Source organism: Streptomyces sp. NPDC058308 (assembly GCF_042880275.1).
In the GTDB taxonomy this organism is placed as follows: domain Bacteria; phylum Actinomycetota; class Actinomycetes; order Streptomycetales; family Streptomycetaceae; genus Streptomyces.
In genome coordinates, this window is sequence record NZ_JBHVZA010000031.1 from 1 (window position 1) to 56,383 (window position 56,383).

47 protein-coding genes, 1 rRNA gene and 1 pseudogene (1 of these 49 cut by a window edge) are annotated in these 56,383 nt (G+C 71.9%); 19 read left to right on the top strand and 30 right to left on the bottom strand.

The annotated features are described in order from the left end of the window. A 16S ribosomal RNA gene (locus ACFVYL_RS31450) occupies window positions 1-84 on the bottom strand; the annotation flags it as partial. Between the two features lie 903 nt (window positions 85-987). On the opposite strand from ACFVYL_RS31450, the gene trpS reads away from it, so the two are divergent. Continuing rightward, on the top strand, window positions 988-1,998 hold the full coding sequence (gene trpS / locus ACFVYL_RS31455) for a tryptophan--tRNA ligase (RefSeq protein ID WP_389721977.1): 1,011 nt from the start codon (window positions 988-990) through the stop codon (window positions 1,996-1,998). Window positions 1,999-2,058: 60 nt separating this feature from the next. On the opposite strand, the gene proC is transcribed toward trpS, so the two are convergent. From proC to ACFVYL_RS31475, 4 genes are all read right to left on the bottom strand, one after another. Further along, window positions 2,059-2,883, bottom strand: coding sequence for a pyrroline-5-carboxylate reductase (gene proC, locus ACFVYL_RS31460; RefSeq protein ID WP_389721979.1), 825 nt, complete (start codon window positions 2,881-2,883; stop codon window positions 2,059-2,061). Between the two features lie 104 nt (window positions 2,884-2,987). Then, the gene (locus ACFVYL_RS31465) at window positions 2,988-3,725 is read right to left on the bottom strand and encodes an ABC transporter permease (RefSeq protein WP_389721981.1); all 738 of its coding nucleotides are present in this window, start codon (window positions 3,723-3,725) and stop codon (window positions 2,988-2,990) included. Continuing rightward, a complete protein-coding gene (locus ACFVYL_RS31470; RefSeq protein WP_389722093.1) occupies window positions 3,722-4,600 on the bottom strand; it encodes an ABC transporter ATP-binding protein in 879 nt (292 codons plus the stop codon). The genes ACFVYL_RS31465 and ACFVYL_RS31470 overlap by 4 nt, the downstream gene beginning before the upstream one ends. 326 nt (window positions 4,601-4,926) lie before the next feature. Then, a complete protein-coding gene (locus tag ACFVYL_RS31475; RefSeq protein WP_389722095.1) occupies window positions 4,927-5,433 on the bottom strand; it encodes an EamA/RhaT family transporter in 507 nt (168 codons plus the stop codon). Window positions 5,434-5,752: 319 nt separating this feature from the next. Between ACFVYL_RS31475 and ACFVYL_RS31480 the strand changes: the two genes are divergently transcribed. Further along, window positions 5,753-8,008, top strand: coding sequence for a protein kinase (locus tag ACFVYL_RS31480; RefSeq protein ID WP_389721983.1), 2,256 nt, complete (start codon window positions 5,753-5,755; stop codon window positions 8,006-8,008). Window positions 8,009-8,092: 84 nt separating this feature from the next. On the opposite strand, the gene ACFVYL_RS31485 is transcribed toward ACFVYL_RS31480, so the two are convergent. The 5 genes from ACFVYL_RS31485 to ACFVYL_RS31505 form a co-directional block, all read right to left on the bottom strand. Continuing rightward, entirely contained in the window at window positions 8,093-8,380 is a 288-nt protein-coding gene (locus ACFVYL_RS31485) for an SH3 domain-containing protein (RefSeq protein ID WP_389722097.1), read from the bottom strand. Between the two features lie 146 nt (window positions 8,381-8,526). Next, the gene (gene ilvD / locus ACFVYL_RS31490; protein WP_389721985.1) at window positions 8,527-10,380 is read right to left on the bottom strand and encodes a dihydroxy-acid dehydratase; all 1,854 of its coding nucleotides are present in this window, start codon (window positions 10,378-10,380) and stop codon (window positions 8,527-8,529) included. A 163-nt stretch (window positions 10,381-10,543) separates the two neighbouring features. Further along, window positions 10,544-11,176: a TetR family transcriptional regulator gene (locus ACFVYL_RS31495; RefSeq protein ID WP_389721987.1), complete on the bottom strand. Its 633-nt coding sequence runs from the start codon at window positions 11,174-11,176 to the stop codon at window positions 10,544-10,546. Continuing rightward, complete coding sequence (locus ACFVYL_RS31500) at window positions 11,173-11,997, bottom strand: sugar phosphate isomerase/epimerase family protein (protein WP_389721989.1); 825 nt, start codon at window positions 11,995-11,997, stop codon at window positions 11,173-11,175. Before ACFVYL_RS31500 ends, ACFVYL_RS31495 begins: the two co-directional genes overlap by 4 nt. Before the next feature lie 150 nt (window positions 11,998-12,147). Then, on the bottom strand, window positions 12,148-13,080 hold the full coding sequence (locus tag ACFVYL_RS31505; RefSeq protein ID WP_389721991.1) for a Ppx/GppA family phosphatase: 933 nt from the start codon (window positions 13,078-13,080) through the stop codon (window positions 12,148-12,150). A gap of 71 nt (window positions 13,081-13,151) precedes the next feature. Between ACFVYL_RS31505 and ACFVYL_RS31510 the strand changes: the two genes are divergently transcribed. Continuing rightward, a complete protein-coding gene (locus tag ACFVYL_RS31510) occupies window positions 13,152-14,093 on the top strand; it encodes a hypothetical protein (RefSeq protein WP_389721993.1) in 942 nt (313 codons plus the stop codon). Window positions 14,094-14,154: 61 nt separating this feature from the next. On the opposite strand, the gene ACFVYL_RS31515 is transcribed toward ACFVYL_RS31510, so the two are convergent. Beyond that, window positions 14,155-15,984 (bottom strand): hypothetical protein, encoded by a 1,830-nt coding sequence (locus tag ACFVYL_RS31515; RefSeq protein ID WP_389721995.1) that lies wholly within the window; start codon window positions 15,982-15,984, stop codon window positions 14,155-14,157. A 210-nt stretch (window positions 15,985-16,194) separates the two neighbouring features. On the opposite strand from ACFVYL_RS31515, the gene radA reads away from it, so the two are divergent. Further along, the gene (gene radA / locus ACFVYL_RS31520; protein WP_389721997.1) at window positions 16,195-17,604 is read left to right on the top strand and encodes a DNA repair protein RadA; all 1,410 of its coding nucleotides are present in this window, start codon (window positions 16,195-16,197) and stop codon (window positions 17,602-17,604) included. 102 nt (window positions 17,605-17,706) lie between these two features. Continuing rightward, entirely contained in the window at window positions 17,707-18,831 is a 1,125-nt protein-coding gene (gene disA / locus ACFVYL_RS31525; protein ID WP_389721999.1) for a DNA integrity scanning diadenylate cyclase DisA, read from the top strand. 150 nt (window positions 18,832-18,981) lie between these two features. Here the strand turns inward: disA and ACFVYL_RS31530 are convergent, their stop codons facing one another. Next, window positions 18,982-19,821, bottom strand: a complete 840-nt coding sequence (locus tag ACFVYL_RS31530) for a hypothetical protein (protein ID WP_389722000.1) — start codon at window positions 19,819-19,821, stop codon at window positions 18,982-18,984. Window positions 19,822-20,036: 215 nt separating this feature from the next. Here ACFVYL_RS31530 and ACFVYL_RS31535 point away from each other — a divergent pair, with 215 nt between their 5' ends. Next, window positions 20,037-20,804 carry a phosphatase PAP2 family protein gene (locus ACFVYL_RS31535; RefSeq protein ID WP_389722002.1) on the top strand — a complete coding sequence of 256 codons (768 nt, stop codon included), beginning with the start codon at window positions 20,037-20,039 and terminating at the stop codon, window positions 20,802-20,804. Between the two features lie 49 nt (window positions 20,805-20,853). Here the strand turns inward: ACFVYL_RS31535 and ACFVYL_RS31540 are convergent, their stop codons facing one another. Together ACFVYL_RS31540 and ACFVYL_RS31545 are read right to left on the bottom strand one after the other, a co-directional pair. Further along, window positions 20,854-21,570: a response regulator gene (locus ACFVYL_RS31540; protein ID WP_389722099.1), complete on the bottom strand. Its 717-nt coding sequence runs from the start codon at window positions 21,568-21,570 to the stop codon at window positions 20,854-20,856. Window positions 21,571-22,572: 1,002 nt separating this feature from the next. Continuing rightward, a pseudogene (locus tag ACFVYL_RS31545) lies at window positions 22,573-23,190 on the bottom strand (histidine kinase dimerization/phosphoacceptor domain-containing protein); the annotation flags it as partial. Between ACFVYL_RS31545 and ACFVYL_RS31550 the strand changes: the two are divergent. From ACFVYL_RS31550 to cseC, 5 genes are all read left to right on the top strand, one after another. Then, the gene (locus ACFVYL_RS31550; RefSeq protein ID WP_389722004.1) at window positions 23,168-24,163 is read left to right on the top strand and encodes an A/G-specific adenine glycosylase; all 996 of its coding nucleotides are present in this window, start codon (window positions 23,168-23,170) and stop codon (window positions 24,161-24,163) included. The pseudogene ACFVYL_RS31545 and the gene ACFVYL_RS31550 sit on opposite strands and share 23 nt — an antisense overlap. A gap of 285 nt (window positions 24,164-24,448) precedes the next feature. Then, on the top strand, window positions 24,449-24,988 hold the full coding sequence (locus tag ACFVYL_RS31555; protein WP_055567865.1) for a SigE family RNA polymerase sigma factor: 540 nt from the start codon (window positions 24,449-24,451) through the stop codon (window positions 24,986-24,988). Beyond that, window positions 24,976-25,620 carry a hypothetical protein gene (locus tag ACFVYL_RS31560; protein ID WP_389722006.1) on the top strand — a complete coding sequence of 215 codons (645 nt, stop codon included), beginning with the start codon at window positions 24,976-24,978 and terminating at the stop codon, window positions 25,618-25,620. Before ACFVYL_RS31555 ends, ACFVYL_RS31560 begins: the two co-directional genes overlap by 13 nt. 87 nt (window positions 25,621-25,707) lie before the next feature. Next, window positions 25,708-26,421: a two-component system response regulator CseB gene (gene cseB / locus ACFVYL_RS31565; RefSeq protein ID WP_389722008.1), complete on the top strand. Its 714-nt coding sequence runs from the start codon at window positions 25,708-25,710 to the stop codon at window positions 26,419-26,421. Between the two features lie 43 nt (window positions 26,422-26,464). Then, on the top strand, window positions 26,465-27,856 hold the full coding sequence (gene cseC / locus ACFVYL_RS31570; protein ID WP_389722010.1) for a two-component system sensor histidine kinase CseC: 1,392 nt from the start codon (window positions 26,465-26,467) through the stop codon (window positions 27,854-27,856). A gap of 109 nt (window positions 27,857-27,965) precedes the next feature. Here cseC and ACFVYL_RS31575 read toward each other — a convergent pair whose 3' ends face one another. Continuing rightward, window positions 27,966-29,618 carry an MDR family MFS transporter gene (locus ACFVYL_RS31575; protein WP_389722012.1) on the bottom strand — a complete coding sequence of 551 codons (1,653 nt, stop codon included), beginning with the start codon at window positions 29,616-29,618 and terminating at the stop codon, window positions 27,966-27,968. A 160-nt stretch (window positions 29,619-29,778) separates the two neighbouring features. Between ACFVYL_RS31575 and ACFVYL_RS31580 the strand changes: the two genes are divergently transcribed. After that, a complete protein-coding gene (locus tag ACFVYL_RS31580) occupies window positions 29,779-30,369 on the top strand; it encodes a TetR/AcrR family transcriptional regulator (protein ID WP_389722014.1) in 591 nt (196 codons plus the stop codon). A gap of 16 nt (window positions 30,370-30,385) precedes the next feature. On the opposite strand, the gene ACFVYL_RS31585 is transcribed toward ACFVYL_RS31580, so the two are convergent. Beyond that, window positions 30,386-31,063, bottom strand: a complete 678-nt coding sequence (locus ACFVYL_RS31585; protein WP_389722016.1) for a M23 family metallopeptidase — start codon at window positions 31,061-31,063, stop codon at window positions 30,386-30,388. Window positions 31,064-31,580: 517 nt separating this feature from the next. On the opposite strand from ACFVYL_RS31585, the gene ACFVYL_RS31590 reads away from it, so the two are divergent. The 4 genes from ACFVYL_RS31590 (at window position 31,581) to ACFVYL_RS31605 (ending at window position 40,092) form a co-directional block, all read left to right on the top strand. Further along, window positions 31,581-34,670: an NACHT domain-containing protein gene (locus tag ACFVYL_RS31590; protein WP_389722018.1), complete on the top strand. Its 3,090-nt coding sequence runs from the start codon at window positions 31,581-31,583 to the stop codon at window positions 34,668-34,670. 27 nt (window positions 34,671-34,697) lie between these two features. Then, window positions 34,698-34,850, top strand: coding sequence for a PDDEXK nuclease domain-containing protein (locus ACFVYL_RS31595; RefSeq protein ID WP_389722020.1), 153 nt, complete (start codon window positions 34,698-34,700; stop codon window positions 34,848-34,850). 39 nt (window positions 34,851-34,889) lie between these two features. Continuing rightward, a complete protein-coding gene (locus tag ACFVYL_RS31600) occupies window positions 34,890-37,451 on the top strand; it encodes an NACHT domain-containing protein (RefSeq protein ID WP_389722022.1) in 2,562 nt (853 codons plus the stop codon). A gap of 67 nt (window positions 37,452-37,518) precedes the next feature. Beyond that, on the top strand, window positions 37,519-40,092 hold the full coding sequence (locus ACFVYL_RS31605; RefSeq protein ID WP_389722024.1) for an NACHT domain-containing protein: 2,574 nt from the start codon (window positions 37,519-37,521) through the stop codon (window positions 40,090-40,092). Window positions 40,093-40,186: 94 nt separating this feature from the next. On the opposite strand, the gene ACFVYL_RS31610 is transcribed toward ACFVYL_RS31605, so the two are convergent. Then, a complete protein-coding gene (locus ACFVYL_RS31610) occupies window positions 40,187-42,715 on the bottom strand; it encodes an ATP-dependent Clp protease ATP-binding subunit (protein ID WP_384259130.1) in 2,529 nt (842 codons plus the stop codon). Window positions 42,716-43,155: 440 nt separating this feature from the next. Between ACFVYL_RS31610 and ACFVYL_RS31615 the strand changes: the two genes are divergently transcribed. Beyond that, entirely contained in the window at window positions 43,156-43,746 is a 591-nt protein-coding gene (locus tag ACFVYL_RS31615; RefSeq protein WP_389722026.1) for an SCO3374 family protein, read from the top strand. Here the strand turns inward: ACFVYL_RS31615 and ACFVYL_RS31620 are convergent. The 11 genes from ACFVYL_RS31620 to ACFVYL_RS31670 form a co-directional block, all read right to left on the bottom strand. Beyond that, complete coding sequence (locus ACFVYL_RS31620; RefSeq protein ID WP_389722028.1) at window positions 43,725-44,063, bottom strand: Lsr2 family protein; 339 nt, start codon at window positions 44,061-44,063, stop codon at window positions 43,725-43,727. The two genes, ACFVYL_RS31615 and ACFVYL_RS31620, sit on opposite strands and share 22 nt — an antisense overlap. A gap of 225 nt (window positions 44,064-44,288) precedes the next feature. Beyond that, entirely contained in the window at window positions 44,289-44,840 is a 552-nt protein-coding gene (locus tag ACFVYL_RS31625; RefSeq protein ID WP_389722030.1) for an amino-acid N-acetyltransferase, read from the bottom strand. A gap of 9 nt (window positions 44,841-44,849) precedes the next feature. After that, window positions 44,850-45,236 carry a BlaI/MecI/CopY family transcriptional regulator gene (locus ACFVYL_RS31630; protein ID WP_389722101.1) on the bottom strand — a complete coding sequence of 129 codons (387 nt, stop codon included), beginning with the start codon at window positions 45,234-45,236 and terminating at the stop codon, window positions 44,850-44,852. Between the two features lie 226 nt (window positions 45,237-45,462). Continuing rightward, window positions 45,463-45,642: a hypothetical protein gene (locus ACFVYL_RS31635; RefSeq protein WP_389722032.1), complete on the bottom strand. Its 180-nt coding sequence runs from the start codon at window positions 45,640-45,642 to the stop codon at window positions 45,463-45,465. A 13-nt stretch (window positions 45,643-45,655) separates the two neighbouring features. Continuing rightward, on the bottom strand, window positions 45,656-46,318 hold the full coding sequence (locus ACFVYL_RS31640; protein ID WP_389722034.1) for a hypothetical protein: 663 nt from the start codon (window positions 46,316-46,318) through the stop codon (window positions 45,656-45,658). Between the two features lie 921 nt (window positions 46,319-47,239). Continuing rightward, entirely contained in the window at window positions 47,240-47,407 is a 168-nt protein-coding gene (locus tag ACFVYL_RS31645; protein WP_389722036.1) for a hypothetical protein, read from the bottom strand. Between the two features lie 143 nt (window positions 47,408-47,550). Then, complete coding sequence (locus tag ACFVYL_RS31650; RefSeq protein ID WP_389722038.1) at window positions 47,551-48,357, bottom strand: type III pantothenate kinase; 807 nt, start codon at window positions 48,355-48,357, stop codon at window positions 47,551-47,553. Next, window positions 48,357-49,349, bottom strand: a complete 993-nt coding sequence (nadC, locus tag ACFVYL_RS31655) for a carboxylating nicotinate-nucleotide diphosphorylase (protein WP_389722040.1) — start codon at window positions 49,347-49,349, stop codon at window positions 48,357-48,359. Before nadC ends, ACFVYL_RS31650 begins: the two co-directional genes overlap by 1 nt. 2 nt (window positions 49,350-49,351) lie before the next feature. Continuing rightward, window positions 49,352-51,067, bottom strand: a complete 1,716-nt coding sequence (locus ACFVYL_RS31660) for an L-aspartate oxidase (RefSeq protein ID WP_389722042.1) — start codon at window positions 51,065-51,067, stop codon at window positions 49,352-49,354. A 55-nt stretch (window positions 51,068-51,122) separates the two neighbouring features. Next, on the bottom strand, window positions 51,123-52,127 hold the full coding sequence (gene panC, locus ACFVYL_RS31665; RefSeq protein ID WP_389722044.1) for a pantoate--beta-alanine ligase: 1,005 nt from the start codon (window positions 52,125-52,127) through the stop codon (window positions 51,123-51,125). After that, the gene (locus ACFVYL_RS31670) at window positions 52,124-53,113 is read right to left on the bottom strand and encodes a Rossmann-like and DUF2520 domain-containing protein (RefSeq protein WP_389722046.1); all 990 of its coding nucleotides are present in this window, start codon (window positions 53,111-53,113) and stop codon (window positions 52,124-52,126) included. Before ACFVYL_RS31670 ends, panC begins: the two co-directional genes overlap by 4 nt. Window positions 53,114-53,206: 93 nt before the next feature. Here ACFVYL_RS31670 and ACFVYL_RS31675 point away from each other — a divergent pair, with 93 nt between their 5' ends. After that, window positions 53,207-54,394, top strand: coding sequence for a threonine aldolase family protein (locus ACFVYL_RS31675; RefSeq protein WP_389722048.1), 1,188 nt, complete (start codon window positions 53,207-53,209; stop codon window positions 54,392-54,394). On the opposite strand, the gene ACFVYL_RS31680 is transcribed toward ACFVYL_RS31675, so the two are convergent. After that, window positions 54,351-54,596, bottom strand: coding sequence for a hypothetical protein (locus ACFVYL_RS31680; protein ID WP_389722050.1), 246 nt, complete (start codon window positions 54,594-54,596; stop codon window positions 54,351-54,353). The genes ACFVYL_RS31675 and ACFVYL_RS31680 overlap by 44 nt on opposite strands. 268 nt (window positions 54,597-54,864) lie before the next feature. Between ACFVYL_RS31680 and ACFVYL_RS31685 the strand changes: the two genes are divergently transcribed. Beyond that, entirely contained in the window at window positions 54,865-55,971 is a 1,107-nt protein-coding gene (locus ACFVYL_RS31685) for a DUF5937 family protein (protein ID WP_389722052.1), read from the top strand. Between the two features lie 25 nt (window positions 55,972-55,996). Here ACFVYL_RS31685 and ACFVYL_RS31690 read toward each other — a convergent pair whose 3' ends face one another. After that, window positions 55,997-56,383, bottom strand: the 3' portion of a protein-coding gene (locus tag ACFVYL_RS31690) for a response regulator (protein WP_389722053.1). Its footprint extends 282 nt past the window's final position; only the last 387 of its 669 coding nucleotides appear in the window; the start codon falls outside the window, past its right edge; it ends in the stop codon at window positions 55,997-55,999.

Consider the following 56,383-nt stretch of genomic DNA (forward strand, 5'->3'; position numbering starts at 1 on the left):
CCCCGGAGGGCTTCATCGTTCGACTTGCATGTGTTAAGCACGCCGCCAGCGTTCGTCCTGAGCCAGGATCAAACTCTCCGTGAATGTTTTCCCGTGATCGGGATGAACACCACGAGAGCGGAACGGTCGGGAGGAATAATCCCGGCCGTTCACAGCGTCCTCGCTGTGTCGCCTGCACGAAACCCGAAGGCCGTACAGGACTTTTTCAAAGGAACCTCCAACTCGCCGAAGTGAGTCGGGGTATCAACATATCTGGCGTTGACTTTTGGCACGCTGTTGAGTTCTCAAGGAACGGACGCTTCCTTTGTACTCACCCTTGCGGGCTTTCCTCCGGGCGCTTCCCTTCGGTGTTTCTTTTTGTTCTTCGTTCTTGCGTTTCCGACTCTATCAGACTCTTTCGTGTCCGACTTCCTCGGTGCCTTTCCGGTTCCCGCTCCGGCCTTTCGGCTTTCGCGTTTCCCTTTCCGACGTTTCCGACTCTATCAGATCCTTTCGGGCCTGACTCCCAGTCGAAGTGGGGTTGTCTTCGCGGCTGTTGGGCCGTTCCGACGAGTGAGACTTTAGCGGAATCCTGGCTCCCGACCTAATCGGGGGCGTCCTTTCGAACGCCGATTCCTCATTTCGCAAATACGCATGAAGACGAATCGAAGGCGAGTCCCAGAAGGGCGCACGACGTCGATCGCTTGAATGGTTCTTGCGGAATGGCCGCCCGGGGACCGACCAAGTGGTCGACGCTCACGTCGGGCAACTCGGAGAACAGTACGTAGCGGCCCCAGGCGTGTCAACTCCAGGACAGCGCCCCTTGAGAGGTCTACTCTGGAGGACGTGACTACACGTGCGTACGCCCAACTGTGGTGGGCCGCCTGAGGGCGGCCGTACATACGCATGTACTCAACGGCCGCCGCCTCGGCGGCCGTTCTTGTTTCTCCCCCTGGAGGACCTGGAGCCCGGCGGCCGGGCCGACGGTCCTGACCAGGAGGCGGAGAGATGACGAGGATCTTCAGCGGGGTCAAGCCCACCGGGCATCTGACCCTGGGCAACTATCTGGGAGCCATCCGGCAGTGGGCCGAGGTCGACCAGTACCGGGCCGACGCCCTGTTCAGCATCGTCGACCTGCACGCCCTGACCGTGGAGCACGATCCAGGGCGGGTACGCAGGCTCAGTCGGCAGGCGGCGACGCTGCTGCTCGCGTCCGGGATCGACCCGGAGCGGGCCACCGTCTTCGCCCAGAGTCATGTGGACGAGCACGCCCGGCTCTCGTATCTCCTCGAATGCGTCGCGACGGACGGCGAGATGCGCCGGATGATCCAGTACAAGGAGAAGTCCGTCCTTGAGCAGGCGCGGGGCGGGAGCGTGCGGCTGTCGCTCCTCACCTATCCCGTGCTGATGGCGGCGGACATCCTGGCGTACGGCGCCGACGAGGTACCGGTCGGCGATGACCAGACCCAGCACGTCGAGCTGACGCGGGACCTGGCGGTGCGGTTCAACCAGCGCTACGGCCAGACGTTCGTGGTGCCGCGGGCCACGCCGCCCAAGGTGGCGGCGCGGGTCATGGACCTGCAGGACCCGACGTCGAAGATGGGCAAGTCCCACGAGGCCGGGGCCGGGATCATCTACTTGCTCGACGAGCCGGAGGTCGTACGCAAGAAGATCCTGCGGGCCGTCACGGACAGCGGGAACGACGTCGCGTTCGACCGGGCTGCCAAGCCGGGGGTATCGAACCTGCTGGAGATCCTCGCGGCTTGCCAAGGTGGGAACCCCGAAGCCTTGAGCAGTGCGTACGAGTCGTACGGAGCACTGAAGAAGGACACCGCCGAGGCCGTGGTGGAGCTGCTCAGGCCCGTACAGGAGCGGCACAAAGAACTGGTGGCGGACCCCACGTACTTGGACGAGGTGTTGCGGCGTGGCGCTGAGCGGGCCAGGGGGATGGCCAAGCCGACGGTGGACGGCGCCTATCGGGCGATCGGGCTGCTGCCGCCGGCGGGAGAGGTGCGTTAGGCGCTCACGTCCGGGCGACGGGCGACGGCCCGGACGCCCGGACGTCGGGCGGAGGGCGGGTCAGGTGTTGCTGCCGGAGGCGAGTTCGCGGCTGCGGTCGCGGGCCGCTTCCAGGGCCGCGATGAGGGCCGCGCGCACCCCGTGGTTCTCCAGTTCACGGATCGCGTTGATCGTCGTGCCCGCGGGGGACGTGACGTTCTCGCGGAGCTTCACCGGGTGCTCGCCGCTGTCGCGGAGCATGACGGACGCGCCGATCGCCGCCTGGACGATCAGGTCGTGGGCCTTGTCGCGGGGCAGGCCGAGGAGGATGCCCGCGTCCGTCATGGCCTCGACGAGGAAGTAGAAGTAGGCGGGGCCCGAGCCGGACAGGGCGGTGCAGGCGTCCTGCTGGGTCTCGGGGACCCGGAGCGTCTTGCCGACCGCGCCGAAGATGGCCTCCGCGTGCGCCAGCGCGTCGCCCGAGGCGTGGCTGCCGGCGGAGATGACGGACATGCCCTCGTCGACGAGGACGGGGGTGTTCGGCATGACGCGGACGACCGGCGTGCGCTCGGGGAGGCGCTCTTCGATGAAGGCGGTGGTGATCCCGGCGGCGGCGCTGATGATCAGGTGGTCGGGGGTGACGTGCGGGGCGAGTTCGTCGAGCAGCTTCGCCATGTCCTGCGGCTTGCAGGCGAGGATCAGGGTGTCGGCCTGCTTGGCGGCGTCGGCGTTGCTGACGGGGGTGACGCCGTAGCGGGTGCGGAGTTCGTCGGCGCGTTCCTGGCGGCGGGTGGTGACCAGCAGGTCCGTGGCCGCCCAGCCGCCGCGGATCATGCCGCTGAGCAGGGCTTCACCGATCTTTCCGGTGCCGAGTACGGCGACTTTCTGGCGCGTGTTGCTGCTCATGAGCGGTGGCCTCCGGGGTTGCGTCGTCCGAGGGCCATCCTCGCATTGGGGCGTCGGCGGCAGCGGCCCTGTCCGGTGGGCGGAACAGGGGGGAGCCGGGGGGGTCAGGCCGTGCGGCGGCGCAGGGTGGCCGCGCCGAGGCCGAGGACCAGGACGGCGCAGGCGGCGACGATGACGGCGTCGCGGAGGAAGTCGCCGGTGATCTCGGGGTGGTGGAGGACTTCGTTCATGCCGTCGACGGCGTACGACATGGGGAGGACGTTGGAGATCCACTCCAGGGCGGGCTGCATCCGGTCGCGCGGCGTGAACAGGCCGCAGAGCAGGAGCTGGGGGAAGATCACGGCCGGCATGAACTGGACGGCCTGGAATTCGGAGGCGGCGAAGGCCGAGACGAAGAGTCCGAGCGCGGTGCCGAGGAGGGCGTCGAGCAGGGCGACAAGGAGCAGCAGCCAGGCGGAGCCGGTGACGTCCAGGCCGAGGACCCACAGGGCGAGACCCGTGGCGAGGGTCGACTGGACGACTGCCACGGTTCCGAAGGCGAGGGCGTAGCCGGCGATGAGGTCGCCCTTGCCGAGGGGCATGGCGAGGAGGCGTTCGAGGGTGCCGGAGGTGCGTTCGCGGAGGGTGGCGATCGAGGTCACCAGGAACATCGTGATGAGCGGGAAGATCCCGAGGAGTGAGGCGCCGATGGAGTCGAAGGTCTGCGGGCTGCCGTCGAACACGTAGCGCAGGAGGAGCAGCATCACGCACGGGACCAGGATCATCAGCGCGATGGAGCGCACGTCGTGGCGGAGCTGGCGCAGGACGCGGGCGGCGGTGGCGAGGGTGCGGTAGGCGTTCATCGGGGGCTGCTTCCTGGCGGGGCCGGTCGGTCGGCGTCGTCGGCCGCTCGGTCGGCGTCGTCCCGGGCATCGGCGCCGGTGGCGGCGGTCGGGGTGTCCGTGGCGGCCGCTTCGTCCACGAGGTGGAGGAAGGCCGCTTCGACCGTTTCGGAGTGGGTGCGGGTGCGCAGGGCGTCGGGGGTGTCGTCCGCGAGCAGCTCGCCCTCGCGCATGAGGAGGAGGCGGTGGCAGCGTTCCGCCTCGTCCATGACGTGGGAGGAGACGAGGAGTGTGGCGCCGCGGTCGGCGGCGATGGTGTGGAAGAGGTCCCACAGGTCGCGGCGCAGCACGGGGTCGAGGCCGACGGTCGGTTCGTCGAGCACGAGGAGTTCGGGGGTGCCGAGGAGGGCGACGCCGAGGGAGACGCGGCTGCGCTGGCCGCCGGAGAGGTTGCCGGCCAGGGAGTCGGCGTGCGAGGTGAGGGCGACGTCGTCGAGGACGCGGGTGACGCGGTCGTGGCGGCGCTCGGCGGCGGCGCCCGGGCCGGGGTCGAGGACGGCCGCGAAGTAGTCGAGGTTCTGGCGGACGGTCAGGTCGTCGTAGACGGACGGGTCCTGGGTGACGTACCCGATGCGGGAGCGGAGGGCGGGGGCTCCCGCGGGGTGGTCGAGGACCTTCAGGACGCCGGTGACCTTGGCCTGGGTGCCGACGATCGCGCGCATGAGCGTGGACTTGCCGCAGCCGGAGGGGCCGAGGAGGCCGGTGATCTGGCCTCGGGGGACGGTGAAGTCGAGGCCGCGCAGGACGGTGCGGGGGCCTCGTACCGCGGTCAGGTTCTCGGCCAGGACGGCCGGGCTGGCGTCGGGGTCGGTCGGGCTCGCGCCGGGGCCGGTCAAGCTCGCGTCGGGGTCGGCCGGGCTTTCGGCCTGCGTGGGGCGGCTCGCGGCGGGCTCCGCCGGGCTCGCCGACCGGGCGGAGTGGCTCGTGTCCGGCCGGGAGGCGGCCGCCCCGGTGGTGTCCGTCGCGCCCTCGGTGCGGTCCGCGTGCGCCGAGGGCCGGGGCGCCGGGGCCTCGGGCCTGGCTGTCGGACCTCGTTTATTCATCACGTGAGGAATACTCCTCCCGCCGCCGAGGCCCGTCAAGGCGGGGGTGTCCGCGCCCACGTCCACCACGTGTGCGCCCGGCCCGGAGCTCGCGTCCGGGAATCCGGACCCCTGCGGCCTCAGCGCTTCCGCTTCTTCTTGCGGGAAGGGTTGCCGGTGCGGCGCGCCGTGCGCTTCGCGTACTGCTCGCGGGCCGCCTCGTACTCCTCGCGGTGCAGCTTCTCGCCCGGGGCTTCCTTCAGGGAGCGGAGGAAGTAGGCGAGGAGGCTGCCGACGAAGCCGATCGTCATCAGGCCGCGCGTCGAGGCCTGCGACGCCGCGTCGTGGCGGCGGGAGAAGCCGTCCCAGGCGCGGCGGAAGGCGATGGCACTGCAGATCGCGAACATGACGACGACGAGCAGGTTCACGAACTGGCCGACCGCCGCGATGGCCAGGCCCTCGTAGGCGAAGCGCAGGACGAAGCAGCCGACGACCGCGGCGAGCAGCGAGCCGACGGCGACGCCGGCGCGGCGGGCGCCGTAGCCGCCGTCGTGGGCGACCCAGGTCGTGCCGAAGAAGCGGATGGGTTCGGGCCGCGGCCCGGGGGCGGTGCCGGACGGAGCGGAGGCGTCCGCCGGGCCGGAGATACCGGAGATACCGGCGGTACCGGAGGTGTCGGAGGTGCCGGTGGTGCCGGGGAGACCGGCCGTGTCGGTGGAGGGGCCGTGGGTGCCGGGTTCGTCGCTCACCGTTTGATTATCGCCTGCCGTTGGTTACCGCCTGCCGGGCCGGTGAATGCCGTCTGCCGGGCCGGTGATTACCGCCTGCCGGGCCGGGCGGGCACGCAACGCAGGCACGCCCTATTCGTCCCCCTCCTTGCCAGGCCGCACCGCCCGGCGACTAGTTTGGACGGCGGAAGACGTAACAGGGGTACGTAACAGGGGTACACGGGAGAGGCCGGTGGGCATGACGCTCCGCGGAGGAGACCCGGAAGAGATCGGCGGTTATCCGCTGGAGGCACGCCTCGGTTCCGGCGGCATGGGCACGGTGTTCCTGGCGCGCACGGCTTCGGGCCGCCCCGTCGCGATCAAGCTGATCCACCGGCAGTTCGCGGACGACGAGGAGTTCCGGATCCGCTTCCGGCAGGAGGTGGCCGCCGCCCGCCGGGTCAGCGGCGCCTTCACCGCGGCCGTGATCGACGCCGATCCCGAGGCCGAGCACCCCTGGATGGCCACGGCGTTCATCGAGGGACACACCCTCGCACAGCACATCGCCGAGATGGGCCCTATCGGCGGCGCCGAGCTGCGCAGACTGGCCATCGGTCTGACGGAGGCGCTGCGCGACATCCACCGCGTCGGCGTCGTGCACCGCGACCTCAAACCGTCCAACGTGGTCCTCTCCCCCGAAGGCCCGCGCGTCATCGACTTCGGGATCTCGCGCGCGGCGGACCAGCAGACGCTCACGATGACGGGCCGAGTGATCGGCACTCCGCCGTTCATGTCGCCGGAGCAGCTCCAGGCGCCGCGCGGGGTCGGGCCGCGCTCCGACGTGTTCTCGCTGGGCACGCTGCTGGTCTACGCGGCGACGGGGCAGGGCCCCTTCGACGCGGACAGCCCGTACATGACCGCCTATCAGGTGGTGCACGAACCGCCGTCGTTGGGGCAGGTGCCGCAGGCGCTGCGCGCGGTGGTCGAGCCGTGCCTCACCAAGGACCCGGACGAGCGCCCCTCGGCGGACGAACTCCTCGTACGGCTACGGGATCTCCCCTACGACCTGGGGGGCACGGCGGGACCCGCCCTCACACCGCGCAGCATCCGCGAGACGGACACGCAGCACCATGCGCCGACGGACGATGACACCCCGGTGCCCGCCGCCGCGGCGTCCCCGAAGCCCGCGCGACCCGAGTCCGATTCCGGGACCTTGATCGGTGCCCGGCTGCGCCGGCGGTGGCGTCCTGTGCTGGCGGCCGCCGTGGCGGTGGCCGCCATCGGCGGCGGTGTCGCGGTGGTGCGGGCCGGTGGCTCGGACGGGCCGGGCGGCGCCGACGACAAGGGCCGCGACATCGCGGCGGCCGGGGCGCGGCTGCCGGGCGGCTTCAAGCCGTGGCACAAGACCGTGCGGGGCGGCCGGCCGGACATTCCGGACGAGCTGCGCTGCGTGGCGCGCGGTGACGCGCTGTTCTGCGGGGGCGGCGGCGTCGTCGCGACCCGCCTCAGGCTCTCCGACGGCTCCCGCGTCTGGACGGAGAAGAGCCCCGGCGTGCCCGTGCAGGGCATGCACCTGGTGGGCGCGACCGGCGACACCGTGCTCGGCTACCGCTTCGCGGCCGAGGACGCGCCGGGCGGCCCCGCGACCGAAGTCGTCGCCATCGACGCCGACAAGGGCGATGAGCTGTGGTCGGTGCCGTCCGGCGCGCAGTCCACGGCCGTGACGGGACGTACGCAGGACGCCGTGGTGATCGACTCGACCGTGGTGACGGTCGACGCGTCGAACACCCGCTTCGAGGCCCGGCGGGCACACAGCGGAGGGGTGGCCTGGAAGCAGCCGTTCCCCTCGGGTGCGCAGTGCGCCCCGGTTCCCGCGGGCCCCCGCCTGTACGCGATGTGCGCGCCGCGCGGCGAGGTGTCCGGCAGCGCGGTGCGCCACCCGTCCCTGCACGTGGTCGACCTCTCCTCCGGGCGGCTCGGCAAGGCCGTCCCGGTCAAGGGCCCCGCCATGCCGGTCGGCACCGCGGGCGGCGACCTCGTACTCCTGCACCAGCGCAGGGAAGGGTTCGAGTCGGTGGGGTACGACGGGGTGACGCGGGTGGACCGGGACACGCGCGAGGTCACGTACTCCCGGCTGCCGAAGACGTACGACGGGACGCCCGGCCTCGCGGACGGCACCGTCTTCGTGAGCGGGCAGACCGGGCTCGTCTCGGCGTTCGACCCGGCGACGGGCCGGAAGAAGTGGTCGCGGCAGACCGGCGTGGAAGGCGTGTCGGGGCCGGTGGCCGGGGACGGCGACGGGGTGCTTTACCTCAGCTCGGCCAGCGGCCGGGTCGTCTCGCTCTCCTCGCGCAAGGGCGAGCTCCTCGGGACGACCGACCCGCGGGCCGAGGGCCTTGCGGGCGAGACGAACGCCAGCTCGCGCGTGAGCGTCACCGGGAGCGTGGTGGTCGTGGCGGCCGCCCGGAACACGGTGTTCGCCTACGACGCGACGAAGCCGCCGAAGTCCGGCTGAACGCGGGGCTCCGGCGGCCTCGGCCCGCCCGGTCCGTGACACAGACCGCGCGAGCCGTGAGCCCGTATCTCGGTAGGTCCGGTCTCAGCAGCGCGGTGCCACGTACCCGTCGCTGCCCGTGCGGACGTACGTGTCCGAGATGTAGCGGCCGCTGCCGATCCGGTCCCAGATCTTCGACGTGCCGGTCGGGCCCGTGACCGTCTCGCCGGGCTTCTGGCAGGCGATGGAGACGAGGGTACCGGCGGACAGGCGGCCGACCTTGCCGTACGAAGTGCCGGGGCCCGAGCGGACGTTGACGTCCGCGGCGAGCGGGTAGGTCCTGGCGGCCAGGGCCTCGACGGCCTGGCCCGCCGTCATGGCGCCGCCCGTCATGGCGCCGCCCGTCATGGGCTCGTCGGCGACTTCGGGTGTGATGACGTTCTCGCTCACAGTGCTCTCCCCCGTACACAGCGGCGCGGACGCGCCTTGGCGTGTTCCTCACACCAAGGACGCGCCCGCGCCCCAAAAGGTTTCGGCTCTCAGCCGAGCCGCGACACGTCCCGGACCGCACCCTTGTCGGCGCTCGTCGCCATCGCCGCGTACGCGCGCAGGGCGGCGGAGACCTTGCGCTCGCGGGCCTTGGGTGCGTACACGCCGCCCAGGGCCTCCCGGCGGGCGGTCAGCTCCTCCTCGGGGACGAGGAGTTCGATCGAGCGGGCCGGGATGTCGATGCGGATCCGGTCGCCGTCCTCGACCAGCGCGATCGTGCCGCCGGAGGCCGCCTCGGGTGAGGCGTGGCCGATCGACAGACCCGACGTGCCGCCGGAGAAGCGGCCGTCGGTGACCAGGGCGCAGGTCTTGCCGAGACCGCGGCCCTTCAGGAAGGAGGTGGGGTAGAGCATCTCCTGCATGCCGGGGCCGCCCTTGGGGCCCTCGTAGCGGATGACCACCACGTCGCCTTCCTTGACGACCTTGTTGAGGATCTTCTCGACGGCCTCTTCCTGCGAGTCGCAGACGACCGCGGGGCCCTCGAAGGTCCAGATCGACTCGTCGACGCCCGCGGTCTTCACGACGCAGCCGTCCTCGGCGATGTTGCCCTTGAGGACGCCGAGGCCGCCGTCCTTGGAGTACGCGTGGGCGACGTCGCGGATGCAGCCGCCCGCGGCGTCCGTGTCGAGGGTGTCCCAGCGCTCGGACTGCGAGAACGCCTCGGCGGAGCGGCGGCAGCCGGGGGCCGCGTGCCACAGCTCGACGGCTTCCTCCGAGGCGGAGCCGGAGCGGATGTCCCAGGCGTCCAGCCACTCCTTGATGGAGGGCGAGTGGACGGTGTGCACGTCCTCGTTGAGGAGGCCGCCGCGGTACAGCTCGCCGAGGAGCGCGGGGATGCCGCCGGCGCGGTGCACGTCCTCCATGTAGTACGTGGTCGTGGGCGCGGCGTTCGGCGCGACCTTGGCCAGGCACGGGACGCGGCGCGAGACGGCGTCGATGTCGCCCAGGTCGTAGTCGACCTCGGCCTCACGGGCCGCGGCGAGCAGGTGCAGGATCGTGTTCGTCGAGCCGCCCATGGCGATGTCGAGGGCCATGGCGTTCTCGAAGGCGGCGTGGGTGGCGATGTTGCGCGGCAGGACGGAGGCGTCGTCGCCTTCGTAGTGGCGCTTGGTGATCTCGACGACCGTGGCGCCCGCGCGCTCGTACAGCTCCTTGCGGGCGGTGTGCGTGGCGAGCACCGAGCCGTTGCCCGGCAGGGAGAGGCCGATGGCCTCGGTCAGGCAGTTCATCGAGTTGGCGGTGAACATGCCGGAACAGGAGCCGCAGGTCGGGCAGGCGTTCTCCTCGATGCGGAGGATGTCCTCGTCCGAGATGCTCTCGTCCACGGCGTCGCTGATCGCGTTGACCAGGTCGAGCTTGCGGACCGTGCCGTCGACGAGGGTGGCCTTGCCGGCCTCCATCGGGCCGCCGGAGACGAACACCGTCGGGATGTTGAGGCGGAGCGCCGCCATCAGCATGCCGGGGGTGATCTTGTCGCAGTTGGAGATGCAGATCAGGGCGTCGGCGCAGTGCGCCTCCACCATGTACTCCACGGAGTCCGCGATCAGGTCGCGGGAGGGCAGGGAGTACAGCATGCCGCCGTGGCCCATCGCGATGCCGTCGTCCACGGCGATCGTGTTGAACTCGCGGGGGATGCCGCCGGCCTCGCGGATCGCTTCGGAGACGATGCGGCCGACGGGCTGCAGGTGGGTGTGGCCGGGCACGAACTCCGTGAAGGAGTTGGCCACGGCGATGATCGGCTTCCGCCCGATGTCGGCCCCGGGTACACCGGAGGCGCGCATCAGGGCGCGGGCGCCCGCCATGTTGCGGCCGTGGGTGACTGTGCGGGACCTGAGCTCGGGCATCGTCGCTCGCTCCTTCAGGAAATCGGCGATCTACGGAGAGACAAGACTGCTGTCGAGCGTACGCCGCCGCTCCAGGATCTGGACAGGCTGTCCGGATGCCGGGACGCCCGTCTCGGTGCGCGACCGTGTTCCGGGTGCCCTCTCCGGATTACGTGCCCGGGGCTCACGCCCCGGTCAGATGCCCCTGCACCACCGGAGCCACCCGCGCCACGATCTGCTCCGCGTCCGCCGACGCCAGCGGCTCGGCCTTGATCACGTACCGCAGCATGGCGATGCCGACCAGCTGCGCGGCGGCGAGCTCGGCCCGCAGCTCCGCGTCCGGCACATCGAGGCGGTCGGCGATGCGCCCGAGGAGCTGGGCGGCGATGAGGCGGCGGAAGACCGCGGCGGCCGTTTCGTTGTTCATCGCCGAGCGCACGATGGCGAGCAGCGGGGCGCGTGTCGCGGGGTTCTCCCAGACGCCGAGGACGAAGCGGGTCAGGCGCTCGCCGACCCCGTCGAGCGGGCCGTCATCGATCGCGGCGGGCGCCTGAAGGGCGGGCGCGAAGGCGATCGTGATGGCCGCCTCGAAAACCTGCTCCTTCGTACCGAAGTAGTGGTGTACGAGGGCCGGGTCGACTCCGGCGGCCTTGGCGATGCCGCGCACGGACGACTTCTCGTACCCGCGTTCGGAGAACTCCTCGCGGGCCGCCCGCAGGATCTGGTCGCGCGTCGCGGGTGCGGTCTCCGACTGCGTACGGGACGGGCGTCCGCGGCGGCGCGGAGCGGTCGCCTCCGGCTGCGCGCCACGGGTCATGAGCGGGGCACCCGCACGGCCGACGCCAGGTGCAGCCGCGTGTAGGCGAGCGCTTCGGCGAGGTCGGCCTCGCGTTCGGCGCTGGACATCGCGCGCCGGGTGTTGACCTCGATGACGACGTGCCCGTCGAAGCCGGTGGCCGCCAAGCGCTCCAGGAGCTCGGCGCACGGCTGGTTGCCGCGGCCCGGGACGAGGTGCTCGTCCTTGGCCGAGCCCTTGCCGTCGGCGAGGTGGACGTGGCCGAGCCGGTCGCCCATGCGGTCGATCATCTCCATCGCGTCCGTGCGGGCGGTCGCGGTGTGCGAGAGGTCGACGGTGAAGTGGCGGTAGTCGTCCTTGGTGACGTCCCAGTCGGGGGCGTAGGCGAGCATCTCGCGGTCGCGGTAGCGCCAGGGGTACATGTTCTCCACCGCGAACCGGACGTCCGTCTCGTCGGCCATCCGCCAGATTCCGTCGACGAAGTCGCGCGCGTACTGCCGCTGCCAGCGGAAGGGCGGGTGCACGACGACGGTCGAGGCGTCCAGCTTTTCGGCGGCGGCCTTCGCGCGCTGCAGCTTGACCCAGGGGTCCGTGGACCAGACGCGCTGCGTGATGAGGAGGCAGGGCGCGTGGACGGCGAGGATCGGGATCCGGTGGTAGTCGCTCAGTCTGCGCAGCGCCTCGATGTCCTGGCTGACCGGGTCGGTCCAGACCATGACCTCGACGCCGTCGTACCCCAGGCGCGCGGCGATCTCGAAGGCCGTCGCCGTCGACTCCGGATAGACCGAGGCCGTCGACAGGGCGACCTTCGCATCCGGGATGCGCACCACTGGTTCTGCCACGAAGGACAGCGTACGGGCCCGGTCGGGGCGCCGGGGAGGTGGCCTCGTACCGCCCTGGGTACCGCCCCGGGGACCGCCCTGGTCGGGCCCCCTTCCGGCGGGGCGGGCGGCATCCGGCTCGGCACGCTCAGCACCCATGCGACCGCCCGCTCACGGCGCCGGAAGGTGGTCGAGCCTGCGCAGGATCACGCCCTCGCGCAGTGCCCACGGGCAGATCTCCACGGTCTCGACCCCGAAGAGGTCCATCGCGCCCTCCGCGACGAGCGCCCCCGCGAGCAGCTGCCCGGCCCGCCCCTCGGAGACGCCGGGCAGCTCCGAGCGTTCCGCCGTGGTCATCGCGGCGAGCTGCGGAACCCAGTCCTCCAGGGACCTCCGCTTCAGCTCCCGCTGTACGTAGAGGCCCTCGGCCGAGCGGGCGGCCCCCGCGAGCCGGGCGAGCTGCTTGAACGTCTTCGACGTCGCCACGATGTGGTCGGGGGCGCCGAAGCGGGCGAACTCGCCCACCGTGCGGGCGATCTGGGCGCGCACATGCCGCCGCAGCGCCTTCACGTCGGAGGCCTCCGGCGGGTCGGACCGCAGCCAGGCGGCGGTGAGGCGGCCGGCGCCGAGCGGCAGGCTGGCCGCGGCGTCCGGCTCCTCGTCCAGGCCGTACGCGATCTCCAGCGAGCCGCCGCCGATGTCGAGGACGAGGAGCTTGCCCGCGGACCAGCCGAACCAGCGCCGGGCGGCCAGAAAGGTCAGCCGGGCCTCCTCCTCGCCGGACAGGACCTGCAGATCGACGCCGGTCTCGTCCTTGACGCGGGCGAGCACCGCGTCGGCGTTGCTCGCCTCGCGCACGGCGGACGTGGCGAACGGCAGCACTTCCTCCACGCCCTTGTCCTCGGCGGCCTCCATCGCCTCGCGGACGACGGCCACCAGGCGGTCGACGCCCTCGGGGCCGATCGCCCCCGCCGGGTCGAGGAGTTGGGCCAGGCGCAGGTCGGCCTTGTGCGAGTGTGCGGGCAGCGGGCGCGCACCGGGATGGGCGTCGACCACGAGCAGATGCACCGTGTTCGACCCCACGTCGAGGACACCGAGTCTCATGGACGGAACGCTACGCCGCGTGGGGCGTTCGGCTGGCCCCGGGCGGTCGGCCGCCCGCATACCCTGGAGACGTGCCAAAGACGAAAAAGGCGAAGACCGACAAATCGAAGTCGGGGAAGTCGTCGACCAAGCAGGCCGCGTCGGAGAAGCCGACGAAGCAGGGAAAGCCACAGAAGGCGGAGAAGCCGGGCAAGTCGGGAACGCCTGCCAAACTGCCCAAGCAGGGCAAGTCCGGCGCTCCGGAGCCGGACGAGAAGGGTCTCGACTTCGCCCGCGCCTGGGTGGAGTTCCCCGATCCCGCGGACGACGAGCAGGTCTTCCGCTGCGATCTGACCTGGCTGACCTCTCGGTGGAACTGCATCTTCGGAAGCGGCTGCCAGGGGATCCAGGCGGGCCGTGCCGACGACGGCTGCTGCACCCTGGGGGCCCATTTCTCGGACGAGGACGACGAGAAGCGGGTCGCCGGGTACGTCGAGCGGCTCACGCCCGACATCTGGCAGCACCACGACGTGGGCCGGGAGACCGGCTGGGTCGCCACGGACGAGGACGGCGACCGCCAGACCCGTCCGTACAACGGCTCGTGCATCTTCCAGAACCGCCCCGGCTTCGCGGGCGGCGCCGGGTGCTCGCTGCACATCCTGGCGCTCAAGGAGGGCCGCGAGCCGCTGGAGACCAAGCCGGACGTCTGCTGGCAGCTGCCGGTGCGGCGGACCTACGACTGGATCGACCGGCCCGACGACACGCGCGTCCTGCAGGTGTCGATCGGCGAGTACGACCGGCGGGGCTGGGGTCCCGGCGGCCACGACCTGCACTGGTGGTGCACGTCGGCGACGTCGGCGCACGGCGCGGGCGACCCGGTGTACGTCTCCTACCGCCCCGAACTGATCGAGCTGATGGGCAGGGAGGGGTACGACCGGCTCGTGGAGCTGTGCGAGGAACGGCTCGCCTCCCAGCTGCCGCTGCTGGCGCCGCATCCGGCGGATCCGGTGGGTCGTCCCGCGGATTCCCGGTGATCCGTCGGCAGTGAGCCGGGTGCCCGGCGGGCGGGCCGCGGCCGGTTGTCCGGCGCGGCACTCAGCTCGGGCTCGGCCCGCCGTCGCCCGGCGGTGACGAGTCCCCCGGGTCCGAGGGCGTGGGCGTCGGGTCCGGGGGCGTCGGCGTGGGCTCGGGGTCGGACGGCCCCGGGTCGGACGGGCCGGGGTCCGAGGGGCCCGGGTCGGACGGATGCGGGTGGGACGGGCCCGGGTCGGTGGGCTTCGGCCGCGGCCCCGGTCCGGGGCCCGGTCCCGGGCGGCCCGGAGGGCGCCCGTCCCCGTACCCGTCGATCGAGATGACCGCTCCGGAAGGAGCGATGGAGACCCGCGCCCTCCAATGTCCCGCCGGTTCGCGGGCATGGTCGACGTACACCTGGATGGTGACCGACTCGCCCGCCGCGAGCGTCCCCGAGGAGCGGCTCAGATAGAGCCAGTACGCGCCCTCGCTCGCCGACCAGTGCACCGGTGAGCTGCCGGACGCCGTCAGCGTGATGAGTGTCGTGTTGCCGCTGGGCCGCGCCTCCACCGTGAGGCGCCCCGGTCCGGTCGAACGGGACGACGACCCGCCGCTGATGACCTCTACGGAGACGTCGGGTGAGCGGCTGCCCGCGGTGAAGCGGGGTTCGGGGCCCTTGCGGGCGTTGCCCGCGTTCTCGTAGCCGTCCCGCGCGCGGTCACTGCCGAGGCCTCCGGCGCCGTCCTCGCTCGCGGTGATCGAACGGCCGTCGTGGCCCTCGCCGGTGAGCGGCGCCCCCCGGTAGGCGGCCCAGAGGGCGAGCACGGGGGCGGCCACCACGGTGGCGACGACCGTCGTCGTGACGGCACGCGCGCGGAAGCGGTCGCGGCGGGCGGCGTGGTCCTTGGGGTCCATCGGGAAGCCGCGCCGGTCGTAGCGCGGAGCGCCGCCCCGCGCGCGCGGGACATGCGCCATCGCCACGTGGAGGGCGGCGCGCGGGGCCGCGACGACGGGGAGCGCGGCCGGGCTGACGGCCGTGCCCGGCCAGGTGCTCGAACCGGCGCGCTCGGCGGTACGGCGGCAGCGCGGGCAGTCGTCGACGTGCCGGACGAGCTCGCGGCGCAGGGCGGTGCCGAGCAGCAGCTGGTTGTCGCCGGTGAGGCGGGCCACGATCGGGCAGCTGCCGGTCTCCACGACGGCGAGCGCGGCGCGGGTGCGCTCCACCTCGCAGGCGGCGGAGGCGAGCAGGCCGCGGGCCTTGGTGAGGTCCATGCCGAGGACGGCGGCGACCTCGGCAGGGGTGAGCTGGTGGCGCACGGCGAGTTCGAGGGCCTCGCGCTGCTCCGGGGTGGTGCCTGCGGCCTCCGGCCAGGCAAGCAGCGCCAGCTCACGACGGCGCTGCCGCGCGGTCTCTTCCGACGCTTCCGACTGTTCCGGGGAGGGGGTGGTGGGGACGCCCGGTGCGGGGGTGCCGTCTGGTGCAGAGGTGCCGCTCGATGCGGAGGTGCCGCCCGGTGCTGAGGCGGCACTCGGTGCTGAGGCGTGCTTCGCGGGTGCCGGTTTTCCGGAGCCCTGCGCGTGGCGCCCCTCCCCGCTGCGTTTGGCCGCGGCCAGCCGACGCAGGCACACCCAGCGGGCGAGGGCGTAGAGCCAGGCCTTGAGGTCGCCCTCGGCTTCGGGGCCGCGCGTCCCGCGGCGCTCGGCGAGATGCAGCACGTCCCCCAGGGCCGCGGTCGCCGCGTCGTGATCGCAGAGGACGGACAGGCAGTACGTGAACAGGCCGTCCAGGCACGGCTCGTAGCGCGCGGGCAGCGCGGTCCGGGGCGCCGGGCGGGGCACCACGCGCTTGCGCGCGTCTCGGTGCGCCCGGTGTGCGCCGGTTGCGTTCGTGGGAGTTTCCGGCCTGCTGCTCATCACCCGTGCGAAGTTATGCGGATGATGCAGCTCCCTTCTTCCCTCTTGAGCACATTTAATCCTTACGGGTGAACAGATCCCTCAAAAGGGGACAGGAACTCTCGATTCCGTGGCCTGGTCTCGTACGCGGGGGAGCGCGACGTGCGCCGAGGCGTGGGCGGGACCGGGCGCCGGGCCGCGTTGTCAGTGGGCTCGGTTACGGTTCCGACCATGGCTGCCCGTACGAAATCCACCAAGGACCGGCCCTCCTACCGCTGCACGGAGTGCGGTTGGCAGACGGCCAAGTGGCTCGGCCGCTGCCCCGAGTGCCAGGCCTGGGGGACGGTCGAGGAGTACGGCGCGCCCGCGGTCCGCACCACCGCCCCCGGCCGGGTCACCTCGTCCGCCGTCCCCATCGGCGACGTCGACGTCCGCCGGGCCACCGCGCGCTCCACCTGCGTGCCCGAGCTGGACCGGGTGCTCGGCGGCGGCCTCGTCCCCGGCGCCGTGGTGCTGCTCGCGGGCGAACCGGGCGTGGGCAAGTCCACCCTCCTCCTCGACGTCGCGGCCAAGGCGGCGAGCGAGGAGCACCGCACGCTCTATGTGACCGGCGAGGAGTCGGCGAGCCAGGTCCGGCTGCGCGCCGACCGCATCGGCGCGATCGACGACCACCTGTACCTGGCGGCGGAGACCGATCTGTCCGCCGTCCTCGGCCACTTGGACGCCGTCAAGCCCTCGCTCCTGATCCTCGACTCCGTCCAGACGGTCGCCTCGCCCGAGATCGACGGCGCGCCCGGTGGCATGGCGCAGGTCCGCGAGGTCGCGGGCGCGCTGATCCGCGCCTCCAAGGAGCGCGGCATGGCCACCCTCCTGGTCGGCCACGTCACCAAGGACGGCGCCATCGCGGGCCCCCGCCTCCTGGAGCATCTCGTCGACGTGGTCCTGCAGTTCGAGGGCGACCGGCACGCGCGCCTGCGCCTCGTCCGCGGCGTCAAGAACCGGTACGGGACGACGGACGAGGTCGGCTGCTTCGAACTGCACGACGAGGGCATCACCGGACTCGCCGACCCCAGCGGCCTCTTCCTCACCCGCCGCGCCGAGCCCGTCCCCGGCACCTGCCTGACCGTCACCCTCGAAGGCCGCCGCCCGCTGGTCGTCGAGGTCCAGGCGCTCACCGTCGACTCGCAGATCCCGAGCCCCCGGCGCACCACCTCCGGTCTGGAGACCTCCCGCGTCTCGATGATGCTGGCCGTCCTGGAGCAGCGCGGCCGGATCACGGCCCTCGGCAAGCGCGACATCTACAGCGCGACGGTCGGCGGCGTGAAGCTCTCCGAACCCGCCGCGGACCTCGCCGTCGCCCTCGCCCTGGCCAGCGCCGCCAGCGACACTCCCCTGCCCAAGAACCTCGTCGCGATCGGCGAAGTAGGCCTCGCGGGCGAGGTCAGACGGGTCACCGGCGTCCAGCGCAGACTGGCCGAGGCGCACCGGCTGGGCTTCACCCACGCCCTCGTACCGACCGACCCCGGCAGGATCCCCGCCGGTATGAAGGTCATCGAAGTCGCCGACATGGGGGACGCCCTGCGTGTCCTTCCGACGTCCCGTCGCCGAGAGGCCCCACGAGAGGAGGAAGAGCGCCGGTAGACTTTGCCCTGGTCTCGCCCATCCGTACGAAGCTGCGTATGCGGCTCCGTGCGAAACAAGGTGCCGGCAGAGGCTTGGACAACCTGCGACCGAGGGAGTGCAGTGGCAGCCAACGACCGGGCAGCGGTTCCCGGCAAGCCGGGTTCAAGCTCCGGTGCCGATGGGCTGATGCGCGCCACCCTGAGCGCCGTCGCGCCCGGCATGGCACTGCGCGACGGACTCGAACGCATCCTCCGCGGCAACACCGGCGGCCTGATCGTCCTCGGCTGGGACAAGACCGTCGAGTCGATGTGTACGGGCGGCTTCATCCTGGACGTCGAGTTCACGGCGACGCGCCTGCGCGAGCTCTGCAAGCTCGACGGCGGCATCGTCCTCGACAAGGACATCACCAAGATCCTGCGCGCGGGCGTGCAGCTCGTGCCGGACCCGACGATCCCCACGGAGGAGACCGGCACGCGGCACCGCACCGCGGACCGGGTGAGCAAGCAGGTCGGCTTCCCCGTCGTCTCGGTCTCCCAGTCGATGCGCCTGATCGCGCTCTACGTGGACGGGCAGCGGCGCGTCCTGGAGGACTCCGCGGCGATCCTGTCCCGCGCCAACCAGGCCCTCGCCACCCTGGAGCGGTACAAGCTCCGCCTCGACGAGGTCGCGGGCACGCTCTCCGCGCTGGAGATCGAGGACCTCGTGACGGTGCGGGACGTCACCGCTGTCGCCCAGCGCCTCGAAATGGTGCGGCGCATCGCCACGGAGATCGCCGAGTACGTGGTCGAGCTCGGCACGGACGGGCGTCTCCTCGCCCTCCAGCTGGACGAGTTGATCGCCGGCGTCGAGCCCGAGCGCGAGCTGGTCGTCCGGGACTACGTGCCCGAGCCCACGGCCAAGCGGTCCCGCACGGTCGACGAAGCGCTGACCGAGCTGGACTCCCTCACCCACGCGGAGCTCCTCGAACTCCCCACGGTGGCGCGCGCCCTGGGCTACACGGGCTCGCCCGAGGCGCTGGACTCCGCGGTCTCCCCGCGGGGCTTCCGCCTCCTCGCCAAGGTCCCCCGCCTCCCCGGCGCGATCATCGACCGCCTCGTCGAACACTTCGGCGGCCTGCAGAAGCTGCTCGCCGCCAGCGTGGACGACCTCCAGACGGTGGACGGCGTCGGCGAGGCGCGGGCGCGGAGCGTACGGGAGGGGCTTTCGCGGCTGGCGGAGTCTTCGATCCTGGAGCGGTACGTCTAGCCTCCGGCGAGGGGGCGGGGCCGGAGTACGGGCCTTCTTTTCCGCGCCCGGAGATCAGGACTCGTCCTGCTCCGGATCACTGCGGCCCGCCGCTCCGCGGCGGTTTTCCCACCCGCCCGCCCTCATTGCGCCCGGCGCGAGCGCTGCGGGTCAGTCCTTCTTGAGGACGAAGGACGTGCGGGCCGTCCCAAGCCCCGGAGCCTTCGCCTCGACGAGGTACGTACCCGCCCCCGCCACTCCCGCCGAAGGCGTGGCGCACTGCTCCTCGCTGGCCCGTCGGTCCCACCGCACCGAGTGCGTGACCCGTCCGTCCGCCGGCACGCGCAGCAACAGGCTTCCGTTGCCGGACGGGCAGTCGGCCGAGGACCAGAACGCGTCGTCGTCCGCTGCCTGAGTGATCGTCAGCACGGTTCCCTTGCCGCCGAGATCGACCTTGCAGGCCTTGCCGCCACTGTTCTCGGCGATCAGCTCGAACTTCGGCTTCTCGCCGATCGCGTACGTGTTCTTGACGCTGCGCACCTTCAACTTCACGGCGCCGCTGGTGCAGTTGGGCAGCCGCGAACCGGCCGGCAGCCGGTCACCCGAGCCGCCGCCACCGCCGCCACCGCCCTTGGCGTCGTCACCGGAACCGCCGCCCGACGACCCCTCAGAGCCGCCGGAACCACCGGAGCCGCCGCCCGAACCGCCGGAGCCGCCCGAACCCGAGCCGCCGGAACCGCCCGAGCCGGAGCCGGAGCCCTCGCTCGACTCGTCCCGTCCGCCCGGGTGTTCACTGATCGCGGGCCCCGAATCGGTGGGGCCGGGAGTGATGGACGTGGCGGGTCCGTTGCCGCCCGGCCCGTCGGCGTCGTTCCTGCCGCCTCCGCCACCGGAGGTGACGATCCAGACGACAAGGAGCACCAGCAGGCCGAGTACGGACAGCAGAACGGCCCTCCGACGCCAGTAGATGGTGGAGGGAAGCGGCCCGACCGGATTGCGCAGAGATCCCACGCCCAAACCTTACGAGAGATCCGGTGCTTCTCCTGCCCCACCCGCCGCCTTGAGCGACAAAGTTTGCGGATCATCATCCTGGAACCGGGCGTGAACCCGTCCGGACCGCCTCCCGGGCCCTCTTTCGCGCCCGGTCCCCCTGTCGATCGGCAGGGTCTGTGACGGATCGATCGCCAGGTGTGACGATTCGGCCCCACTCCGTACCGTCCGCAATCATGGACACCATGACGGACGACCTCTACCGCGACATCACCGACTTCGCCCACGACACACCGTCGTGGTTCCAGCACCTCGCCGAGGTGTGGACGGAGCTCGGCCTGCTGCTCTTCGGCGTGCTCTTCATCGTCGCCTGGTGGCGCGCCCGGCGCGGGGAGCCCCGTGCTCTGGCGATCGCGGTGCTCGCTCCCCTCGCCACCGCGGTGGCGTACGTGGGCAGCGAGTTGGCCAAGTCCGCCATCGACGAGGAACGCCCCTGCCGGGCGGTGTCCGGCGCCCTGACTCCGCTCGTCCAGTGCCCGCCGCACGGCGACTGGTCCTTCCCCAGCAACCACTCGACGATCGCGGGCGCCGCCGCCGTCGGCCTCGCGCTCGCGTGGCCGCGGATCGCGGCGCTGACCGTGCCGATGGCCGTGCTCATGGCCTTCTCACGGGTCTTCGTCGGTGTGCACTACCCGCACGACGTGGTGGTGGGTCTGCTGTTCGGAGCGGTGGTCGTGTTCGTGCTCGTACGGGTCTCCACGCGTGCGGTGGCGCGGGTCACTCTGGCGATGCGCGGGTCGTCCACGGGGATCGTGAAGTGGTTCGCGGGCCCGGGCCCCTTCCGCGCCGCTGCCCCGGCCCCCGCCTCCGCCCCGTACAGCGCTCCGGCTCCGGCTCCAGCTCCGGCTCATGAACGGGCCGCGTACGAACCGACCGCGTACGACCCGGCCGCCTACGACCAGCCGACGATGTCCTTCCGCCGCGACGACTCGCACCCGCGCTGACCCCGCCACTGACCCCGCCGCGGGGCCTCTCCGGTCAGTCCGTCTCCGGTCAGTCCGTCTCCGGGACGAGCCCCGCTTCGTACGCGACGACCGTCGCCTGAACGCGGTTCTTGACCCCGAGCCGGTCGAGGACCGCGCTCACGTACGCCTTGACCGTGCCTTCCATGAGACGCAGCCGGGCCGCGATCTCCGGGTTGGACAGGCCCGCCCCGACCAGGCCGAGCACTTCGCGCTCGCGCGGGGCGAGGCTCCCGACGCGGGCCCGCGCTTCGGCGCCGCGGCCCATGCGCCGGGCGCCGAAGCCGTCGATGACGTGCCGGGCGACCTTGGGCGAGAGGAACGCGGCACCGCCCGCCACCGCGCGTACGCCCGCTATGAGTTCGTGCGGATCCCCGGACTTCAGCAGGAAACCGGTGGCCCCGCCGCTCAGGGCGCGCGCGATGTACGCGTCCTCGGAGAACGTCGTCAGCATCGCGACCGCCGTACCGGGGGCCGTGCGGACGATCTCCTCCCCCGCGGCGAGGCCGTCGAGGCGGGGCATACGGATGTCGAGCAGTGCCACGTCGGGGCGGTGGGCCTGCGCAAGGGACACCGCCTCGCGCCCGTCGCCGGCCTCCGCGACGACCTCGATGTCCCGGCCCGCGGCGAGGATGGCGCGTACGCCCGCGCGGATCATGGCCTCGTCGTCCGCCAGCAGGACACGGATGGCAGGTGGCGCCGTGCCGCCCCCACCCCCGCCCCCGCCCCCGCCCCTGGCCGTACCCATACCCGTATCCGTATCCGTATCCGTATCCGTATCCGTATCCATGTCCGTGTTCATGCTCATGCTCACCGTGCTCGGTCCCTGCCCTTCTCGTCGGTCTCGCCCACCGTGGGGATGACGGCCTTGTCCACGAGGCGGTCGTCGTTCTTGGTGCCGTCCGTGCCGAAGCAGAGCCTGAAGTGCGTCACGGCGGTGAAGAGTTCGCCGCTCGCGCGGTAGTACGCGCAGTCGGCGGCCGGGGGCGGCGGGGTCGGGGCGCGCTCCAGCGGCGGGTCGGCGACGGTCCGGTCCGGCAGCACGCGCTCCGCGTCGGCGCGGCTCTCGCCGACGCGCAGGCGCGCGTAGTCGGCGGGGGTGAGGACGGAGTGCGTCCGCGCCGGGCGTACGCGAGGCGGGTCCCGGCGGGCGGGGGCGGCACGGGGCGGTTCTCCCGGCCGGGAGGCGGGCCGTGACCCGGAAACCGTGACCGTAGGGGCCCGCGTCGAGAGTGCCGCCCACATCCGTGACGTGGCTGTGCAGGGCGCGCAGGCCCGAGCCGCCGCCGGACGTGGGCGCGGGCGGCACGGGCGCGGGCGGTACGGGCGCGGGCGGTACGGGCGCGGGCGGTACGGGCGCGGGCGGTACGGGTCCGGGCAGCCCCTGGGGGCGTGAACCCTCCTTGCGGGGGCGGCCGTTGGTGACCGTGACCGTCGTCGCGCCGTCGTCGCGCGTCACCGTCACGGCGACGTGGGCGCCCGGGGCGTGTCTTGCGGCGTTCGTGAGAGCTTCCCGGACGGTGCGGTGGACCGTGGCGCGGGTCGCGTCGTCGCGGTGCGTCGCCTCGCCCTGTGTGCGGTGGTGACGCTCGTCGTCGGCGTACGTGATGTCCAGGCCCGACTCCGCCGCGCGGGCCACGAGTGCGCCGACGCTCTCGCCCGCCGGGGCCAGCGGCGCCTGTTCGTCGCCCTCATCGCGGAGCAGGCCGATGATCGCGTGCAGCCGGTCCGTGGCCTGCGAGGCGGCGGCACGGAGGTCGGCGGCGGCCTCGCGGTGCGGATCCGGCAGGTCGGGGGCGACCTGGAGGGCGCCCGCCCGTACGGCGATCAGGCTCAGCCCGTGCCCCAGGGAGTCGTGCATGTCCTGGGCGATACGGGCCCGGTCGCGCAGCCGGGCCCGGTCGGCGACGATGCGCTGCTCCCGCTCCAGCTGGTCGGCGCGGGCCCAGCCGACGGCGGCCAGCTCGCGGCCCTGGCGCCAGTAGCGGCCCGCGAGCCAGGGGAAGACCGCGCCGAACACCAGCGTCCCGACGAGGACGAGCCACTCCACGGTCGGGTCGACGTCCCGTACCGCGATCTTGACGGTGCCGGCGAGGGCGATGCCCGCGAAGACGAGCAGCGCGGGGCGCGCGCGGGCCGCACGGCTGCCGCCGCCTCTGCCGATCGTCAGGTCCGTCAGGTCCGTCAGGTCATCGCGAGGGGTCGGACAGCGGCAGCTGGGAGCCGGGAGCTGCTGAAGGGCCGCGTCCGGCGCGGCAGGCGGGTGCGTCGCCCCGTAAAACCCCCGAAGGCAACCGCGCGGTTGTCCCGCGCCCCGGCGGCCCCGTGGCAGGATCGGATGTGCCATGACTGCGCCCACGAAGCCCATGCCGAACGGCCCCGCACCCGGCCCCGGCCCCGTCCCCAGCCCCTCTCACGGCTCCGCTCACGGTCCCGGCCCCGCCTCCGGAGACGTTCCCGAGCCCGCCGGTGAGGCCCTGCACACCCCCGTCATCGCGTGGTTCGACACGCACGCCCGTGATCTGCCGTGGCGTCGTGAGGACGCCGGGCCGTGGGGCGTGATGGTCAGTGAGTTCATGCTCCAGCAGACGCCGGTCAGCCGCGTCCTGCCCGTGTACGAACAGTGGCTGGCCCGCTGGCCCCGCCCCGCCGATCTCGCCAAGGAGGCGCCGGGCGAGGCGGTCCGCGCCTGGGGGAGGCTCGGCTATCCGCGCCGCGCCCTGCGGCTGCACGGCGCCGCCGTCGCCATAACGGAGCGGCACGGCGGCGACGTCCCCGCCCAGCACGGCCAGTTGCTCGCGCTGCCCGGCATCGGGGAGTACACCGCGGCGGCCGTGGCGTCGTTCGCGTACGGGCAGCGGCACGCCGTGCTCGACACGAATGTGCGGCGCGTGTTCGCGCGGGCCGTGACCGGCGTGCAGTATCCGCCGAACGCGACGACGGCGGCCGAGCGCAAGCTCGCCCGCGCCCTGTTGCCGCAGGACGAGCACACCGCGTCCCGCTGGGCGGCCGCCTCGATGGAGCTGGGCGCCCTGGTCTGCACCGCCAAGAACGAGAACTGCGCGCAGTGCCCGATCGCCGCGCAGTGCACCTGGCGCACGGCGGGCAAGCCCGCGCACGAGGGGCCGGCCCGCCGCGGTCAGACGTACGCGGGGACGGACCGGCAGGTGCGGGGCAAGCTGCTCGCCGTGCTGCGCGAGGCCGTGGATCCCGTGCCGCAGGCCACGCTCGACCGGGTGTGGGGCGAGCCCGTGCAGCGGGCCCGCGCGCTGGACGGGCTTGTCGCGGACGGTCTGGTGGAGCCGATGGCGGACGGTCTGTACCGGCTGCCGCTGACCTGACGTCCCTCCGTCCGTCACCGGACGGAGGGCGGCCGCTCCCCTGCTCCGCCGGTCGCCTCCGACCACACGGCCGGGCCGCCTCCGACCGCACGGCTGAGGCGTCGGGGGCCCTGGAAAACGCAGGTATCCACCGGGTTGCGACGACTGTTACACAACCGACGTACAGCCGTGCGCCCGCCGCTGGCTGCTCCGCACAACCTCGTGACAACGCCTCCGTAACTTCATACCCGTACCGCAGAGCAGGGACAGCGGTCGGCATTGGGGATGGAACGGAGGCGGTTTGGTATGGCGCACGGCGAGGTGCTCGAGTTCGAGGAGTACGTCCGCACTCGGCAGGATGCCCTGCTGCGCAGTGCCCGGCGCCTGGTTCCGGACCCCGTGGACGCGCAGGACCTGCTGCAGACCGCGCTCGTGCGGACGTACGGACGCTGGGACGGCATAGCCGACAAGCGGCTCGCGGACGCCTATCTGCGCCGCGTCATGATCAACACTCGTACGGAGTGGTGGCGGGCCCGCAAGCTCGAGGAAGTGCCCACCGAGCAGCTGCCCGACGCGAGCGTGGAAGACTCCACCGAGCAGCACGCGGACCGCGCGCTGCTGATGGACATCATGAAGGTGCTCGCACCCAAGCAGCGCAGCGTCGTCGTGCTGCGACACTGGGAGCAGATGTCCACGGAGGAGACGGCCGCCGCCCTCGGCATGTCGGCCGGAACGGTCAAGAGCACGCTGCACCGGGCGCTCGCCCGGCTCCGCCAGGAGCTGGAGAGCCGCGACCTGGACGCCCGCGCGCTCGAACGTGAGGAGCGGGAGAGTTGCGCGGCCTAGGCCCTCGGGTCGGACGAAGCGCCCAGGCGGCGACCGCGGCGACGGCTGCGGTCGCCGCCCTCGGTCTTTTGCTCTCGGCCTGCGCGACGGGTGGTTCCGGCGCGCGCGACGAGGGCCCGGCCAGCAGCGAGCCCGTGGTGTCCACGGCGCCCTCCCCGTCCCCCTCGGCCTCCGTGCCGGCGAAGAAGATCGACGCGGTGCGGCTCGTCAAGGAGGACCCGAAGGTCAGCCCGGCGATCAAGCGTGATCTGAAGCCGTGCGTGGGGAAGGCGTACCCGGTCGACGTGTCGTACGGGAACCTGACCGGAGGATCGGCCTCCGATGTCGTCGTGAATGTGCTGACCTGCGGTGACGCGGTGGGCATCGGCAGTTACGTCTATCGCGCTCAGGGCGATAAGTACGAGAATGTCTTCAAGGCCGAGGAGCCCGCCTCCGTCTACGCCGAGATCGACCGGGGCGAGCTGGTCGTGACGAAGCAGCTGTACGAGTCGGGCGATTCGGTGGCCTATCCCTCCGGCGAGGAAGTGATCACCTACCGGTGGTCGTCGAACCGCTTCACGGAGTCGGGGCGTACGCGCAACGACTTCGGCAACGCGGTGGGCGGCGAGCCGACCGAGCCGTCCGCGGACTGACGGACGGCCCGACGACCGCCCGTCCGGCCGCCCGCCCGCCGCACACCACCGCACGCACGCCGTACCGAAAAGGACTGAGAGCACCCGATGGCAGAGCAGACCCACGTCCTGTTCGTCGAGGACGACGACGTCATCCGCGAGGCCACCCAGCTCGCTCTGGAGCGCGACGGCTTCGCGGTGACCGCGATGCCCGACGGCCTCGCGGGCCTGGAGGCGTTCCGCGCGGACCAGCCGGACATCGCGCTGCTCGACGTGATGGTGCCGGGCCTGGACGGGGTCTCGCTCTGCCGCCGCATCCGCGACGAGTCGACGGTCCCGGTGATCATGCTCTCGGCGCGTGCCGACTCCATCGACGTCGTGCTCGGCCTGGAGGCCGGCGCCGACGACTACGTGACCAAGCCGTTCGACGGCGCCGTCCTGGTCGCCCGCATCCGCGCCGTCCTTCGCCGCTTCGGGCACGCCAGCGGCCCCGGCTCCACGGGTTCCGCTCCCGTGGACGGCGCGGACTCGGACGGCGGGGTGCTGCACTTCGGCGACCTGGAGATCGACACGGTCGGCATGGAGGTGCACAAGGACGGTGCGCCGGTGGCGCTGACGCCGACCGAGATGCGCCTGCTGCTCGAATTCTCGTCCGCGCCCGGCACGGTCCTCTCCCGCGACAAGCTCCTGGAGCGCGTGTGGGACTACGGCTGGGGCGGTGACACGCGCGTCGTCGACGTCCACGTGCAGCGGCTGCGCACGAAGGTGGGCCAGGACCGCATCGAGACGGTCCGCGGCTTCGGCTACAAGCTCAAGGCGTGAACGGACGCGTGGCACTCAGGGGACGACGCGGGGGACGACGCATATGAATGGGGGGCGCAGCGCGGTCGAGCGCGTCCGCGAGTGGTTCCGGTCCGGGCTTGGCCTGCGTACAGGAGTGAGCCTGCGTACGGGCGTGCGCTGGAAGATCGCCGCGGCGATCGCGCTGGTCGGAGCCCTGGTCGCGATCGCGCTGAGCCTGGTCGTGCACAACGCCGCGCGGGTCTCGATGCTCGACAACTCGCGTGATGTCCAGGACGAGCGCATCCAGATCGCCCTGCGGCTCTACTCCTCCGCGTCCCAGCGGCACTCCCGGCCGCTCGATACGAAGGTCGACGATCCCGAGCTGCCGCAGGAGCTGCGGCAGAAGGTCCTCAAGGGCCGCCGCGCCACCTTCGTCGAGGAGAAGCCCGACGGCACGCCCGACATCTGGGCCGCCGTACCGCTCGCCGACGGGCACGTCCTCTCCCTGCACTCCCGTTTCACCGACCGCAGCGCCACCGTCATGAAGGACCTCGACCAGGCCCTGGTCATCGGCTCGATCGCGGTCGTCTTCGGCGGCTGCGCGCTCGGCGTGCTGATCGGCGGCCAGCTGTCGCGGCGCCTGCGCAAGGCGGCGACGGCGGCGAGCGAGGTCGCCCAGGGCCGGACGGACGTGAGCGTCAGCGAAGCGATCGGCGGTGTCGTGAAGGACGAGACCGACGACGTGGCGCGCGCCGTGGACGCCATGGCGGACGCGCTCAAGCAGCGCCTGGAGGCCGAGCGCCGGGTGACCGCGGACATCGCGCACGAGCTGCGCACGCCGGTGACCGGGTTGCTGACGGCTGCCGAGCTGCTGCCGCCCGGCCGGCCGACCGAGCTGGTCATGGACCGGGCGCAGGCGATGCGGACGCTCGTCGAGGACGTACTCGAAGTGGCGCGTCTTGACTCCGCCGCCGAGCGGGCCGAGCTGCAGGACATCACGCTCGGCGAGTTCGTGTCCCGGCGCATGGCGGTCCTGACCACCGACATCACGGTGACGGTCGTGCACGAGTCGGAGGTCACCACCGACCCGCGCCGCCTGGAGCGCATCCTCGGCAACCTCGTCGCCAACGCCGCCAAGCACGGCAAGCCGCCCATCGAGGTCAGCGTCGAGGGCCGGGTGGTCCGGGTGCGCGACCACGGCCCCGGTTTCCCCGAGGCGCTCCTGGACGAGGGTCCGAGCCGCTTCCGTACGGGCAGCACCGACCGGGCGGGGCACGGGCACGGCCTCGGCCTGACGATCGCGGCGGGCCAGGCGCGGGTGCTCGGCGCACGGCTCACCTTCCGCAACGTACGCCCGGCGGGGGCGGCGCCCGACGAGCCGTCCGAGGGCGCGGTGGCCGTGCTGTGGCTGCCGGAGCACGCGCCCACCAACACGGGCAGCTATCCGGTGCTCAAGCTGCCGGACACCTTCTGAGAGCCTCTCCTTGAGGTCCCGCGGTGCGCGGGACTCTCCCGCTCACGACAACGGCCCCCGGCGCGCGATGCGCCGGGGGCCGTTGTCCGCCGGGGTGGGGCAGTGGGGGTCAGACGTGCTCCGCGACCGTCTTCCCGGCCGCCCGCGCGGAGTCCCCTTCCGCGCTCCCGGCCGTCTCGTCCGCGCTGCCCGCGGCCTTGTCCGCGCTGTCGGCGGCCTTGTCCGCGGGTCCCGAGCCGCGCAGCGGGATCTCCTTCACGAAGAAGGAGGCGAGCAGCGCCACGACGCTGATGACGGCGCCCAGCAGGAAGGCCGAGTGCGTACCGGCGGAGACCGCGTGCTGGTAGGCGTCCACGACGGGCGCCGGCAGCTTGGCGAGGCTCGCCGCGTCCAGCTGCGCCGACGTCTCGGTGACCTTGCCGCCGAGGGCCCCGGCGCGGTCGGCCATCACGTCGTGGACGCGGTTGTTGAAGAGCGCGCCCATGATCGCGACGCCGAAGGAGGAGCCGAGCGTGCGGAAGAGCGTGGCCGAGGACGAGGCGACGCCCATGTCCTTCATCTCGACGCTGTTCTGCGCGACCAGCATGGTGATCTGCATCAGGAAGCCCATGCCGGCGCCGAGCACGGCCATGTAGAGGCCCGAGGTGAGGCGGGTGGTGCCGGTGTCCATCTGTGACAGCAGGAAGAAGCCGGTGACCATCAGGACGGTGCCGATGATCGGGAAGACCCGGTACTTGCCGGTGGCGGTGGTGACCCGGCCCGCGACCATCGAGACGGCCATCATCGAGAGCAGCATCGGCAGGAGCAGCAGACCGGAGTTGGTCGCCGAGGCCCCCTGCACCGACTGCTGGTAGAGCGGCAGGAAGAGCATCGCGCCGAACATCACGAAGCCGGTGATGAAGCCGATCACGGCCATCAGCGAGAAGTTGCGGCTGTGGAAGATGTGCAGCGGCAGAATCGGTTCGGCAGCCTTCTTCTGTACGAAGAGGAAGCCGACGAGCGAGGCGACGCCGATCCCGATGAGCTCCATGATCACGGCCGAGCCCCAGGCGTACTCCGAGCCGCCCCACGTGGTGACCAGCACGAGCGCGCTGATGCCCACGGTGAGCAGGGCCGCGCCGAGGTAGTCGATGCGCCCCTGCGCCTTCTTCTTGGGCAGGTGCAGGACGGAGGTCACCATGGCGAGGGCGACGGCGCCCAGCGGCAGGTTGATGTAGAAGGCCCAGCGCCAGCCGAGGTGGTCGGTGATGGAGCCGCCGACCAGCGGGCCGCCGATCATCGCGACCGCCATGACGCCGGTCATCATGCCCATGTACTTGCCGCGGTCCCGCGGCGGCACCAGGTCACCGATGATCGCCATGACGCCGACCATCAGTCCGCCCGCGCCGAGCCCCTGGATCGCGCGGAAGCCGATGAGCTGTCCCATGCCCTGCGCCATGCCGCTGAGCACGGAGCCCGCGAGGAAGATGACGATGGCGGTGAGGAAGGCGCCCTTGCGCCCGTACATGTCGCCGATCTTGCCCCAGATGGGGGTGGAGGCGGCGGTGGCCAGGGTGTAGGCGGTCACGACCCACGACAGGTGTTCCATGCCGCCGAGGTCGCCGACGATGGTCGGCATCGCGGGGCCCACGATCATGTTGTCGAGCATCGCGAGCAGCATCGTGATCATCAGGGCCATCAGCACGACGCGCACGCTGCGCGGCTGTGGCTCCGCCTTCGCCTTCGCCTTCGTCGAAGGCCCGGCTTTGGTTTTCCCTGGCATGTTCCCCACTCCCCGTACTCCCCGTACAGTTCCGGACCTCCGGGACCCCTGGCACTTACTTGCCGCCCGGCTAGTTGTCTACACTGAGGGAAGGTAGACCCCTAACTAGCCGGGCGTCAAGTAAGTTAATCGAAGTTCAGTGGAGTCGAGGAGCAACCCGATGGGCACGGGCACAGGCAAGCAGCACCGCCGCGGGAACACCCGCCAGCGCATCCAGGACGTGGCCCTCGAACTCTTCGCCGAGCAGGGGTACGAGAAGACGTCCCTACGGGAGATCTCGGAACGGCTGGAGGTCACGAAGGCGGCGCTGTACTACCACTTCAAGACCAAGGAAGACATCCTGACCAGCATCTTCGATGACCTCACGAGGCCCATCGACGAGCTGATCGCATGGGGTCACGAGCAGCCGCGGCCGGTCTCGCTCGACATCAAGAAGCAGACCCTGAGCCGCTACAGCGAGATCCTCGTCCAAGCGGCACCGCTCTTCCGCTTCATGCAGGAGAACCAGGCCACGATGCGCGACCTGAAGACGGGCGAGAGCTTCAAGGACCGCATGCTCGGGCTCTACGAGATCCTGAAGGACCCGGACGCCCCGATGTCCGACCAGGTGCGCTGCTTCAGCGCGCTCTTCACCATGCACGGCGGGATGTTCGTGCTCAAGGACGCCGAAGGCGACCCCGAGGAGAAGCGCGAGGCCATCCTGGAGGTCGCCATCGATCTGGTGACGCGGGCGCACACGGGCGCCCAGTGACCGCTACGGGTGCGGGTCAGACCTTCACGCCCACCGAGTGGAGGAAGGCGACCGGGTCGACGGCCGTGCCGTAGTTCGGGGTCGTGCGGATCTCGAAGTGCAGGTGCGGGCCGCTGGAGTTGCCGGTGTTGCCGGAGGCCGCGATGCGCTGGCCGGTGCCGACGGTCTGGCCCACCCGGACGTCGATCTTCGAGAGGTGCGCGTACTGGGAGAACGTGCCGTTGCTGTGCTTGATCACGACGGCGTTGCCGTACGCGGGGCCGTCACCGGCGCCGTTCGGGCCGGCCTTGACGACGGTGCCGCCGTGCACGGAGGAGACCGCCGTGCCGATCGGCACGGCGAAGTCCTGGCCGGAGTGCTTGTGGGACCACATGCTGCCGCCGAGGCCGAAGCTCGCGGAGAGCGTGTAGTCGTTGACCGGGTCGATCCAGGCGGCGGCCTTCGCGGCCGCGGCCTTCTTGCCGTCGGCGGCCTTCTTCGCCTGGTCGGCGGCCTTCTTGGCCTGCGCGTCGGCCTGCGCCTTGACCGGGTTCACGGTGACGCCGGGCAGCGCGCCGCCGCTCTTCGCGTCCCCCGCGGCGACCGAGACCCCACCGCCGAGGACCGCCGACGCTCCGATGCCGAGGGCGAGCACGGCCACACGGGCACCGAGGAACGAGGAGGCGGGGCGGGGAGACTGGGTGCGCTTGAGCATGAGGATGTCCTCCGGGGTGTACGACGGCGACGCCTGACGCGACGACCGAGGGGGGCATGAACGGACCCGGCGGGCGGAGGGGGCGGGTGAGTCACCCACGGCCCCGTGGACCGCGCTTCACCGGGTCGGCCATCCCTTGGTAACCCCCGTCCCCACGGATGCTCAAACCCCCCTTCTACTACCCGAAGCCGTAGCGGCTCGGCAGCATTTAGTCCTGTTGAGGGTATGAAATCCAGACAATTCCCCCTTGGCCCGGTAGGGGCACATTCGGCCGCGGGGCTGGTGTTACCAGGTTTAACCGCACGTCGGACGGCCCTCGAACCCCTGACCCCACCGGGCGCGGGCCGACCCCACGGGGACGCGACGGAGGTCCCGGAGGTCGCGGGCCGAAGGTCCCGAGCACGCGCCTCCCGACGTCGACTATTCCGTCTAGTACGTGACGTAGGTCCTGTGCGCCATGTCACCGGCTCACCGGATCCGCCCCGCCGCGAATGTGACCCCCGCTACGCTCACGCCCATGGATCCCGCGGTCGTAGGCACCCGCCTGGCATCGAGCGCCATGGCCTCGCTGATCAAGAAGCTCTTCGTGCGGGAGGGCCCGGGCGCGGACCTGGTCGACAAGCCCGTACGACTGTCCTCGCTGGTCTCGTTCAGGGGTGAGAAGCGCACGCTGGGCGAGCGGGACGTGCGGCGGCTCGCGGAGCGGCTCGTGACGGAGTCCCTGGCCTCGCCGGGCGAGCGCCCATTCCCGCAGGACGAGTCGGAAGCGGTCATCGACGCGCTGGCCCGGACGCTCCTCTCCCTCGGTGAGCTCGACATGAACGACGTGCAGGCCGTGGGCCTCGGCCACGGGAAGCTGGCCCGCAAGCTCGTCCACGAGGCAGCGGTCTCCGGGCTCTCCGCGGACGCCGCCCTCTACCTCGACACGGTCACCGAGTGGGCGTGCCTGCACATCCTGCAGTTCTTCACGCAGCGCTCCACGTTCGTGGCGGCGACGCTCGTCGCGCAGAGCCGGGCGCAGGACGAACTGATCGCGAAGGTCGACGCGTTGATCGCCCGCGGTCCGGTCGTCGGCGGGTCGGAGGACGTCGCTTTCGAGCGCCGTTATCTCGCGTACGTCGCCAAGAAGCACGGCAAGCTGACGATCTTCGGTATCGATCTGGCGGGCTCCCCGGGGAAGTGGCCGCTGGACGCGGCCTACATGTCGTTGGAGGCGGTGGCGACCGGGCGCGCGGCCACGGCCCCCTACCAGGCGGGGGCGGAGTACCACTCGCGAGAGGCGGAGGTCGGCGAGCGCACGCCCCCGCTCCCCGCGGACCAGGCACTCGCGGCCCACGACCGGGTCCTCCTCCGGGGCGAGGCGGGCTCAGGCAAGACAACGCTGGTGCAGTGGCTTGCGGTGAGCGCGGCGCGCGGGGACGTGGCTGTCTCCTCGGACACCATGGCGTACCTGGACGACCGCATTCCGTACGTCCTCCCCTTGCGCACCCTCACCCGCCACGGCGAGCGCCTGCCCGTGCCCGCCGATTTCCTCGCCTCGGTGGGCTGCCCCCTCGCGGGCACGCAGCCGAAGGGCTGGGAGGCGCGTGTCCTGACGGCGGGACGCGCCCTCGTCCTGATCGACGGGATCGACGAGGTCCCGGCGGCGGAGCGCGCCCGGACGCGGGCCTGGCTGAGCGACCTCGTCGACGCGTTCCCGGGCAACCGCTGGCTGGTGACGTCGCGCCCCTCGGCCGTACGAGAGGACTGGCTCACCGGCGAGGGCTTCACGGAGCTGACGCTCTCCGCGATGCGGAAGGCGGAGGTGGCGGCGTTCATCGAGCGGTGGCACGCCGCCGCGACCACGGGTGCGCCCGAGGAAGACGCCGCACTCGCCGCGTACGAGAGCCAGCTCCTGGAGGCGGTGCGCTCGAAGCCGGACCTGGGCCGCCTGGCCACCAACCCCCTCATGTGCGGCCTGATCTGCGCCCTGCACAGGGACCGTCGGGGCTTCCTGCCGCTGGGCCGCAAGGACCTCTACACGGCGGCTCTGTCCATGCTGCTGGTCCGCCGGGACCGCGAACGGCACATGGCAGGCCCGGAGTTACGGGAGGAGCCCCAGCTGCAGCTGCTCCAGCGACTCGCGTACTGGCTGATCCGCAACGGCCGTACGGTCATGGACCGTTCGCGCGCGGAGGCCATCATCGCGGACGCGCTGCCCGCGGTGCCGGAGCTCGCCCCGCTCGGTGACGCGCGGGCGGTCTACACCCACTTCCTGCACCGCAGCGGGCTGCTCCGCGAGCCGGGCCCGGACACCGTCGAATTCACCCACCGCACCTTCCAGGACTTCCTCGGCGCGCGGGCGGCGGTCGACGAGGGCGACTTCGGAGTACTCGCCCGGCACGGCACGGACGACCAGTGGGAGGACGTCATCCGCATGGCGGTGGCACAGGCGCGTCCGCGCGAACGGGCTGAGTTGCTCGGCGAGTTGCTTTCGTACGGGGACGGGCTTCCGGAGAGAGGGCACTGGAAGCGTGTCCATCTCCTGGCGGCGGCCTGCCTGGAACACGCGGTGGAACTGGCGCCGGCGGTGCGGGAGGAGGTGGAGCGGCGGACGGCGACACTGATTCCGCCACGCACCGCCGCGGACGCCCGTGCGCTCGCGGAGGCCGGCCCCGTGGTGCTCGATCTGCTTCCGGGACCGGACGGTCTGACGGACGACGAGGCCCGGCAGGTGACGATCACCGCGACCCGCATCCGGTCGGACGCGGCGATCCCCTTCCTCGCCAGGTTCGCACGGCATCCGAGCCTCGCCGTGCGCAGCCAGCTGATGTGGGGGTGGCACCGGTACGACTGTCGCGCGTACGCCGAGCAAGTCATCGCCCAACTCGACGACGGGGAGACACACTTCACGATCCTCAACGACGAACAGGCGGCGGAACTGGAGCGGTTGGGGGTACGCCCGAAGCTCCTGGACGTTCGCGCGGAGGTCTCCCCGGAAGCCGCCTCCCGGCTGCTCGTGGCCTGCGTGCCCACGTTCCTGATGCTCCAGGTCCCTGCGGCCCGCCTCACCCCGAAAGCGCTGGCATCCCTGCGCGACCTCACCGACCTGCGCGTCTTCGACGTCGGCGAGCCCTGGAACCTTTCCCTGTTCCCCTCCGACGCACCCCTGCGCACACTGGGGCTGCTGGACGCCGTCGACAGCCTGACCGACATCCACCACATGGAGAGGTGGAGGGAGTTGGACTGGGTCATCTTCGGCGCCTCGATCCGCCTGGGTGCCGCGCAGTGGGATGCCCTCACCCGCCTCCCGCGTCTCTCGAAGCTGACCATGTCGTCCGACAGCCTCGCGGCCGCACCGCCCGGCCTGACCCTGCCCGGCGTCAAGGAGGCGCAAGTGCTCCCCAAGGGCGAGTGGGATGCCGCGATGGCCCGCCTCGTGACGCTTCTGCCCGGCCTCGTCGACGTGCACGCGCTCAAGCCCCCGGGCCACGAGTCACTTGACCTCACCCCCCTGGCGGGCCTTCCGGCCCTCCGCCACCTGCGGGCCCCCGCCCCTACCGCCACCGGCCTGGAAGCCCTGCCGGGCCGTGTCGAGATCTCCACCTACGACCCCCTCAGCGATTGAGCTGAAACCACACCCCCTTGCCCTCAGGTGATCGGCGGCGAATTCCGTATCGACCTGCTCTTCTACCACCTCAAGCTGCACCGCTACTTCGTCTTCGAGCTCAAGACGAAGGACGCGCACCCCGAACACATCGGCAAGGGCGTCGAGCCCAACCCCGACGGCCGCCCGCCCACCGCGTAACTCCCCCTGAGCAAGGGCCCGTTGCCCTACCCTCAACACATGGTCGACCCCGCAGCCCTAGGTGCCCGACTCGCGTCCAGCGTGGTCGCGCCGCTCGTGAAGAAGCTCTTCGTGAAGGAGCAGCCCGGCGCGGGGCTCGTCGCCAAGCCCATGCGGATTTCCGCGCTCGTATCGTTCAAGGGCGAGAAGCGCGACGTCACCCCGAAGGACGTCGAGAAGGTCGCGGACGAACTCGTCCGCAGGGCGTTGAAGGCGGCTGGGCCCGGTGAGCGGCCCGTGGAGGCCGTCGAGGCCCTTGCCGTCAGGAACGCTCTCGCGCTTTCGCTGAGCGCCCTCGGCACCCTCACCATCGACGACTTCGAAGCCGTCGCCCTCGGGCCCGAGGAATTCGCTCGCAAGCTGCGGGAGCGGGCCAGCATCTCGGTCTCCATCATCCGGCTCAGCGCCGACGCCGAGCTGTTCTACGAGCGGCTGCTGCACACCGCGTCCCTGCACATCCTGAACTTCTTCACGCAGCGTTCCACCTACATCGCCCGGCAGCAGACCGCGCAGAGTCAGCAGCTCGCGCGGCTCGTCAACGCCGTCGACGTGCTGCTCGAACGGCTACCGTCGCAGTCCAGCGAGGACGCCGCGTTCGAGGCGCGGTACGCGGATTACATAGCGGAGCGGCACGGCACGCTCACCATCTACGGGCTCGACGTCTACGCCGGGACCAGCGAGTGGCCGCTGGACACCGCCTATCTGAGCCTGGAGGCGACCCGGGAGCGGCCGGAGGAGGGCGGGGCCCAGGTGGCCGCCGAGCAGGTCCTCGCACAACACGACCACGTGCTGCTGCGCGGGGTCGCGGGGTCCGGGAAGACCACGCTCGTGCAGTGGCTCGCGGTCACCGCGGCCGACCGGACGTACGCGCACGGGCTGACTCACCTCGTCGGACGCGTGCCGTTCGTGCTGCCGATGCGGCGGATCGTGCGGCCCGGGGTCGAGCTGCCCATTCCGAGCGAGTTTCTGACGGCGGTCGGCTGCCTCGTGGCCGGGGAGCAGCCTGCGGGCTGGGTGGAGCGCGTGCTGCGGGCGCAACGCGGCGTGCTGCTCGTCGACGGGATGGACGAGATCTCCGAGGACCGGCGTACGGCGGCCAGGCGGTGGCTGCGGGACCTGACGCGTACGTTCCCGGGCAACCTGTGGCTCGTCACGTCCCGGCCCTCCGCCGTCCCGGACAAGTGGCTGGACTCCACCGGCTTCGCGGAGCTCACGCTCTCCCCGATGGCCCACGACGACGTCGCCACGTTCGTACGCCGGTGGCACCGCGCGGCGGGCGCCGACGAGGCCATCGGCGCCGCCATGCTGCGGACGGTGCGCAGGGCCTCCGAACTGAACCGGCTCGCCACGAACCCGCTGATGTGCGGCATGCTCTGCGCCTTGCACCGGGACCGGCGCGGTTTCCTTCCGCAGGACAGGAAGTCGCTGTACCAGGCCGCCCTGACGATGCTCCTGGAACGCCGGGACGTCGAGCGCGGACTCCACCCCTCGTACGACGCGCGCCTCTCGTTCGCCACCCAGGTGCAGCTCCTCCAGAAGCTCGCGTGGTGGCTGATCCGCAACAGCCGTGCGGAGATGGACCGTTCGGACGCCGTACGCATCCTCGGTGACGCCGCCCCCTCGATGGGCCTCGACGGCGGCGGCGAGGACATCTACGGCTCGCTGCTGCTGCGCTCGGGCCTGCTGCGCGAGCCCGCCGACGGCCGCGTGGACTTCCTGCACCGCACCTTCCAGGACTACCTGGGCTCCCGTCTCGCCGTGCAGGAGCTGGACTTCGACCTGCTCCTCAACCACGCGGGCCGGGCGGAGTGGGAGGACGTCATCGTGCTGGCCGTCGCGCACGCGCGGCCCAGGGAGGCGGAGCTGATGCTGCGGAGCCTCATGGAGCGAGGCACGGCGCACAGCAAGCTGCTCGCCGCGGCCTCCCTGCCGTACGCGGCGGAGCTGGCACCGGCCGTGCGGGTGCTGGTGGAGGAAGGTCTGCGGTCCCTGTTGCCGCCCCGGACGGAGCACGAGGCCTTCGTCCTGGCGGAGGTGGGCCGCGACCTGACGCTGGACCTGCTGCCCGAGCCCGAGGAGGTCGGGGGCGAGCTCGCCTATCTGGTACCGCTGGTCGCCGCCAAGATCGGCTCCCCGGCGGCGCTGAACTACCTCACTTACTTCCGCGACCACCCGGACCACAAGGTCCAGCTGGTCCTCGCCGCGTCCTGGTCGGTCTTCGACCGCGAGTTCTACCTGCGGGAAGTCCTGAAGCACCTCACCCGGCGGCCCCTGGTCCCCGTGCACGGGCCCGAGGACCTCCGCGCCCTGCGCTCCATCGGCGGCTGGCCGCACATCCAGGTCGTCGGCGCCTACCGCGTCGAGGACCTCGTCGAACTCCTCGTGCCCGAGCAGCTCACCCGCATCGCCCTGGACGCGCCCCACCCCGTGGAGGGGCTCGGCTGGCTGGCAGCCTTCCCCCACCTCACCGAGGTCGACTTGGTGAACGCGGTCAGCGCCGACCTCCTCCGGCAGATACCGCCCGGTGTGCAGGTCAACTTTCTGAACCAGCACGGCGATTGACCTAGACTTGCCTCCTACGGCAAGGCCCGGCTGCACGGCACAACCCGACCCAGGGACCGCGATGCCCATGGAGCCCGTAGTACGCACCCCGTCGGCCCTCTCCGCGCCCCTCGTGCGACGGCTGTTCCGCGTCCCGCCCCGGCCCCCCAAGTGCCCCGACCTGATCGCCGCCATCGCCACCTGGCGGGGCCCCGACGCCCCCGCCGACCCGGACGAAGTCCACCGCACCGCCGCCGAGTTCATCCAGCTCGCCGCCGAGACACACTCCACGCCCACCCGCGAACTGCCCGAGGTGGCCGACGTCCTGACCCGCACCCTGCTCGCCATCGGGGAGCTCGACCTCACCGACGCCGACGCCGTGCGCCTGGGCCCGCAGGACTACGCCCGGCGGCTGCGCGGCGCCGTCCAGGGCGCCGACCGGCGCCTGAGCCCCGGCGCCGCCTGGTTCCACGACGAACTGCTCGTCGCCGTCTGCCTGCACGTCCTGCACCACCTCGTGCGCCGCTCCCCGTACATCCAGCGGCACCTGGCCGAGCGCGCGAGCCGCATCCGGCAGCTCGTCGACCTGAGCGACGCCGAGGCGGCCGCCGCGGTCCGCCGCCCCGAACCCTCCCGGGAGGACGCCGACTTCGAGACCGCGTACGCGCAGGAGGTCGTGCGCCAGCACGGCTGGCTGACCATCGTCGGCGTCGACTTCGCGAACGCGCCCGACCGCTGGCCCCTGGAGGACACCTACCTCAGCCTGCAGGCCGAGGAGAACACCGGCGGGCCGCCCGTGACAGGCGGGCACCAGCGCACGGTGCTCCTCGCCGACCGGGCCCTGGAGGGCCACGAGCGGGTCCTGCTGCGCGGCGTCGCGGGCTCCGGCAAGACGACCCTCGTGCAGTGGCTCGCCGTGGCCGCGGCCCGCGAGGGCGCCCGGGTGCCCTTCGTCCTGCCGGTCCGCCGCTTCGCGCGCGAGGGGTTCCCCGCCCCGGACGACTTCCTGCGCGCCGTGCGCCACCCGCTGGCCGGGCAGGCGCCCGAGGGATGGGTCGTGCGCACGCTCCTCGCGGGCCGCGCCCTGCTCCTCGTCGACGGCATCGACGAGGCCCCCGAGGAGACCCGCGGCGCCCTGCGCGACCAGCTCCGCCGGCTCCTGCGCATCTTCTCCGGCACCGCCTGCCTGGTCACCTCGCGCCCCTCCGCCGTGGAGGACGGCTGGCTCTCCCAGGAGCGCCTCGCCGAGGAGGGCTTCACGGAACTGTCCCTGGCCCCGATGTCCCGCGACCAGGTCACCCGCTTCATCCGCGACTGGCACACCGCTGCGATGGGCGACGACCAGTACGGGGAGCAGCCGGACCGCGAGGACCTCAAGGAGTACGAACAGCGCCTCTTGAACTCCGTACGGATCTACCGCGAGCTGCGCCAGCTCGCCACCAACCCGCTGATGTGCGGACTGATATGCGCCCTCAACCGCGACCGCTCCGGATCGCTACCCAAGGGCCGCAAGGAGCTCTACGACGCCGCCCTGGAGATGCTCCTGCAGCGCCGCGACCCCGAACGCGACGTGCTGTACGCGGACGACGTACGCCTCCAGCAGGGCGCCCGCGAACTGCTCCTGCGCAAGCTCGCGCACGCCATGCTCGCGGAGGGCCTCTCGGAGCTGCCGCGCCGGCGCGTCGTCGAGGTCCTCGACGGGGCGCTGCCCGCCATTCCGTCGGCCCGCGCCGCGGGCGACGGCGAGAAGATCTTCCGCCACCTGCTGCACCGCACCGGCCTGCTGCGCGAACAGGCGGGCGTCTCCGTCGACTTCATCCACCGGACCTTCCAGGACTACCTGGCCGCCAAGGAGATCGTGGCCCGCGGCCACCTGCACACCCTCGTGGACCACGCCCACCAGCCGGAGTGGGAGGAGGTCATCCGCATGGCCGCCGCCCACGCCCGCCCCGACGAGTGCGCCGGATTCCTGGAGCGCCTCCTCGCCGCGGCCCCCGGCCTGCGCAGGCCGCACGTCAATCACCGGCGCCTGATGGCCGCCGCCTGCCTGGAACACGTCAGCGAGCTGGACCCGGCGATGCAGGAGCTCGTGCACCGGCGCACGAAGAACCTCCTGCGCCCCACCACCGAGCAGGGCGCCCGCAGCCTCGGCTGGGTGGGCCCCATCGTCCTGGAACAGCTCCCGGACCCCGAGCAGGTCCCCGGCGACCAGCAGGCGCTGCTCCTCGCCATCACCGCGACCCGCGTCCAGGACGACGCGGCGATCGACTACCTCGCCCGGCTGCGCACCCGCTCGTCGCTGGCCATCCGCACGGAGCTGGCCCGCCCCTGGCGGCACTTCGACACCGATCGGTACGCGCACGAGATCATCGCCCACCTCGGCCCGGAGGGCCTGTACTTCCCCGTCTCCGACGCGGCCGAACTCGCGGCCCTACGGGGGCTCGGCGGGCGGCCGCGCATCCAGGTGGCCGGCATCATGCGCACCGACGAGCTCCTGGCCGGCCTGGTCCCCGACCGGCTCACGCATCTGTGGGTCAACGCCGAGCTGCCCGACCCCGACATGGCGTGGCTGGCCCGCTTCCCCCACCTGCGGGTCCTGCGCGTCAACCCGCGCCTGCCGCGCGTACGGAACGTGCCGGAGGGCGTCACGATCACGGCCTGAGGGCCACCTCGTACGCGCCAGAAACCAGAAAGGGGCTGCCCCGGAACCGTATGAAACGGTTCCGGGGCAGCCCCTGTGAAGCGTGGCCCTGAGGCTACGCCTCCTTGCTCAGGTTCGGGCCCGCACCGCCACCGGCGGCCGACTCGATCGGCGGCACGTCGGGCAGCGCCGCCTTCTCCTCGCCGCGGAAGGTGAACGTGGCGGTCTCGCCCTCGCCCTCCGTGTCGACGACCACGATGTGGCCGGGACGCAGCTCGCCGAAGAGGATCTTCTCGGAGAGGGTGTCCTCGACCTCGCGCTGGATCGTGCGCCGCAGCGGACGCGCGCCGAGCACCGGGTCGTAGCCCCTCTTCGAGAGCAGCTCCTTCGCGGACTGGGAGAGCTCGATGCCCATGTCCCGGTCCTTCAGGCGCTCGTCCACCTTCGTGATCATCAGGTCGACGATCTGGAGGATGTCGTCCTGCGTGAGCTGCGGGAAGACGACGACGTCGTCCACGCGGTTCAGGAACTCCGGGCGGAAGTGCTGCTTCAGCTCGTCGCTGACCTTGTTCTTCATCCGCTCGTAGTTGGACTTCGTGTCGCCCTGGGCCGCGAAGCCGAGGTTGAAGCCCTTCGAGATGTCCCGGGTGCCGAGGTTGGTCGTCATGATGATGACCGTGTTCTTGAAGTCGACGACCCGGCCCTGGGAGTCGGTCAGGCGACCGTCCTCCAGGATCTGCAGGAGCGAGTTGAAGATGTCCGGGTGGGCCTTCTCGACCTCGTCGAACAGGACGACGGAGAACGGCTTGCGGCGGACCTTCTCGGTCAGCTGGCCGCCCTCTTCGTAACCCACGTAACCGGGGGGCGAACCGAAGAGCCGCGAGACCGTGTGCTTCTCGCTGAACTCCGACATGTCGAGGGAGATCAGCGCGTCCTCGTCGCCGAAGAGGAATTCGGCGAGCGCCTTGGACAGCTCGGTCTTACCGACACCGGACGGGCCCGCGAAGATGAACGAACCGCCGGGACGCTTCGGGTCCTTCAGACCCGCACGCGTACGCCGGATCGCCTTCGAGAGCGCCTTGACGGCGTCCTTCTGGCCGATGACGCGCTTGTGGAGCTCGTCCTCCATGCGCAGCAGGCGGCTCGACTCCTCCTCGGTCAGCTTGAAGACCGGGATGCCCGTCGCCGTGGCGAGGACCTCGGCGATGAGCTCGCCGTCGACCTCGGCGACGACGTCCATGTCGCCGGCCTTCCACTCCTTCTCGCGCTTGGCCTTGGCGGCCAGGAGCTGCTTCTCCTTGTCGCGCAGGGAAGCGGCCTTCTCGAAGTCCTGCGAGTCGATCGCGGACTCCTTGTCGCGACGGACGCCCGCGATCTTCTCGTCGAACTCGCGGAGGTCCGGCGGCGCGGTCATCCGGCGGATGCGCATCCGGGAACCGGCCTCGTCGATCAGGTCGATCGCCTTGTCCGGCAGGAAGCGGTCCGAGATGTACCGGTCGGCCAGGGTGGCGGCCTGGACCAGGGCCTCGTCGGTGATGGAGACGCGGTGGTGCGCCTCGTACCGGTCGCGGAGGCCCTTGAGGATCTCGATGGTGTGCGGCAGCGACGGCTCCGCGACCTGGATGGGCTGGAAGCGGCGCTCGAGCGCGGCGTCCTTCTCCAGGTGCTTGCGGTACTCGTCGAGCGTGGTCGCACCGATGGTCTGCAGCTCGCCGCGGGCCAGCATCGGCTTGAGGATGCTCGCGGCGTCGATCGCGCCCTCGGCGGCACCCGCACCCACCAGGGTGTGGAGCTCGTCGATGAACAGGATGATGTCGCCGCGGGTGCGGATCTCCTTGAGGACCTTCTTCAGGCGCTCCTCGAAGTCACCGCGGTAGCGCGAGCCGGCCACCAGCGCGCCGAGGTCGAGGGTGTAGAGGTGCTTGTCCTTGAGGGTCTCGGGCACCTCGCCCTTGACGATGGCCTGGGCGAGACCCTCGACGACGGCGGTCTTGCCGACGCCGGGCTCACCGATCAGGACCGGGTTGTTCTTGGTGCGGCGGGACAGCACCTGCATGACCCGCTCGATCTCCTTCTCGCGCCCGATGACCGGGTCGAGCTTGGACTCACGAGCGGCCTGGGTGAGGTTCCGGCCGAACTGGTCGAGGACCAGGGACGTGGAGGGCGTGCCCTCGGCAGGACCGCCGGCGGTGGCGGTCTCCTTGCCCTGGTAGCCGGAGAGCAGCTGGATGACCTGCTGCCGCACCCGGTTGAGATCGGCGCCCAGCTTGACCAGGACCTGGGCCGCGACGCCCTCGCCCTCGCGGATCAGGCCGAGCAGGATGTGCTCCGTGCCGATGTAGTTGTGGCCCAGCTGAAGGGCCTCGCGGAGCGACAGCTCCAGGACCTTCTTGGCACGGGGGGTGAAGGGGATGTGCCCGGACGGGGCCTGCTGGCCCTGACCGATGATCTCCTCCACCTGCTGGCGGACCGCCTCGAGCGAAATCCCGAGGCTCTCCAGGGCCTTAGCGGCGACACCCTCGCCCTCGTGGATCAAGCCCAGGAGGATGTGCTCGGTGCCGATGTAGTTGTGGTTGAGCATCCGGGCTTCTTCCTGAGCCAGGACGACAACCCGCCGCGCGCGGTCGGTGAACCTCTCGAACATCGTTAATCGCTCCTCAGAGCGGTCAGGCAGTAAGGGGTCGGTCCCCTCCCTGTCCTTCCGCAGCTTAGTCCCGCAAGCGGGGACCGCTCATTCCAACTGCCGACACCCGGCCCCCTTCCCAGGGGAAGTCCTGACCTCGAACGCCGACAACTGCTCCAACCCGATGGTGCGAGACGATGTTCCCGCAGGCCAGGCAGTTACCCCCACCATCACTACGCCGATGGCGAACGTGAGACGCCCCGGACTGCGTGTCGCCCCTTCCCACTAGGGATGTCTTACCCGTCAGGACCGACAGTCCATGCGGCGCGCCCCGGTTCCCTCAGCTACGGGCGAACACCCTTGCGCCGCAGAACACGCCCTTACGCCCCCTTTCCGGACACGTAACGCATTCGAGTCGCTACCTTCCGTAACCCTCGCGCGCTCGCGGCTGTTGCTCGGACATGGCCCCCACAGTTCCTCAGCCCCGGGTACCGGTCGAGCAGAGCGACCCGGTGCGGCAGTGGTACGAGAACGAGCTCGGCTGGGCGACCGCCCCCGGTCCCGGTCCGGTGCGCCTCCTGACGGGGCTGCGCTTCGACGTCCTGGAACTGCCGGCGGAGGCGGGCTTCGCGGCACTGCGGCACCTCGGGCCGAAGGCTCCGGTGGCACTGCGCGGGGAAACCATGCGGCTCCTGGTGGGCGCGGGAAGCGCGGACGAGCTGCCGGGGCTGCTCGACTGGCTGGAGTGGGGGGACATCCCCCTCGGCCTCACCGCGCTCGGGGCGGGCCGACGGATGGTCGCACCCACGCCCCCGGGGTGGTCCGGCTCGCGGGGGGCCGCCGTGTGGCTGCGACCCCCGGAGCCCGGCTGTGAGGTGGAGCCGACGCTGCCTGCGCTTTCGTCCCTGCCCGCGATGGGGCGAGGCGGGACTGCGCTCCACAGCGACCCCGCCGTGGGCTCCGGTCTCGTACGACTCGTGGACACGGCGGCAACACAGTGTCACCGGGTCCGGTTGCGGCGTCGCAGCCGTCAGCCGTTGGCCTTCTCGTAAGCCTCGCGAATGGACGCGGGAACGCGGCCGCGGTCATTGACCTCGAAACCGTTCTCCTTTGCCCAGGCGCGGATCGCGGCGGTGTCCTGGCTGCCGCCGGACGCGGCGGCGCGTGCCTTGCCGCGACCGCTCGAACCGCGGCCTCCGGTGCGCCGACCTGCCTTGACGAAGTCCTCAAGGGCGCCACGGAGCTTGTCCGCGTTGGCCGTGGTGAGGTCGATCTCGTAGGACTTGCCGTCCAGCGCAAACGTCACGGTCTCGTCCGCCTCGCCACCGTCGAGGTCATCGACAAGAAGGACCTGAACCTTCTGTGCCACCGGATTTCCTTTCATCGATAACTGTGAGGCCGGTCCGCACGGCGTACGCCGCCGATTCACCGACCCCTGTTATATGCAGTACTGCAGTACGTCGGAAAGCAAACCGCTTTTGCCGGAAAAACACAAACCCCTGGGAGAGACCAGGCACCCCTAGGAGCCTGGAAACATGCGCGTTTCGGACATAGGCCACCCGGGCAGGCTGCCGCCAGGAATACCGCGCGACGATCACAGATGCAGAAGCATCCGGCTGTTGCCCAAGGTGTTCGGTTTCACTCGTTCGAGGCCGAGGAACTCCGCGACACCCTCGTCATAGGAACGCAGGAGCTCGCTGTAGACATCTCCGTCGACCGGAGTCTCGCCGATCTCCACGAAGCCGTGCTTCGCGAAGAAGTCGACTTCGAAGGTGAGACAGAAAACCTTGCGGACGCCGAGCCAGCCAGCCGTCTGCAGCAACTTCCCCAACAGCTGATGCCCCACTCCGGCCCCCTTGACCACGGGGTTCACCGCCAGTGTGCGTACTTCTGCGAGGTCTTCCCACATCACGTGCAGAGCGCCGCAGCCGACCAACTCCGCGTTGTCGTCGCGTTCCGCCACCCAGAACTCCTGGATGTCCTCGTAAAGCGTCACCGTCGCTTTGTCCAGGAGGATGCGCTCGCGGACGTAGGAGTCGAGGAGCCGGCGGACGGCCGGCACATCGGAGGTTCGCGCCCTGCGGACCGAGACCGCTTTTGCGCTGAGTTCGCTGACTTCGTTGCGTTCGGGGACCTCTGCTGGCATGAGCGGACGCTATCGCTGTGCGGCGCGCTCCGCCGAGCCGGGGTTCTCGGGGCCCTGGACGATACGCATCGCGTCGCTCAGCGCTTCCCGCTGTTCCGCCGACATCATGCCGAAGAAGGCGACGAGAGCCGCGGCCGGGTTGTCGCTCTGCGACCAGGCTTCGTTCATCAGTGCGGCTGCGTAGGCGGCGCGAGTGGAGACCGCCTCATATCGATAGGCGCGGCCTTCCGCTTCGCGGCGCACCCAGCCCTTCTGATGGAGATTGTCCAAAACGGTCATCACGGTCGTGTACGCGATGGACCGTTCCTCCTGAAGGTCTTCCAGGACTTCTCGAACGGTCACGGGGCGGTTCCACTTCCACACCCGCGTCATGACTGAGTCTTCGAGTTCTCCCAATGGACGAGGCACAGCTGAACAATAGTGGGAGATGTCACTATCGGCGTGATGCGTGAGGGACGTGGCGTACCCCTAATTTATGCAACAAAAAGGGCGTACGACTCTAAAGGCACGTGAGTCGTACGCCTGGGTGCGGGGTGCGGGGTGCGGGGTGCGGGGGCGGGCACGCCGGGTGACCGGGTGGGTCGGGTGACCCGGGGTGGGCGGGGTACCGGGGGTGCGCGGGTTACGCGCTGCCGGTCTTCGGGGTCTGCCGGACGGCCTCGGCACGGGTGATCGCGGCGTCGACGGCCGCGTCCTCCTTGGCCTTGTTGGCACCGCCCTGGGTCTTCACGATCGTCACGATGAGCCCGGTGAAGAACACGGCCATCACTACGGGGGGCACGAGCGCGGAAACGTAGTCCATGCCCCCAGAGTAGCTAGCCCGCGGCGAGCCGGTGCGGCGGGTCCGCGGGTGTCTCGGGGCGGCGCTTGGGCGGGAACACCTCCGCCGGTGTCGGGACCGGGCGGGGTGGCGTCGGGGCGGGGGCGGGGGCGGGGCGGCGCTCGGCGGGGTCGCTCTTGGCGGGGTCGCTCTTGGCGCCGGATCCGCCGAGGCCGCCGGGGAGGGCGAGGAGGCGGGTGGTGCGGGAGGCGGGGGCCGGGACGGGGAGGGGGGCGCGCTCCTGTGCGGGGACGGCGCGGCCCGCGAGGCGGGCGCGCACGGACCGTTCGGCGAGGGCGCGGCAGCGGTCGAGGAGGACGGCCGCGAGGGGGTTGCCGCGCAGGGCGCGCAGCGCCGCGAGGTCGTCGGCGCCCGGCTCGTAGCCGGTGGCGAGGACGTCGTCGAGGAGTGCGAGATAGCCGGTCGCGGTGCCGGGCAGGGCCGCCCGGTAGCGGGCGAGGTCGGCCACGAGGAAGGCGCGCAGCCTGGCGCCCTCGCGCGCGGCTTCGTCGACCGATTCGGCGAGACGGAGGCAGTCCTTGACGTCCTCGTCGCGGGCGGGGCTGGGGTGCAGGGCGAGCGCCAGAGCGCGACGGAGCACACGCAGCTCCTCCGCGCTGAAGGCCATCCCGCCCCGGGATCCGTATGGCGTGGGCATGGACTGACGATACGCGCTAAACGGACAAAATCGGCTTAACGCCAATTCGCTGGCGCGTTGGCTGGCGGGGCGCCTGGTGTCCGGTGGTGGGGGGCGGGGACGTGGGGGTATGTGCGTACTCGCCATCCCTGCGTCACGCTGCCCGGACAAAGACGCCAGAGCATGCTCGGTGCTCCGTGCGCACATACCCCCACGCCCCCTCAGGCCGCTCGGGCGCCTGCAGGCCGGTGGGGGGCGGCAAACAGGCCGCCGGTGGGGGCGGCTGGCTTCTACTCCGCCGGCCCGTCGCGGACAAACGTCCCCCGCCCCTACCCCCGCCACACGTCGCGGGACAAACGTCCCCGCCCCTACCCGGGCGAACGCCCCCACCCCTACTCCCACGACCCCCGCCGGGCAAACGCACCCGCCCCAACTCCCACGGCCCCCGCGGGGCAAACGCCCCCACCCCTACCCCCGCCACACGTCGCGGGGCAAACGCCCCCACCCCAACTCCCACGGTCCCCGCGGGGCAAACGCGCCCGCCCCTACTCCCGCGGATGGTCACGGCAAATCCCCACCCCCCGCCCCTACTCCCCCCGTACGTCGCGGGGCAACGCCCCCGCCCCCCACTCCCACGGATGATCACGGCACCCCCAGCCCCCCACCCACCCGCCCCTACTCCCGCCATACGTCGCGGGGCAAACGGGTGGGCGGGTGGGATAACTCCGCCGCGAAGCGGCGGGCCTGTTCGTACCGTGAGCGGGGAAGCGGGGGAGACACCCACCCCACCCCCCGGCCCCCTCCGCCGCGAAGCGGCAGGCCGCCCGGCCCTGTTTGGGCCCGCAGGGAGAGGCGAGGGGAGATCCCCGGCCCACCCACCTTCCGCCTCCCGCGCGCGGAGCGTAGGGGTGCTCGTCCGATCCCGCCCCCCGCCCGGGAGGGCTAATCCGCGCGGCGGCGGGCCAAGGCGTAGGCCACCGCGCCGACACCCAGCGCGGCAACCGCCGCCACCGCGAGCCACGGCAGGATCCCCGCACTCGCCCCGGCCAGCGCCGGATCAGCCGGCTGGGCGGCCCGCGCCGCGGTCGCCGGGCCGCCGATCACTGCCATCAGCGCCGCCGCAACAACCGCAGAGCCCAACCGTCTCGTGCGCCTCATCCGCTCCAACCCGCCCTACGCCCGCTCAAGTCCCGTCCCTGCGCAGACTCTTGCAGAAGGCGGAGGGTTATGCACACGTGGCCATCGTCAATCGGTCAGGTACGGGAGATGTTCCGTTCGTAGACGAGGCGGAGACCGATCAGCGTCAGCCACGGTTCGTGCTCGTCGATGACCGACGCCTCGCCGAGCACCATGGGCGCGAGCCCACCCGTGGCGATCACCGTCACGTCGTCGGGGTCGCCGCCCGCGCCGGCCAGCTCGCGCGCCATCCGGTTCACGACTCCGTCGACCTGGCCCGCGAAGCCGTACAGGATGCCCGCCTGCATGGCCTCCACGGTGTTCTTGCCGATGACGCTGCGCGGACGGGCCAGTTCGATCTTGCGGAGCTGTGCGCCGCGTACGCCGAGGGCCTCCACGGAGATCTCGATGCCGGGGGCGATGACCCCACCGGCGTACTCCCCGCGCGCGGAGACCGCGTCGAAGGTCGTGGCGGTGCCGAAGTCGACGACGATCGCGGGCCCGCCGTAGAGCTCGACGGCGGCGACCGCGTTGATGATGCGGTCGGCGCCGACCTCCTTGGGGTTGTCCATGAGGATCGGGACGCCGGTCTTGATGCCGGGTTCGACCAGGACCGCGGGGACGTCCCCGTAGTAGCGGCGGGTGACTTCGCGCAGCTCGTGCAGGACGGAGGGGACCGTCGAGCAGATGGCGATGCCGTCGATGCCGTCGCCCAGTTCGTCGCCGAGCAGCGGGTGCATGCCCATCAGGCCGTTGAGCAGCACGGCGAGTTCGTCCGCCGTGCGGCGGGCGTCGGTGGAGATGCGCCAGTGCTCGACGATGTCCTCGCCGTCGAAGAGGCCGAGGACGGTGTGGGTGTTGCCTACGTCGATCGTGAGCAGCATCAGTCCCGCACCGCTTCCCGCAGGTCGAGGCCGATGTCGAGGATCGGGGAGGAGTGGGTGAGCGCGCCGACGGCGAGGTAGTCGACGCCCGTCTCGGCGTACGCGCGGGCGTTCTCCAGGGTGAGACGGCCGGAGGATTCGAGGAACGCGCGGCCGGCCACGAGCGCGACGGCCTCCTCGGTCTCGCCCGGCGTGAAGTTGTCCAGGAGGATCAGGTCGGCGCCCGCCTCGACGACCTCGCGCAGCTGGTGGAGAGTGTCGACCTCGACCTCGATGGCGAGGCCGGGGAACTGCTCGCGCACGGCCTTGAAGGCCTGGGTGATGCCGCCCGCCGCGACGACGTGGTTGTCCTTGACCAGGGCCGCGTCGGAGAGCGACATGCGGTGGTTGACGCCGCCGCCCATGCGTACCGCGTACTTCTCCAGGGCGCGGTAGCCGGGGGTCGTCTTGCGGGTGTCGCGGACCTTCGCCTTCGTGCCGTCGAGCGCGTCGGCCCACGCGCGGGTGGCGGTCGCGATGCCGGAGAGGCGGCACAGGATGTTGAGCGCGCTGCGCTCGGCGGTGAGCAGGTCGCGGGTGCGGGTGGTGATGCTCAGGAGGACGTCGCCCGCCTCGACGCGGTCGCCGTCCTCCACGTGCCGCTCGACCTCGAACTCCTCCTCGCACACTACGGAGAGGACCGCTTCGGCGACGCGCAGGCCCGCGACGGTGCCCGCCTGGCGCGCGGCGAAGTCCGCGGTGGCGACGGCGTCCTCGGGGATGGTCGCGGCCGTGGTGACGTCCACGCCACCGGCCAGGTCCTCCTCGATGGCCATGTGCGCGATGTCCTCGATCTGCAGGGGGTCGAGGCCCGCCTCGGTCAGGAGCAGCGCGAGAGCGGGGTCGAGGCCGCACTCCAGGGGGTCGAACGTGCCACCACAGCCGCAGGCGTCGCCGCAGCCACCGCCTGCGGCTGAGGGAGGGGTGAGGGGGAGGTCGTCGGGGGTGCTCACGGTCACTGCTCCTGGGGACTGGGACGGGTCGGAGGGAAGTCGGAGGTCTCGGTCGTGGTGGCCGTCAGCGTCCGGTCCGGATTGAGGCGTACGACGATGTGGCGCCGCCAGGCCGCGTCGTCGCGGTCGGCGTGGTCCTGGCGCCAGTGGCAGCCGCGGGTCTCCTCGCGGCGCTGGGCGGCGGCCACCAGGACGCGGGCCACGCAGAGGAGGTTGGTGGTCTCCCAGGTGTCGACGCCGGGCTCGGCGGTCTTGCCGTGCTCGGCGAGGGCGCCCGCGGCCTCGGCGTGGGTGCGGGCCAGCTGGTCCGCGGCCCGGCTGAGGGACTCGGCCGAGCGCAGCACTCCGGCACCCTCGGTCATGACGCGCTGGATGGTGAAGCGGGCCTCGGGCGGCAGCAGGGGGTGCGCCGGGGTCTCGGGCTGGGTCACGGGGGCGGGCACGCGCGCGTGGAGGGCGTTCTCCGCGTGTTGTGCGGCGATGTCGGCGGCGATGCGCTCGGCGTAGACCAGGCCTTCCAGCAGGGAGTTGGAGGCGAGCCGGTTGGCGCCGTGGACTCCGGTGCAGGCGACCTCTCCGCAGGCGTACAGGCCGGGGACGGTGGTGCGGCCGTGCCGGTCGGTGCGCACCCCGCCGGAGGCGTAGTGCGCGGCCGGGGCGACGGGGATGGGCTCGGTGACCGGGTCGATGCCGTGGGCGCGGCAGGCGGCGAGGATCGTCGGGAAGCGGTTCTCCCACATCTCGGCGCCGAAGTGCCGGGCGTCCAAGTACATGTGCTCGGTGCCCTTTTCCTGCATGCGGCGCGTGATGCCCTTGGCGACGATGTCGCGCGGCGCGAGCTCGGCCAGCTCGTGCTGTCCGACCATGAAGCGCACGCCGTCGGCGTCCACGAGGTGCGCGCCCTCGCCCCGGACCGCTTCGGAGACCAGCGGCTGCTGGCCCTCCGCGTCCGCGCCGAGGAAGAGCACGGTGGGGTGGAACTGTACGAACTCCAGGTCGGAGACCTCGGCGCCCGCGCGCAGGGCGAGCGCGACGCCGTCGCCCGTGGACACGGACGGGTTGCTGGTCGCCGAGAAGACCTGGCCCATGCCGCCGGTCGCGAGGACCACGGCGGGGGCGTGGACGGCGCCCACGCCGTCGTGCTGGCCCTCCCCCATGACGTGCAGGGAGACGCCCGCCGTGCGGCCGTCGGCGTCCGTCAGGAGGTCGAGGACGAGCGCGTTCTCCACGGTGGGTATGCCCCGCGCGCGGACGGCTTCGACCAGGGCACGGGAGATCTCCGCGCCGGTCGCGTCGCCGCCCGCGTGTGCGATGCGGCGGCGGTGGTGGCCACCCTCGCGGGCCAGCTCGATGGCGCCCTCGGAGTCCGTGTCGAAGTGGGCACCGGTCTCGATGAGGCGGCGTACGGCATCGGGCCCCTCGGTGACGAGGGTGCGTACGGCGTCCTCGTCGCACAGGCCCACGCCTGCCACGAGGGTGTCGTGCAGGTGCTGTTCGGGGGTGTCGCCCTCGCCGAGCGCCGCGGCGACGCCGCCCTGCGCCCAGCGGGTGGAGCCGGCGTCCAGGCGGGCCTTGGTCACCACGACCGTCTTCAGGCCGGCGGCCGAGCAGCGCAGGGCGGCCGTGAGACCGGCCACTCCGGAGCCGACGACCACGACGTCGGCTTCGAGGGACCAGCCGGGGGCGGGCGCGTACAGCCGAATTCCGGTGGTGCTCATGCGGTGACTCCGTTCGGGCGTACGAGAGCTGCGCTCGGACGCGTGCGGTGCGCGCTCATACGGCGGCTCCGAACGTCAGCGGGATGTTGTCGATCAGTCGCGTCGAGCCCACCCTGGCGGCCACGGCGAGGACGGCCTCGCCGCGGTGTCCGGGGCGGACCTCGCCGAAGTCGGCGGGGTCCACGAGCGCCACGTAGTCCAGCTCCAGCGGGGGCCGCAGGCGGGCCGCTTCGTCGAGGACCAGCCGGGCGGCCGCGACGACGGCGGCGGGGCCGCCGGTCGTGGAGGGCTCCGCGGAGTGCGCCACGGCGTGCGCGTCGGCCGCCGCGCGGGACTCGCCGAGCTCGCTCAGGGCGACGGCACGCGCGCGGGTGGCGGGGGCGCTGGCGGCACGCGCGCGCAGGGCCTCCTGCGCGGCGTGCCGGTCGCGGCCCGCGAAGAGGGCCTGGGAGAGGGCGAGGGCGGTGCGCCGCTCGGCCGGGGAGAGGTAGCGGTTGCGGCTGGAGAGGGCCAGGCCGTCGTCCTCGCGGACGGTGGGGACGCCGACGATCTCCACGGGGAAGTCGAGGTCGCGCACCATGCGGCGGATCAGGGCGAGCTGCTGGGCGTCCTTCTGCCCGAACAGCGCCACGTCGGGCCCGGTCAGGTGGAGCAGCTTGGCGACGACGGTGAGCATGCCGTCGAAGTGGCCGGGGCGCGTGGCGCCTTCCAGGACGGTGCCCATGGGGCCCGCGCCGATCCGGACCTGGGGCTCGCCGCCGGGATAGACCTCGTCCACGGAGGGAGCGAACACGACGTCCGCGCCCGCCTGTTCGGCGATCTTGACATCGGCGTCGAGGGTGCGGGGATAGCGGTCCAGGTCCTCACCCGCCCCGAACTGCAAAGGGTTCACGAAGACCGTGACGACGACCTCGCCCCCGGGTCCGGCGATGCGGCGGGCGGCGCGGACCAGTGAGGCGTGTCCGTCGTGCAGGGCGCCCATCGTCATGACGACGGCGCGGCGGCCCGCACGCGCACGCGTGCGCAGCGATTCGGCGGTGTGCAGCAGGGCGGTGGTCATCGGTCGCCCCCTTCGGTGGTGCCGGTTCCGCCGCCGTTGGCGAGCACGCCGAGGAGGTCCTCGGCGAGCTCGGGCTTGAGCAGGCCGTGGGCGAGGGCGCGGTCGGCGGTGGCGCGGGCCATCGCGAGGTACCCGGCGACGGTCTGCGGGGCGTGCTTGCGCAACTCGGTGACGTGCGCGGCGACGGTGCCCGCGTCGCCGCGCGCGACGGGTCCTGTGAGGGCCGCGTCGCCCGACCGCAGCGCGTTGTCCAGGGCGGCGCCGAGCAGCGGGCCCAGCATCCGGTCCGGGGCGGCGACGCCCGCGTCGCGCAGCAGGTCCATGGACTCGGCGACCAGGGTGACCAGGTGGTTCGCGCCCAGGGCGAGGGCCGCGTGGTAGAGCGGGCGGTTCTCCTCGGCGATCCACTCGGGCTCGCCGCCCATCTCGATGACCAGGGCCTCCGCGGCGAGCCGCAGCTCCTCGGGCGCGGTCACGCCGAACGAGCACCCGGCGAGGCGCTGCACGTCGACGGGGGTGCCGGTGAACGTCATGGCGGGGTGCAGCGCGAGCGGCAGGGCGCCCGCGCGCAGGGCGGGTTCCAGGACATTGGTGCCGTACCGCCCGGAGGTGTGCACGAGCAGCTGGCCCGGGCGGACGGCCCCGGTCTCCGCGAGGCCCTCGACGAGGCCGGGCAGGGCGTCGTCGGGGACGGTCAGGAGCACCAGGTCGGCGCGGTCGAGGACCTCGGCGGGCGGCACGAGGGGGACGTCGGGCAGCATGGCGGCGGCTCGTCGTACGGACGTGTCGGACACGCCGGACGCGGCCACCGGGCGGTGCCCGGCGAGCTGCAGCGCCGCGGCGAGCGCGGGGCCGACTCGGCCCGCTCCCACGACTCCCACGGTGAGCCTCGCGGGGCGGTCCCGCGGGTCTGGCTGATGCGATGCGTTCACGCGGCGGCGCCTTCCGTTCCAGTCCGCTCGGGGTACCGGACGATTTCTCGTCATGCTAACGCGATCGGTCGGGGGCGCGTCCTTCGCTGTCCACAGGCTGTGGTTATTCATGTGACCGGTTCCGGCGGGACGGTCCATGCTCGGAGGATGCCCTCCCACAGCGCACCCCAAGAGCAGCCGGAACCGCAGGATCAGGATGCGGACGCGTACGACCACCAGTCGGCCCGCCGCCGCGCCGCCGCCCTGGGCGCGGCCAGGACCCTGCACCGCGCCCCGCTGCACGTCCCGCTCACCGAGCGCCTGTCGGCCCTGGCGGCCGCGGCTCCCGGGGTCGTCGGCCCGGACGAGCCCGTCGATGTCTACGGAGACGGCGTCGTCGCCACTCTGGAGGGTGAGGTCGCGCGGCTGCTCGGCAAGGAGGACGCCGCGTTCTTCCCGACCGGCACCATGGCCCAGCAGGTCGCGTTGCGCTGCTGGGCGGGCCGTACGGGGAACGCGACGGTGGCCCTGCATCCGAAGGCGCACCCCAAGCTGCACGAGGGGGGCGCCTTCTCCGTGGTCAGCGGGTTGCGCACGGTGCACCCGACGGCCGAGCCGCGGCTGCCCACGGCGGACGAGGTGCGGGACTTCGGGGAGCCCTTCGGAGCGCTGATGCTCGAACTGCCGCTCCGGGACGCCGGTTTCGTCCTGCCGGAGTGGGAGGAGCTGGAAGAGGTCGTGGCGGCGGCTCGCGAACGGGACGCCGTCGTGCACTTCGACGGTGCCCGGCTGTGGGAGTGCACGACGCACTTCGGCCGGGGCCTCGCGGAGATCGCCGGGCTCGCCGACTCCGTGTACGTGTCGTTCTACAAGTCCCTCGAAGGGCTGAGCGGCGCCGCGCTGGCCGGTCCGCGCACGCTCGTCGAGGAGGCGAGGACGTGGCGCCACCGCTACGGGGGTCAGGTGTTCCAGCAGTTCCCGGCCGCGGTGTCGGCCCTGCTCGGCCTGGAGCGCACACTGCCCCGGCTGCCCGATTACGTCGAGCACGCGCGCGTGGTCGCCGACGCGCTGCGCGAGGGGTTCGCGGCCGCGGGGGTGCCCTGGTCGCGCGTGCACCCCGAGCGCCCGCACACCCATCAGTTCCAGGTGTGGCTGCCGTACGCGCCTGACGTACTGGGCGAGGCCTGCCTGGGGCAGGCCGAGGAGACCGGCACCCTGCTCTTCGGGCGCTGGTTCCCGGACGGGCCGCCCGGCCTCTCGGTCACGGAGGTCACCGTGACCGAGGAGGGCCTGAAGTGGACGGCCGACGACGTCAGGGAAGCGGTCGCGGAGTTCGTGCGACGGATCCCCCGCTGAGACGGCCGCCGCGGAAGAACCGGGCCAGGGCGGCGCGGAACCTGCCGTGGACGGGACGTTCCGCCACGACGGCACGGAAGCGCTCGTAGTCGCGGACCTCGCGGACGGCCTGCCAGTCGTCCCGGCCGGGCGCGGGCGGCGTCGGCTGGCCGTGCTGTGCGGCGCGGTAGCTGTCGAGGAGGAACTGCTGGGTGACGCTCATGACGGAACACCTCTCGGAATAAATGGTACTTAACGGACATCGATGGGCCACGAAAGGGGCGTAGGAGGACTGCGGAAAGGAGTACGGGACGGGGTGCGGAACGGAGTGCGGGAGGGGGTGGCCACCGGTGCGGGCCAACGGTCACGGCGGCGCTGCCGTGCCTCTCGATGACCACAGCCTGCTCCCGCCGCACCCTCCGCGTCGCGTCGATTGACGGCGCTCGTCAATCGACGGCCGCGCTGTCAGTGGCGCGGTGCACCATGAGGTCATGAGCGTGAGCATCGACATCACCGGGCTTCCCCAGGAGCGGATCCACGTCGTTCCCTCGCCCCTGGCCGAGCTCGGCATGGCGCTGCACGCGCTGTCCGAACCGGGCCACCACCCCGGGCTCCAGGGCTGGGCCACAGCCGTCTCCACGCGCCTTGACCCGTGCCTGGCGGACCGCATGTGCGAGGCCGACTTCCTGTGGCGCACGACGTTCTCGGACGTCTTCACGCCGTTCGCAGGCCTCCCCGGGCGGAACGAAAGGCCGGGGGCCACGCTCGCCGAGGAGCTCGACCAGCTGGACAAGCTGACCGACGAACAGTTCGTGGACGCGGCCCTGGAGTTCACCTGCCAGTCGACGTACTCGGAGCCGGACCGCAGGCTGCTCGCCGACCCCGCCGTGCAGCGGCGCGCGCTGGACCTGGCCGCCGCCCGCGGCCCGCACCAGGTGCGTTTCACCAAGCGGCTGCTGGACGATCCGCCGACCGTCCGCGCGTGGTTCCGCTCACTCCTGGAGGACTGCGAAGAGGCCTTCTTCGCCGACACCTGGGCCCGGGTGAGCCATCAACTGGCCGCGGACGCCCGGCACAAGACCGAGCTGCTGCGGCGCAAGGGGCTCGCGGAGGCCCTGAAGGCCATGTCCACCGCGGTGTCCCTCGACGAGAGCGAGCGGCTCATCACCGTCGACAAGATCAGCGTCGGCCGCACCACCACGGGCTCGGGGGGCCTGACGATCGTCCCGACCAGCCTCGGCTGGCCGCACCTGTGGGTGCTGCACCGCAAGGGCTGGCAGGCGTCGATCACGTACCCCATCAGCTCCCCCGGCCTCACCGACCCGCCCACCGTGGAGCAGCTGACCCGCCGCATGTCCGCGCTCGCCCACCCGGTGCGGATGCGGCTGTGCCGCCACCTCGCGCGCGGGGCGTACACGACGAGCGAGCTGGCCGACGCGCACGGCATGACGGCGCCGGAGATATCCCGGCACCTGAGCGTCCTGAAGAAGGCCGGCCTGATCACCACGCGCCGCCGCGGCCGCTATGTCCAGCACCAGCTGGACATCGGCGTCGTGTCCCGCCTGGGCAGCGACTTCATCGAGGGCGTGCTGCGCTAGAAGAACTCCGGACCGGCAAAAGGCCCTAGACGCCCCCGGCCCGCACCAGGCCCGTCTCGTACGCGAGGACCACCACCTGCACCCGGTCCCGCAGGTCCAGCTTGGTCAGGATGCGTCCGACGTGCGTCTTGACGGTCGCCTCCGAGAGGACGAGCCGCGCCGCGATCTCGCCGTTCGACAGGCCCTGGGCGACCAGGATCATCACCTCGCGCTCCCGCCCGGTGAGCCGCTCCAGCTGCTTGAGCTGGGGCTGCCCGCCGGTGTTCGGCAGCATCGGGGCGAAGCGGTCGAGGAGGCGTCGCGTGGTGGACGGCGCGACCACCGCGTCGCCGCTGTGCACGGAGCGGATCGCGGCCAGCAGCTCCCCCGGCGGCACGTCCTTGAGCATGAAGCCGGACGCACCGGCCTTCAG

Excerpts from the sequence above, each read along its gene's own strand:
- trpS (WP_389721977.1), top strand. The coding sequence starts at position 988 with ATGACGAGGATCTTCAGCGGGGTCAAGCCCACCGGGCATCTGACCCTG.
- proC (WP_389721979.1), bottom strand. The coding sequence starts at position 2,883 with ATGAGCAGCAACACGCGCCAGAAAGTCGCCGTACTCGGCACCGGAAAG.
- ACFVYL_RS31465 (WP_389721981.1), bottom strand. The coding sequence starts at position 3,725 with ATGAACGCCTACCGCACCCTCGCCACCGCCGCCCGCGTCCTGCGCCAG.
- ACFVYL_RS31480 (WP_389721983.1), top strand. The coding sequence starts at position 5,753 with ATGACGCTCCGCGGAGGAGACCCGGAAGAGATCGGCGGTTATCCGCTG.
- ACFVYL_RS31485 (WP_389722097.1), bottom strand. The coding sequence starts at position 8,380 with ATGACGGGCGGCGCCATGACGGCGGGCCAGGCCGTCGAGGCCCTGGCC.
- ilvD (WP_389721985.1), bottom strand. The coding sequence starts at position 10,380 with ATGCCCGAGCTCAGGTCCCGCACAGTCACCCACGGCCGCAACATGGCG.
- ACFVYL_RS31495 (WP_389721987.1), bottom strand. The coding sequence starts at position 11,176 with ATGACCCGTGGCGCGCAGCCGGAGGCGACCGCTCCGCGCCGCCGCGGA.
- ACFVYL_RS31505 (WP_389721991.1), bottom strand. The coding sequence starts at position 13,080 with ATGAGACTCGGTGTCCTCGACGTGGGGTCGAACACGGTGCATCTGCTC.
- ACFVYL_RS31515 (WP_389721995.1), bottom strand. The coding sequence starts at position 15,984 with ATGAGCAGCAGGCCGGAAACTCCCACGAACGCAACCGGCGCACACCGG.
- radA (WP_389721997.1), top strand. The coding sequence starts at position 16,195 with ATGGCTGCCCGTACGAAATCCACCAAGGACCGGCCCTCCTACCGCTGC.
- ACFVYL_RS31535 (WP_389722002.1), top strand. The coding sequence starts at position 20,037 with ATGGACACCATGACGGACGACCTCTACCGCGACATCACCGACTTCGCC.
- ACFVYL_RS31540 (WP_389722099.1), bottom strand. The coding sequence starts at position 21,570 with ATGGGTACGGCCAGGGGCGGGGGCGGGGGCGGGGGTGGGGGCGGCACG.
- ACFVYL_RS31550 (WP_389722004.1), top strand. The coding sequence starts at position 23,168 with ATGACTGCGCCCACGAAGCCCATGCCGAACGGCCCCGCACCCGGCCCC.
- ACFVYL_RS31555 (WP_055567865.1), top strand. The coding sequence starts at position 24,449 with ATGGCGCACGGCGAGGTGCTCGAGTTCGAGGAGTACGTCCGCACTCGG.
- cseB (WP_389722008.1), top strand. The coding sequence starts at position 25,708 with ATGGCAGAGCAGACCCACGTCCTGTTCGTCGAGGACGACGACGTCATC.
- cseC (WP_389722010.1), top strand. The coding sequence starts at position 26,465 with ATGAATGGGGGGCGCAGCGCGGTCGAGCGCGTCCGCGAGTGGTTCCGG.
- ACFVYL_RS31575 (WP_389722012.1), bottom strand. The coding sequence starts at position 29,618 with ATGCCAGGGAAAACCAAAGCCGGGCCTTCGACGAAGGCGAAGGCGAAG.
- ACFVYL_RS31580 (WP_389722014.1), top strand. The coding sequence starts at position 29,779 with ATGGGCACGGGCACAGGCAAGCAGCACCGCCGCGGGAACACCCGCCAG.
- ACFVYL_RS31585 (WP_389722016.1), bottom strand. The coding sequence starts at position 31,063 with ATGCTCAAGCGCACCCAGTCTCCCCGCCCCGCCTCCTCGTTCCTCGGT.
- ACFVYL_RS31590 (WP_389722018.1), top strand. The coding sequence starts at position 31,581 with ATGGATCCCGCGGTCGTAGGCACCCGCCTGGCATCGAGCGCCATGGCC.
- ACFVYL_RS31600 (WP_389722022.1), top strand. The coding sequence starts at position 34,890 with ATGGTCGACCCCGCAGCCCTAGGTGCCCGACTCGCGTCCAGCGTGGTC.
- ACFVYL_RS31605 (WP_389722024.1), top strand. The coding sequence starts at position 37,519 with ATGGAGCCCGTAGTACGCACCCCGTCGGCCCTCTCCGCGCCCCTCGTG.
- ACFVYL_RS31610 (WP_384259130.1), bottom strand. The coding sequence starts at position 42,715 with ATGTTCGAGAGGTTCACCGACCGCGCGCGGCGGGTTGTCGTCCTGGCT.
- ACFVYL_RS31615 (WP_389722026.1), top strand. The coding sequence starts at position 43,156 with ATGGCCCCCACAGTTCCTCAGCCCCGGGTACCGGTCGAGCAGAGCGAC.
- ACFVYL_RS31625 (WP_389722030.1), bottom strand. The coding sequence starts at position 44,840 with ATGCCAGCAGAGGTCCCCGAACGCAACGAAGTCAGCGAACTCAGCGCA.
- ACFVYL_RS31635 (WP_389722032.1), bottom strand. The coding sequence starts at position 45,642 with ATGGACTACGTTTCCGCGCTCGTGCCCCCCGTAGTGATGGCCGTGTTC.
- ACFVYL_RS31640 (WP_389722034.1), bottom strand. The coding sequence starts at position 46,318 with ATGCCCACGCCATACGGATCCCGGGGCGGGATGGCCTTCAGCGCGGAG.
- ACFVYL_RS31645 (WP_389722036.1), bottom strand. The coding sequence starts at position 47,407 with ATGGCAGTGATCGGCGGCCCGGCGACCGCGGCGCGGGCCGCCCAGCCG.
- ACFVYL_RS31650 (WP_389722038.1), bottom strand. The coding sequence starts at position 48,357 with ATGCTGCTCACGATCGACGTAGGCAACACCCACACCGTCCTCGGCCTC.
- ACFVYL_RS31660 (WP_389722042.1), bottom strand. The coding sequence starts at position 51,067 with ATGAGCACCACCGGAATTCGGCTGTACGCGCCCGCCCCCGGCTGGTCC.
- panC (WP_389722044.1), bottom strand. The coding sequence starts at position 52,127 with ATGACCACCGCCCTGCTGCACACCGCCGAATCGCTGCGCACGCGTGCG.
- ACFVYL_RS31670 (WP_389722046.1), bottom strand. The coding sequence starts at position 53,113 with ATGACGAGAAATCGTCCGGTACCCCGAGCGGACTGGAACGGAAGGCGC.
- ACFVYL_RS31675 (WP_389722048.1), top strand. The coding sequence starts at position 53,207 with ATGCCCTCCCACAGCGCACCCCAAGAGCAGCCGGAACCGCAGGATCAG.
- ACFVYL_RS31680 (WP_389722050.1), bottom strand. The coding sequence starts at position 54,596 with ATGAGCGTCACCCAGCAGTTCCTCCTCGACAGCTACCGCGCCGCACAG.
- ACFVYL_RS31685 (WP_389722052.1), top strand. The coding sequence starts at position 54,865 with ATGAGCGTGAGCATCGACATCACCGGGCTTCCCCAGGAGCGGATCCAC.